The sequence below is a fragment of the Rubripirellula lacrimiformis genome (genome assembly GCF_007741535.1).
Taxonomy (GTDB): Bacteria; Planctomycetota; Planctomycetia; order Pirellulales; family Pirellulaceae; genus Rubripirellula; species Rubripirellula lacrimiformis.
Genome location: NZ_CP036525.1, coordinates 5,478,780 through 5,536,450 on the forward strand (window position 1 = coordinate 5,478,780; position 57,671 = coordinate 5,536,450).

Sequence of the window (57,671 nt, forward strand, 5' to 3'; positions counted from 1 at the left end):
TTTCGGATGTTGACTCGCTTCGTGGCGGCTGGACCTATACCAGCGGTATCGGCAGCCAACTGATCAAAACGGACCAAACGGTTCGGCTGGACGCAGGATATCGTAGCGGCGGCGTGGGCGGGCGGACGTACCAGTACCTTGGCACGGACACGACGATTGACCTAAGCAGTCAAAACTACGCCAACACGTCCATCTGGAAAAAGGTCGCGCCAGAGTTGAAACTATCCGTGCTAAAACCTGGTACGGCGTGGTTGATCGTGACGGGCGACGGGTCAAGCTATACCGCAACGTTGAAAGACGGCGACGCAACCAAGTTGCAGTTCAGCAAGAGCAGCATCAGCGCCCTATCGGTCGCAGCATCGCTGGGAATCGCAATCGGTGGCCAGACCGGGGTCGCGATTAGCGGTGCTGGGGCTGTGGCGATCAACAACGTGCAAAAGAACACTCAAGCGGTGATCGACAAGGGTACGCTTGACGTCACCGGCGACGTGCTGGTTTCCGCCGATAGCACTGCGTCGATTCAATCGGCCGTGATCGCCGCTTCGGCAGCGATTGCAGGTGGTGGAACCACGGGCGTGGGGGCATCCATCGGGATCGCGGTTGCGCAGAATAAGATCGGAATGGGCGACGATGGAGCCACAGGTACCGGAGGTGTATTGGCAGCGATTCGTCGCAGCGATGTAGCGGCATCGGGATCGCTGGATGTGATCGCCACCGGCGACCAAACGATTGGCTCGATCGTGTTTTCCGGATCGGTTGCCTTGGCTGGCGGTGGCACCACCGGTGTCGCGGCAAGTGGATCCGGCGTCAATGCAGAAAACCGTATTGGTTCCTATGTGACCGCCACCATCGACCATGCCGTCCCTAGCGGCGAGCAACCCGTTGGCGATGGAATCAATACCGTTTCGGCAAACAGCGCCAACATCGCAGCCCAAGATCGATCGACGATCACCGCGTTGGCTGCGGCTGTTTCGATTGCAGCCACCTTTGGCGGCACCGCCGGCGTTGCCATTTCGGTGGGTGCGACCGATGCCAAGAACGTCATCGAAACATCGGTCGAAGCATCGGTCAAAAAGACAGATCTTACGACCGTTGGTGATTCGATCACGATCGACGCCCGGCAAGCAAGTTCCATTCAGGTCTTGGCCGCGGCAGCGTCGCTAGGTGTGGGCTTAGGCGGAACAGTAGGAATCGGAGTCAGCGGGGCGGGCGCCGGTGCAACGAACCTGATCAATGGTTCCACCTACGCGCTTGCCCAAAACGGCGATTTCGTCAGCGGCGATGACGTGACGATCCAAGCGGTGAATGCCGCGGCGATTACCGCCAGCGTACTGACCGCTTCGGTCGGAGTCGGCGTGGGTGCCAAAGTGGGCGTTGGCGTTTCGATCGGTGCGTCCAGTTCCAAGAACTATATCGGGTACAACTCCGACGGCAGCAACGCATCGTCGTCCGTGATGGCGGTGATGGATGACGTGTCGTTGGTCGCCGCGGGCGACCTGACACAATTGGCAACGTCGACGGCAACAATCAATGGAACCGTTTTTGCCGGCAGCGTCGCAGCAGCTGGCGGATTGTTTGTCGGTGCCGGCAGCGGTGCCGGTGTGGGATCAACCAACCTGATCGGTCAAACGATCGAATCCAAGATCATCGATGCTCGCGCCGGCGGAATTAGCGTCGCCAATGGATCGCTGTTGGCAACCGACCATTCCACGATTACGACTGATGCTCAAGCAGCATCGCTGGCCGCCGCGTTTGGAATCGGTGGTTCCGTGTCGATCGCGGTCTCGCTATCAAAAAACACGATCACGACCCGGACCGCCGCATTTGTCGACGATGCCAAGATCCGCAACTCGTCCAACTTCACCAGCACAAGCGGTGTCAAACCCGTCGCCATCGGAAACCGTGTTCAAGTCGCAAGCGGATACCAAACCAGTTTGGGCCGGGTCGGCGGAGTCTACGAATTCTTGGGCCAAACCACCGACTACGTCAGCAGCGACGGTTCCAACTTCGTCAATGTGGGGCAGTTGGTGCGAGTCGCAGCCAGTCATACCGACGGTGGCAACGAGGGGCAGGTCTATCAGTACAAGGGACCAACCGTCGATCTGTATTCGCAGTACGGATCGCAGGACGTCACGACCGGAGACCAGGTGCGTGTTTCGCTGAATCACAACGCCACCAAAGGTCGCTTGGCAGGTCTGTACAAGTACATTGGAACCAGTGATGCGACGTTGGACCTAAGCATCGAGAACTTCAAGAACACCCTGCTATGGCAAGACGTCAGTCAAGTTGACCTCAGCACGACAGATTTTACGGATACCACGTACTGGGAAAACAGTTCCACGATCAACTTGTCCAATCAAAACTATCTGGACTCGCAAGTTTGGCGTGAAGTGGCCGATGACTTCTCGGTCAATGCACAGCAATCCGCAACCATCAACGCCACCTCGTCAGCGGCTAGCCTATCGGCGGGACTTGGTACCGCCAGCGGCGGAGGTGCCAATTCGATCAACACCATCGGCACGACCACTCTGGCCTATCTGCAGGACGCCGATTTAATCGTGTCCGGTGACCTATCGGTTCAGGCCCTGGAAACGACAACCGCGGAAACGAATGTCGGCACAGCCAGCATCGCGATCGGCATCTCAGTGGCCGCAGGTGGCAGCGTTTCCGAGTTGAACTTCAACGGAATCGTTTCAAGCTACATCGACAATTCGGCGATCATCGCTCGTGACATTGACCTGCTAGCCCGTAGCGTTCCCAAGGGAACAGCCACCGCATTGGGCGTCAACGCGGGAGCTTACGCGGTGGGAGCTTCGGTTGCGACCATCAACTTGGCTCCCAACGTGTCCACCCACGTCGACGGGAACATCACGGCGCAATCGCTGTCCGCCAAAGCACTGCTAGATGACCCCACGACTGGAAAGACATCGAGTGTACGCACAACAGGTGCAACAGGCGGGTTGATCGGCATCGATTCGACCAACAGCCGTGTCAACAATAACGCGACCATTTCGGCAACGCTGGGGAACGATTCGACTTTCAACATCTCCGGCAATACCAGCCTGTCGGCGGTTGGACAAGGCGAACATTATGCCAGCGCCGACAGTTATGCGGGCGGAATTTTGGCAGCCGGCATAAGTTCAGCGAGAATCACGAACAATTCCAGTGTTACGACTGGTCTGGGCAGCGGAATCACGTTCGTCGGTGGTTCGCTTGCTGTATCAGCCGACAGCAACCAGCGTCTGCTTAGCGACACGTTTGCGGGCAGTGGCGGTGTGGCCGCCGGAGCATCGGCTTCGGCCAAAACGGTCAACCATGCGACGACGATCGTCAACATTGGCAACAACACCGCGATCACGCTCAGCGGATCACTTGACATCAACGCCTTGGGTAAAAGCGAAGTCAACGGCAAAGTCAAAACACTTTCGGGTGGATTGCTGGCCGGTGCCGGTGCACGCGTTAACAACAATGTCAACAACACAACCAAGGCGATGATCGGAACCGGCGCCGTCATCAACGCGCACGACATTCGTATTGATGCCAGTGGCAGCGCCAGCAAACCAGACCTTGGCGAAGAAAACATTCGCGGCACAACCGGTGGTTTGATCGCCGGGGCCAGTGCCAAAAGCATCACCGAAGTCGACTTCGACACTGCGATCGTCGTCGGCAACAACGCTCAATTAAACGTCGTTGGATCGGAATCCAGTCCAGGCACGATGTCGCTGACGACGCTGAACAAGCTTTACGCTCGCGACAAAGTCAATTTCACCACCGGGGGGGCACTGTCAGGTGCGTCAGCCGAAAGCACAATCAAAACCACCGGAAATGATTCTGCGATCACGATCAATCCTAGTTCGGCGCTGACCAGTGTCGGCGACATTCTGATTTCCGCTCGCGGTACCGGCGACGTCCAGACCAAGACCAACGCAGAAACCTTCGGTGCCGCAACGGTTGTTATCGCCGACGCCAACTCCGAAATTCGTCCGAACAATTCGGTGACGGTGTCACCTGGTGCCACGATTCGAGCGATCGGTGATTTGAACGTGGCTGCTGGTACCAGCATCGACTTCAATCGTGACCAATACACGATGGATGCCAAGACCGATACGTTTGCCGGCAGCGCGATTCCGATCGATTCGGTCGACTCGAAGACCATCCTGATCCAAACCAACACGATCACGGTGATGAGTGGCGCGACGTTGGAGTCTGCCAAGGACATCAACCTGCATGCGGAACGACTCGGTTTGGCTGAACTGGACAGCAAGGCCAAAGCCGTCAACTGGTTGTCAGCGGCATCGGGGGCCTTAAATTCTGCCCTGGGCGGACAGGAACAATACAGCGGATCGATCGCAAGCGAAGCCTACGGCAATGTCGTGGTCGACGGGACGCTTCGCACCGGCATCCGACGGCATCAGACACTGACGCTTGGTGCGATCGGGGAAGACACCATTCCCTACGGATGGAATCAAGAAACCGGTCAGATTTCGGTGGTCACTGGCACTGCCGGACTGTCCTATGACACTGGATTTGTCTTGTTGGAATCCGGATTGATGACACAGCTGAATGCGGCTCGCGCTAACCTAGAAACCTATCGGACCACGAACACCAAGCTGCGTGACTTCTACCAAAGTGAAATCACACGAATCCAATCCCAGTTGGTTTCCAAAGGCTTGGCCACGATCGAAAGCGACGGCAGCGTGACAGCGATCGAATCGTCCGTGCTTAGCATCAACGTACATCCCATCTGGGCTCAAGCCGGGATGGTCGACATTCGGGGCGACCAGTTCTCAGGCAGCGGCCTGATTGACGCGCCCGCCGACGCGTCGGTGACCATCACCAACCACACCCCCGCCCAGTTGAACATTCAGGGCGTGACGATTCCGGAATCGACCGGTGGCTTGTTCGTCAACGGTGTCAAAACGGGCACCAACCTCGCGATCGCAGCGTTGAATACGCCGACCCCTGCCACCACGGTTGATTTCACCGCGCTGCCGGTGGTGGAGTTACCGTTGGACGACAACGGCGACCCAATCGGCCCCGAAATTCACATCAAAAACACTTTCGAATCAGGTGACATTCCCGATGACGATTACGCCAGTCCGGCGATCGTCGTGACAGGCGATGTCACCAACTACAGCGGCACCGTCACGACAGAAAACCCCGACGGAGACATCACGTACCGAGCCAGCGTTCGCGCGGCCAATGTCAACACGATCGCCGGCGGCAGTGTGTTCATCGACGGCCTGACCAGCTACAGCGTCGGTGGCGATCCCTACGGAAAGCTAAAGTCGCTCGGCGACGGAATGGACGAGTTTGACGACGAGGATGTGCTGGAAAAACTGACGACGGCAACGACCACTGTCAATTTGATGGGCGACACCGTGATCGTAAACGCAGAATACATCAACATCAACGGGATCGTCCAAAGCGGGCAGGAACAATACACCAAGACCCTGGATGCTGCGACGACGCTTGAAATCGCGTTGATCCGGTACAAATCGTCCGGAGGCCGCTATACCAAACTCAATGCGTCGGATAAAGATTTCACCCTGTTTTATGATCGTGTGGATAACAAGATCATCGTCAAGGAAGTCCGCGTTAGTGGCGGCAACGTCCAACTGACCGGTCATATTCTTAGCACTGGCGCTGGTACGGTTCGCGTTCTGGACGGCTACGCCAACATCGCCATCGACAACCAAACCCCGTACGACATTTCGATCGAACGACTTGATTCGTCTCAACAGGGCGGCGGCGTCTTGTTGATAGCCGATAAAGCCAAAGGAACACCAACCAATCCCCAAGCGAACATTCTGACCGAAGACGGGACCTACACGCCGGAAGCAAATTGGCGGTACGGGTTCGCTGTGGGCGAACAAACGGCAACCCGCACAACCACGACCTATGGATCTTCATCTTGGTTCGGTGTGGATGCCCTGGCAGCGGACCCCGGAAATGTCCGCAGCGGCCCCCATGTCGAAGTCATCGGACAACCCAAACTGCTGCCGGCCGGAGCCTACTTCTATAAGGCGGCAAGCGCCGAAGGCGACTACGTCTATTCGACCCAAACCAACAATCTAGAGGAACCACGCCGTTACAAAACCGGCCAATGGTCCACCAAAACGTGGTGGGGAAAGAAAACCAATTACCAACGTTGGGTCGAAGAAATCAAGGAAGAAACCGTTGCCACGCACACGTTCCGTGCCGACCGCCCGATCACGATCGACTTCATCGGCAGCGCCACATCAACCGTCGACGTGAAGTCGAACTCGGGCGGCAATATCATCGTGACCGGGTCGATCCTGAACCCCAGCGGAACAACGACGCTAAGCACCACGGCATCGATCATCCAGACCAGCCAAGACGAATCGGTCGGCGGAACACGCGTCGTGCTGAATGCCGGTGCGAACATCACCGGTTTCCGCAGCAATGTCAAATCCACCGCCACCGGTGCGGGACTGTTTGCCCAGGCTGCCGGTGCGATCAGCATCTATCAGGTCGCTGGATCATTGCCGATCGAATCCATCACGTCCTCGGGCCTAGGTACGGTCGAAGTCAGCGCCCAAAACGGGATCACCAGCGTTGATGCGGGCGTCACCAACATCAGTGGTGGAACGATCCAGTTGGACGGTGGCGCTGCCACCATTGGTGCCGAAGCAAAACCACTGAAAATCAACAGCGGCGTATCGCTTGCCAATTCAGTCACGGTTGTGTCGGCGCAAAGTATCTATCTGACCGAAATGACAGGCGACCTGCACGTCGATCAAATCTTGTCCGATAGCGGCGATGTCCAACTAACCGTTGTTTCGGGATACGTCGTCGATTCGAACAATTTCTCGATTCGCGACGAACGCAGCTACAACGAGCTACTGACCGGCGTCTGGAGCGATCTGGGGTTGACCGAGAATACGGGCGCCGGTGACAAAGTCACCGAGACGATCGATACATTCGCGGCCAGCAAGAGTCGCGAGTACCAGGCCTATTGGAAGTGGCGGAACACACAGTCCGATCCATCCACCTTTGATGCCAGCTTTACGGTAGAAATCACCGATGGCGAACGAGAATCCTATGAATCGTTCTATACCGACGAAGGTACTCTGCTTGGCTATAGCGGTGCAACGCTTACCACGTATGTAGACGACGCCATTGCGACGCTGGAAAATTCGCGGACTCAGCAGTACCGAACGTTGCACGCAACGTTTGCGGCCTACGATCGCGAAGACGATGCCTACGATGTGGGCGACCTAACGGCGACACACATCACCGATTTCGTGTACCAGCTGACCACCGAAGAGAACGACGCCTTGGTCGGCAGCATCAAGATCTGGACCGAGCAGGAATTGTTGAACACGATCGGTGCCGGGTTGATGAAGGAAGTCACCGATACTCAGACGACGATCGAGCTGGACAACATTTCCGGGCGAAAAGTCACGATCACGGCATCGGCCGGTGGCGTGGGTTCCTTCACCGACGCAATCTCGATCGACGTCACCCCACGGCCGCTCGTGCTAACCAACGACGAACGGGTCGCTTTGGCGGCCGCAGAACGCACCCAGGTGTCATTCATTGCCGGTCCAACGGTCAGCGGACCGATGAATTTTGTTTCCGATCCGGACAATGGCGATACGATCACACGCAGCGATAGTGGCAGCTGGATCGATGACGGGTACAAAGTTGGACTGATGCTGCGGATCGCGGGCGACACCACCAATGTCACCGAAGATTCGCTCGTTGAAATCACCTCGGTCACCGCAGACACCTTGACGGTATCGCATCGTGATTCGCTGGTCGACGAAACAGGGATTGCGGCCACGCTAACACCGATCGCGGCTGATCCGAATGCCGATGGAGTCGTCGTCACAAAGATCGAAATCGCCCAGCGGGATGACGTGGACGTCTACGCTAGCAGTGACTTGCGAGTCATCGCGACGGGTCCGGTATTCATCGGTAGCGAGAGCGATTTTGATGTCGAGTACATCGAAACGACCGGCATCCTTGCGCTGAAGACCGCCGGTGCGATCTCGAACGCGAACGCCGATGCGAACGCGGCAATGATCAAATCGGACGATTTGGTGCTAGAAGCCGGATCTGGTGCCATCGGCACCGAAGCCAAACCCGTTCGCTTGGACAGCCTTCTGGACGCATCCATGACCGCTCGTGCACTGGGCGGAGTCTTTTTGGTCGAACAAGCGGGGAACATGAACATCGATAGCGTGTATTCGCAAGCCGGTGCGATTGTCCTGGCAACGATCAGCGGCTCGATCTTGGACAACCTTGGCGGATCGCTGAACAACCTGAAGTCGGGTCTGGGCATCTCGCTGTCGGCTGCGGAAGGATCGATTGGAAAATCGACCGCACCACTCAAAACCGACCATGCCAGTGCGTCAACGATCTCTGCGATCAGCACGACGCACGGAATCTACCTGTGGGAAACCTTCGGTGATATGCGGATCGATTCGATCGATGCTGCCGCTGGGGACGTATCATTGCGAAGCCACCTTTCGACCATCGGAACCAACGGTGCCGCCCGCGACGTGCGTGGTAACTCGGTAACCGTACGTGCGGACTTTGGCGGGATCGGTGCCGCAGGCGATGAACTGCAAATCGACAGCAGCTATCAAGCCGATGGACTAGTCACCACGTCTAGCCTGCTGGGAAACACCTACGTCACTGAACTGCTGGGCGATCTGCGTTTGGCGACCGTCGGTACCGGCGACACTGCGACAGCATTCGTCAGTGCACTCAGCGGCAATATCGTCAACCGACTTGCTGACGTCGACGACAAGAACGTGCTATCGGGCAACGTGTATTTCTTCGCTTCGCAGGATATCGGCGAGGACGCACGTCCGATCACAACCATCATCAGCAACGTCGAAGGCCAGTCGACGACGGGTTCAACCTATATCGTCAACACGGGCGACCTGAACGTGGGCGGAGTCGTCAGTGGGGAAGCACCTGGGATGCAATCCGGTGGCGAAATCCGGCTAGTTGCCAAGAGCCCCGTGATCGTGTCCGAAGACATCACGTCGGCCACCGATATCGTGATCATCGCCACCGAAAAGGAAGCTGCCGGAGACGACATTACCGTTGCCGATGGAGTGTCCATTACCTCTACCGGTGGCACGGTGCGTTTGCAAGCTGGCGACAACATCCAGACAGGCGTCGGATCGTCCATCACCGCTTACCAATTGCTGGAAATTCTAGGCGGATTTGACAACATTAACGAAGTAGGATCCGTCATCCAAATTGCCGGGTCCCTGACCGCCCCACTGATCTGGATCAACGGCAGCGATCAGGACGACAACATTTCACTGACTGCCGACGCGCTGACCTACGGCACCACCGTGATCCAAGGTGCCGACGGGTCCGATACGATCGCCAGCGCTGCGGCTAGTACGATCGCTAATCCTGTCATGATGTTCGGCGACTTTGTGGAAGTCGACTACGACACCGAAAACCGAATCGTTATGGCATTGGACACCCTGGACGCAGCCATCGGCGACAACGACTCGCTGACCACAACCGGCATCGGAACCACCGTGATGGTGGGCGGAGCCGGCGACGACACGATTTCGGGGGACGCGGGGAACGACTGGGCAGTCGGGGACGCAGCATCCATCACCATCCTGAATGGCAAAATCATTTCGATCCAGTCGACCGCTAGCGGCGTGGGAGGGATCGATTCGATCGACGTCGGCGATGGAACGAATATCGTCATCGGCGGCGTCGCTGCCGATTCGATCACAGCCGGCAGCGGTGTCCATACGATTCTAGGCGACGAAGGTCGTGCAGAATTCGATGCCAGCGGCGAGTTGCTAATCGCCGAAAGCACCAACCCCACCGTCGGTTCGACCGACACCTTCTCACTTGGCGGCGGCACCTATCGCGTCATCGCGGGTGCCGGCGACGAACACATCACTCTTGGCCCAGGCACCAACTTCGTCATCGGCGACGCCGGACGCATCCAAGCCATGGGCGACGGGACCGTCGACATGACTTCCATCGCACCCGAAGTCGCAGGCGACGACGTCTTGACGGTCAGCGAAGGGTTCAACGTCCTGATCGGTGGCAGCGGTGCAGACACGATCACCGTGCAAGCCGGTGAATCGGGTGGCGAAGACGCCATCGGAATCGCATTGGGCGACAATGGTTCGATGACGTTCACCGATGCCGGTGTGCTATTGTCGATCCAAAGTGCCGATGACGACACGCAAGGTCGCGCTGACACGATCGCACTTAGTAGCGGCACCAACACCGCCATCGGTGGTGCAGGTTCCGACATCATTTCCACCGGCGGTGGACGGAACGTCGTGTTCGGGGACGATGCCGAAGCGGTCTTCCGCGCCGACGGCAAGCTACACACGGCCACCACGATTCACTCCGAATTCGGTGACGCCGACACGATCGACCTGGCCAGTGGCGAAAACATCGTCATTGCAGGCGTGGGTGCAGACGACATCTCCACCGGCGACGGCATCAGCACGATCATCAGCGACGAAGGTCGTGTAGAGTTTGACGAAAGCGGCGAATTGCTGATCGCTGAAAGCATCAACCCAGCCGTCGGATCGACCGACACCTTCTCGCTAGGCGGCGGCACCTACCGCGTCATTGCGGGTGCCGGCGACGAACAGATCACTCTTGGCCCGGGCACCAACTTCGTCATCGGTGACGCCGGACGCATCCAAGCCATGGGCGACGGGACCGTCGACATGACTTCCATCGCTCCTGAAGTCGCAGGCGATGATGTCTTGACGGTCAGCGAAGGATTCAACGTTCTGATCGGTGGCAGCGGTGCCGACACGATCACCGTGCAAGCCGGTGAATCGGGTGGCGAAGACGCCATCGGAATCGCATTGGGCGACAATGGTTCGATGACGTTCACCGATGCCGGCGTGCTATTGTCGATCCAAAGTGCCGATGACGATACGCAAGGTCGCGCTGACACGATCGCACTTAGCAGCGGCACCAACACCGCCATCGGTGGTGCAGGTTCCGACATCATTTCCACCGGCGGCGGACGGAACGTCGTGTTCGGTGACGATGCCGAAGCCGTCTTCCGCGCCGACGGCAAGCTACACACGGCCACCACGATTCACTCCGAATTCGGTGACGCCGACACGATCGACCTGGCCAGTGGCGAGAACATCGTCATCGCTGGCGTGGGTGCAGACGACATTTCCACCGGCGACGGCATCAGCACGATCATCAGCGACGAAGGTCGCGTAGAGTTCGACGAAAGCGGCGAATTACTGATTGCTGAAAGCATCAACCCAGCCGTCGGATCGACCGACACCTTCTCGCTTGGCGGCGGAACCTACCGCGTCATTGCGGGTGCCGGCGACGAACAGATCACTCTTGGCCCGGGCACCAACTTCGTCATCGGTGACGCCGGACGCATCCAAGCCATGGGCGACGGGACCGTCGACATGACTTCCATCGCTCCTGAAGTCGCAGGCGATGATGTCTTGACGGTCAGCGAAGGATTCAACGTTCTGATCGGTGGCAGCGGTGCCGACACGATCACCGTGCAAGCCGGTGAATCGGGTGGCGAAGACGCCATCGGAATCGCATTGGGCGACAATGGTTCGATGACGTTCACCGATGCCGGCGTGCTATTGTCGATCCAAAGTGCCGATGACGATACGCAAGGTCGCGCTGACACGATCGCACTTAGCAGCGGCACCAACACCGCCATCGGTGGTGCAGGTTCCGACATCATTTCCACCGGCGGCGGACGGAACGTCGTGTTCGGTGACGATGCCGAAGCCGTCTTCCGCGCCGACGGCAAGCTACACACGGCCACCACGATTCACTCCGAATTCGGTGACGCCGACACGATCGACCTGGCCAGTGGCGAGAACATCGTCATCGCTGGCGTGGGTGCAGACGACATTTCCACCGGCGACGGCATCAGCACGATCATCAGCGACGAAGGTCGCGTAGAGTTCGACGAAAGCGGCGAATTACTGATTGCTGAAAGCATCAACCCAGCCGTCGGATCGACCGACACCTTCTCGCTTGGCGGCGGAACCTACCGCGTCATTGCGGGTGCCGGCGACGAACAGATCACTCTTGGCCCGGGCACCAACTTCGTCATCGGCGACGCCGGACGCATCCAAGCCATGGGCGACGGGACCGTCGACATGACTTCCATCGCACCTGAAGTCGCCGGCGACGACGTCTTGACGGTCAGCGAAGGGTTCAACGTCCTGATCGGTGGCAGCGGTGCCGACACGATCACCGTACAAGCCGGTGAATCGGGTGGCGAAGACGCCATCGGAATCGCATTGGGTGACAACGGGTTCATGACCTTCACCGATGCCGGCGTATTGTTGTCGATCCAAAGTGCCGACAACGATACCTACGGACGCGCCGACACGATCTCCCTTAGCAGTGGCACGAACACCGCCATCGGTGGTGCGGGTGCAGACGACATTTCGACCGGTGGTGGCCGAAACGTTGTGTTTGGTGACGACGCCGAAGCGATCTTCCGCGCCGATGGCAAGTTGCATACGGCAACCACCATTCACTCGGAATTTGGTGACGCCGATACCATCGACCTGGCCAGTGGCGAGAACATCGTCATCGCAGGAGTCGGTGCAGACGACATCACAACCGGCGATGGCATCAGCACGATCATCAGCGACGAAGGACGCGTCGAGTTCGATGCCGATGGCGAACTGCTGATCGCCGAAAGCATCAATCCAGCCGTTGGTTCAACCGACACGTTTTCGCTGGGCAGTGGCACCTACCGTGTGATCGCGGGTGCGGGCGACGAACACATCACTCTTGGTCCAGGCACCAACTACTTGATCGGCGACGCCGGACGCATCCAAGCCATGGGCGACGGAACCGTCGACATGACCTCGATTGCTCCCGAAGTGGCCGGCGATGATGTGTTGACGGTCAGCGAAGGATTCAACGTCCTGATCGGTGGTAGCGGTGCGGACACGATCACGGTCGAGACTGGCGAATCGGGTGGCGCAGACGCCATCGGAATCGCTCTTGGCGACAATGGTTCGATGACGTTCACCGACGCCGGCGTGCTGTTGTCGATCCAAAGTGCGGACAATGACACGTACGGTCGCGCTGATACGATCGCGCTTAGCAGTGGCACCAACACCGCTATCGGTGGTGCCGGTGCGGACATCATCACGACAGGTGGTGGCCGAAACGTCGTGTTTGGTGACGACGCCGAAGCGATCTTCCGCGCCGATGGCAAGTTGCACACCGCAACCACCATTCACTCGGAATTTGGTGACGCCGACACGATTGATCTAGCGAGCGGTGAAAACATTGTCATCGCAGGCGTGGGTGCAGACGATATCACCACCGGAGACGGTTTCAGCACGATCATCAGTGACGAAGGACGCGTCGAGTTTGATGCCGATGGCGAATTGCTGATTGCCGAAAGCATTAACCCCAGCGTGGGGTCGACTGACCTGTTTGATCTTGGCAGTGGCGTTTACCGCGTGATCGCGGGTGCGGGCGACGAACGAATTGAATTGGGCCCAGGCACCAACTATGTGATCGGTGACGCTGGACGCATCGAAGCGTTGGAAGACGACACCGTTTTGATGACGTCGATCGCCCCCGAGGTCGCTGGCGATGATGAACTGATTGCCAGCGAAGGCTTCAACGTGTTGATCGGTGGCAGCGGCGCCGACACGATCACCGTGCACGCTGGCGATACCCCCGACCCAGACGCAATCGCAATCGCATTGGGCGACAACGGTTCGATGACGTTCACCGATGCCGGTGTATTGTTGTCGATCCAGAGTGCTGAAAATGACATTTACGGGCGTGCCGATCAAATTTCATTGACCAGTGGAACCAACACGGTCATTGCAGGTGCCCAGAACGATAGTGTCACCACTGGCGGAGGCCGCAACGTGGTCTTCGGCGACGATGGCGAAGCAACGTTCAATGCGGTTGGCGATCTGCAAGTTGCCCGCAGCACGCACATGTCCTTTGGTGGCAAAGATGTGATTTCGATCCAGGAAGGCATCAATGTCGTCATCGCCGGTGCGGACGAAGATCAGGTCACCGTCACCGATGGTGACAATACGGTCTTGGGTGATAACGGCGAAGTTCTGATTAGTTACGACGTCAACACGGGCGATCGATCCGGCCGAACGGTCCATACGATTTCGGGTGAAGTCGGTGCGGCCGACACCATCACGGTGGGTGCCGGCACCAATATCCTGATGGGCGGTGCCGAAGGCGATGCAATCACAGCGGGCGATGGCCAGAACGTGATCCTAGGCGACAATGGCGAAGCGACGTTCGGAATCAACGACAAGCTGTTGATTGCCACCAGCCTTGACTATGCGATTGGCGGCAACGACGAAATCTCGGTCGACGATGGATTGAACGTTGTGATCGCAGGTGATGGCCAGGACGGTGTGACCGTTGGCGGTGGCCATAACACCATCTTGGGCGACAACGGCGAAGTGATCCTGAATTACGACAGTGAATCCGAGTCGATGGCAAGCCGCATCGTCCGCACATTGGCCGGTGCCATCGGTGCCAGCGATATCGTCCGCGCCGCGGCGGGTTTCAATGTCGTGATGGGGGGTGCCGACGGTGACGTAATCGAATCATTTACCCCAGATGGCGAGACAGTTCCCGAACAACCCGCAACCTTCATTGCGATGGGCGATAACGGCGAAGCCTTCTTTGACGGGCAAGATCGTCTGCTGAACCTGACCACGATCGATGGTGAAAACGGCGGGAACGATACGATCACAACGACGTCGGCTGATGACATTTTGGTTGGCGGTGTCGGCGACGACATCATCACTGCCAACGAAGGCAACGACATTATCCTGGGCGATACAGCCAACATCACCTGGGAAGTTCGCGACGATGTCTGGACGCTGATTGAGGTCACCGCGCTGAACGAACAGCTCAATCAAGCCGGTAGCGACACGATTCACGGCAACGACGGCGACGACCTGATCATGGGTGGTATGGCCAGCGACACGCTCTACGGCGACTCTGGTTTTGACGTCATCCTGAACTATCAAGGAACCGTCCAGTGGCCGATGACCTACACCGAGGCGGTGTCGGGGTGGGCCGATCAGTCCCAACGACGACTGCTAGGAAAGTCGTTGTCACTGTTCGAACTGCAGAACTTCATCACACCGATGAACGTCGGTGGTGACATTTCGGTGGGCGACAATTCACTGTTTGGCGGCTTGGGCGACGATGTGTTGTTCATCACCCCCGGCGGCAACGATCAGATGAGTGACGAATCCGGCTACGACACCGTCAATTTCCAATTGGCCGGTCGTGGGGTGGTCTTTGACGTCGACAAACTGGGCCGCGTTCAATACGTCAACGATCCCGTCGGCCAAACGGGTGCAACGGTTCAAATCAACCGCAGTGCCCCAGCACCGGCACCAAGTCCGATCGAAAATGTCGTCACAACCCCTTACCAGGACGTGCTGTACATTTCACCGATCAACGCCCCAAGAACGGTATCGATGCGTAGCCAGGACGACGCTGCCACACCTTTCCCAGGCGATGAGATGCGAATCCACACGTTTGGGTCTCGCGTGATCGACAACGGTCTGTCTTTGATCGTCGAAGGTCTTGGCACGATCACTCACTACGGCACCGAAACGTTGGAGTGGTTGGATGCGGCACCGCTGATCTTTGACGATCAGTCCGGGGCATGGACGGCGCAGGGTGGTGCGGTCCAACCGTTCGCCGGTGCCTACAACAATGATGTCTTCCGTGGTCTAAGCGGACCAACGTCGGTCGCCGGATGGATGGTCAATGGCCTGACCGAAGGCAAGTATGCGGTTTCCATGACTTGGCCCGATAAACAGTCTTCGGTGGTCGGGTCCCAAGTGGTCACGGTGAACGATGCGGACGGAAACTACCGTCATCACGATGTGTTCGATCAACGCCAGGTTCCCGCCAGCTACCAGACCGAAGCAACGCGTTGGCAGGATTTGACGGCTCCCATTCTGGTGGACGATTTCCATCTTCAGTTGAACACGACCGGTGCGGCAAACAATGTCGCCTACCTGACGGACGCGGTGCGAATCGAACGGATGCGGCTGAACAGTCCCGAGATTCGCATGATCGATCTGGCGACCGGGAAAGAGGTCCAAGACGAATACTCGCTTGCCGACATGGGATCCACCCTGGTTGGCGACAGCATCACAAGGACGTTCCGGATCGAAAACCATGGCGATCAGCCGTTGGTCCTGGATACGCAAGCGACCGGAAACCCGTCCGCGTTCCGACGTGTCAATGGAACGCTGCTGGACGCTTTGCAAAGCCCTTCGCTTCCCAACGGTTTCAGCTCGGCCACGTTTGCCGAATCGACAGTTGCACCCGGCGAATCGACGATCATGACTGTCGTGTTCTCACCAGATTCGGTAGGCACCTTCAGCGGCGACCTGGTGATCGAAACCAATGACGTCGACGAAGCGTTGTTCTCGTTTGCCGTCCGTGGACGATCCTTGTCGCCCGTGGGCAAAGTAATCACGATCGACAACAACCAACCGGGATTCACGGTCAATAGCGGCACGTTTGCCAATCAATCGCGGCCCGGTGCGGTCAACGCAAACGAGGCAAACGCCACCACGGCCGGCGATCAGTCGGCCACTTGGACGTTCAACGACCTGGAACCCGGTCACTATCGCATTTCGGCAACCTGGGTTGGATCGGACACCACCGCGTCGACGCATGCCGAGTACACGCTGGAAACCGCTGGTCATTCCGAATTGGCGGTGATGAACCAGCGTGTTCGTCCCACCGAACGAACCGAGTCGTTTACCGATCGTGGCAATCAGTGGATCGATCTTAGCGAAGACTTTGTCGTGACCGGCGATTCGCTGAGCGTGACCTTGCACAACAGCCCACGCGGGACCGTTTTTGCGGACGCCATTCGCATTGAACGTTATGCCGTAGCCCCCGTGGCCACGCCTCGAATGGTTGTCAGCGAAGTCGTCAATGGTGGCGTACTAGAGAACCGCCATGGCATTCTGGATTTTGGCATTACGAACCTGTTCGGCAGCATCGAAAAAGAGATCCAAGTGACCAATCGCGGCCGTGCGGATCTGGTCTTCACCGATGCACCGCAAGTCCCCGGCGGTTTCTCTCTCGTCTCACCCATTGCCGCTACCACCTTGGAACCAGGCGAATCGACGGTCATCCGACTTCGTTACGATGCCAACAGTTCCAGAGGATCAAGCGACACCCTTCGGTTGTTCACCAACCAAGCAGCCAATGCGGTATTCGCGATCGAATTGGTCGGCGAAGTGCAAACCGAATACATGATCGACAATTCGTCGTCGGCAGGATTCAGCAGCAATTTCGCGACCGACATCCACCGCTATGCCGTCAACGAAACGCGGGCAGTCAGCACGAACCGATCCACCGACGGTGTCGCAACCTATACGTTCGACGGTTTGACCCCGGGCAACTATGCGGTCTATGCAACCTGGGTTTCGTCGTGGAACAACCGGACGCCACTTTCAACAGCGGCTCCGTTCACGATTGCCGGTGGCACAACATCGACCACCATTCTGGTCAACCAGCAGATCGATCCCTCCGACGAAACCGATGGTCATGTCGACTGGGATTGGTTGAACAACTACACGATCGTGGGCGACAAGTTGGTCGTGACGGTATCCGACAACGATCGATCGACCGCAGTTCAGGCAGATTCGATCCGCATCGTCCACCTTTACGATCCGGCCGTGGAGATGTACCTGGATGGCGAGCGTTTGAATTCACATTCCGATCTGGATTTTGGAACGGTCCCTGCGGGAGCGTCGATCACCAAGCAGTTCACAGTTCACAACCCATCCCACACGCCGCTGTGGGTTGGATCGCTGGGGGATCTGCCATTTGGATTCACGCAGACTGGATTCGCTCCGCAGTTTTTGCCTCCTAGCCAAGACATGACATTCGACGTCACGTTCACGGCGCCCACGATGGGCAACTACGGTGGCGTGATGGCGTTGCAATCCAGCGATGCCGCGTTGGCCAGTTTCGATCTAAATCTTCTGGCCACAGCAGCCAGCAGTGCGGTCGTGCTGGATGATCGCGATCCGTCGTTCCGGACTCAATCCGGTCGATTCGCGCCACTGGATCGCAGTGGTCTTGGATTGATTGACGACACCACGTCGTATACCAGTTTGCGAAACACCGCGGGCTACTGGGACGTCACCGGACTGTCCCCAGGGATCTATCGCGTTTCAACGACCTGGATGGCCGATCGCAGCGGTGCATCCAATGCACCGTTCCAGATCTTTGGCGGTACCACCAAAACGGTCCGATTGGATCAACGAAGTTCACCCGGATCGTTCCAGGATGAAAATGGACACATTTGGGAAGATCTGGACAGCGCGTATTACGTCAGCGGAACAACGCTGCGGGTTCAACTGAGCAACGTTGGCGTTCGCGGACGAGTCCAAGCGGACGCGATTCGGATCGAACGTATCGGTGATGCCGAACCGCTGCATGCGGCGGTCCAGCCGATCATTGCCAGCGGCGCCAAGTCGATGAAACAGACAACCGCCGATCGGTTGCTTGATTCCGGGATCCAAGCATGGATGTCCGAACCGCAGTTGGCGGCTAAATTTGGCGGGAATGTCCGAATCACGGTAGCCGACCTACCCGGCAATCTGCTGGGCTTGGCGTCGCTAGAAACACAGACCATCTGGATTGATAACGACGCTGCAGGCCATGGTTGGTCGGTCGCAACCGAACTGCATGATTCGATGGATACCGAATTCGACTTTTCGACGCTGCATGCGTGGACGGGCCATGATGATGGCGCCTTCGATGCACTGAGCGTCGTGCTGCACGAATTGGGTCACCTGCTCGGCTATGTCGACAACGATCACCACGATGGTGTGGATGCGTTGATGCAAGATTCGTTGCCCACCGCGACGCGGCGGTTGCCCGGCATTAGCGAAGACATCCAGCGGGGTTGGAACCAGGCCATCAGTGGGCACACGACGGACAACGCCATCGGAAACGCTTCGCAATCCGATGATTCCGTCGACGATGACTGGATGAACCAACTGGTCCATAGCCATATCCAGGATCCGTCGATTCCGAAACATCATCTATCGGCGGTCGATATCACGTTTGCCGATTCGGTCGATCCACAGCGGATCAGCCCCGTGCTACCGAGCGAATCGGATCGTGAATCCACCAGCCAAGAGGCCCACGTTTCACGAGATCTGCTGCTAGCCGATTGGGATTTTTAATGGGGCCAGCGAACCGTCAACGGATGATTTCGATTTCACAGCTTGGGTGTGGCCGCTTTCGACTTTCGGTCGAACTGGTAGACCTGTTTCTGTTTTGGATCAGCGACGTAAATCGAATCGTCCGTTGCGGTGATGCCGACCGGCCCGACCAAGGGGTCCCCCTGGTGCCACTTTTCGGTCTTCCCGTCGGCGGTGAATTTCCAGATCGCTTTGCCATACCCGTCGGTGACAAAACCTTCGTTCCCATTCCATGACAAACCGTTGGGATACTGGTAGGGACGGCCGGTGACGACTTCGGTGACTTCGCCCGATTCGACATCGATGCTGACCACTGCCACGGCGTCCGGGGTAACCGCCCATAGGGTGCCCTGTTCGTCGAACGCCAGACCACGTGCGTTGACTCTGGCAACCAGTTCGCACTTGCCACCTTCGATCGGCAAACGAAACGTGGCCCGTTTTTCGGCGTCGCCGACGTACAGCGACTTGCCATCGGGCGAAACGCAAACCGCCATCGCGACGCCAATGTATCCATCGGTTAGCGGCTGGGGTGCGGCCCCCGCTTCGGGAATCCGATAGACCTCGCGAGTGGCTGAGTCACCGACAAACACGCCTCCGCGTGGGTCGATCGCGATGCACCGTGGACGATTCATTGGTTTGCGCAACAGCCGGGTGCCGGCAGCGAAAAGCGAGCGTTTCGAATCGACCAACCAAACGCCGGGCAGATCCAGATCGAGCGCATAGATGTCCTGACCATCACCGCTGGCGTTGGGGGTGACGGCGACTGCCAACGGATAGCTGGGGTCGGAATCCGGGGCTGGCGAATATTTCTCGGCCGGCGGATCCGTTTGAGTGTCGTCGCCAGCCGTCACGTCGGACTTCACGTCGGACTTCACGTCGGCCGCCGGCTGTGGCTTCACCGCATCCTGGGCAGTTGCCACAGAATCGCCAGATTCCGTTGGCGCAGTCTCCTGGGCCGATCCGGGAACAGCGACCGCGACGAGAGCGACGCCTAGAACCGCTGCGAATCCATGCTTTTTAACGACTTTCGTCAAGTATTCGGCGATCGATTGGCAATCTGTACGGATTAGGAGTTTTTTTCTCATTGTGCCGGTTGTTCCGAGCCGATGTTAACGAAGGAAGGAATCCGGGCTGTACGGACAGTATGCCAACCCGGAAAAAACGAACGCGATCAGAGATGAGCCCTATGATAACGTCACACGCAGCTTGCCGCGGATGGAATGCGACCAGCTTATTGCTGCTGGTCGCTTTCTTGTGCGCAAATTCGGCTAGCGGTGCTGATAATCGATTGCGGTCCACACCAAGTGCGTCCCCTGGGCAACGATCTCTAGTCTCCCAAGCGGCGACTGGTCGATTGGCGAACCAACCCGCCCAGGCTCCGCTGAACGGAAGATTGGTCCGGTCCTCGGTCGCGTCGCGAGGCGGCCCGGTCCGCCAAGTAGGATATTTGGACGACTGCCAAAACGGATGCGCCCCGGGCTGCGACTGTTTTGATTCCGGGCCTAGCTGTGGAATGGAAGCATCCTGCGGATTCGAACCTGGCTGTGGCGTGGAGGGCTGTGTCACCTGCGGCGAGGCAACGTGCGGCGTCGAATCGATGCTAGGCGGCCCGGTCTATCAAGGCGGATCAGCATGCCGCATGGCTAGTTACGGTCAATGCGGGTGTGATGCCTGCTGTGCCGACAGCATCCCCGTGTTCTTGCCAATCCTAAGAATCAACTGGGCTCGATTCCAATTTTTCGCGGGCGTGCAGGGCTTCAAAGGCCCCATGAACTTTGCCAACACAGACGCCGCGAACCCCAATTCCCGTAGCGGATCGGGCAGCTTTGGATTCTATGAAGGTCTCAACGAAGGACGAAATCTGAAACCGTTGTTGGGATTAGACATTTCTGCCCAGCTAGGCTTTCGGGCCACACAGTCCAATTTGTCAGGTACTGAATTCACAGGCGACAGTCGCAACCAATTCTTTCTCACCGGCGGCTTCTTTCGCCAAGTCGACTACGGACTTCAGTACGGTGTCGTCTTTGACTACCTGAACGATGATTGGTGGTTCCAAGGCAATATGACTCAACTGCGTGGCGAACTGAGCTGGAAGACCAACGACTGCCATACGTTTGGGTTCCAATTCATGTCCGGCCTCGATGGCGATTCGTCCGACGGCATCGTTCGAAACACCGCTGGCAACATTGTCCGCACCACGGTCAACTTCGACCCGACCGACCAGTACCGTTTTTTCTATCGCCGGCTATTGCCGGGAACGGGCGATTGGACCGCGTTCGCCGGATGGACCGACGACAGCGACGGGATCTTAGGGGCAACATTGAATTTGCCACTGAGACAGAAATTGGTGCTATCGACCGGCGCGACCTTCCTGATTCCTGACGACAACTCGGTCGCCTTTGATAACCGCGACGAGGGCTGGAACATTTCGCTGGGGTTGGTCTATCGCCCCGGCGGACCGATCGGATGTGGACGATATTGTCGACCGATGTTTGACGTCGCCGACAACGGCACCTTCATGGTCGACCAGCGATAGCGGTGCGACCGGCGACAGCGGTGCGGCCGGCGATCGGCAACCAGGCTAGGCAACCAGGCTAGGCAACTGGCATCCTGAAATCGGACACCATCGCCTTGGACACCGCATCAATAGTGCGGCGGTTTCTCGTCTAGCGGATCGGTGGCCGGTTCGGCCGACTTGGATTTGACGTCCTTTAGCTGTTGGGTCAACGCATCGAGACGCCGTTGCATCCGATCCGCCCGCATAGCCTCTTGCGTGACGACATCGTTCAACTGCTCGTACAGCCGCTGGACGTGCGCCATCTGGACTTCTAAATCCGTCAGCCGTTTGCTGCTACCAGAATCGTGATCGTTCATCAGGATTTGATGTCGTCGAACGAGCGTAGCGAATACGGAATGCCAACGTAATCGAGCACACGGCACAGCCCACGCATGGCGACACCGAACCCATCGGGTCCGCTGAACCCACCGAACTGGCCGCCACCTTTGACGTGTGGTTCCAAATCCATGAACACACCGTCGGCGCCGCGAGCGGTCATCCGCGAGTGCAGTTCGGGCAGGAAGTCTTTCATGTCACGCAGGATGGCTTCGTGGCCACAATCGCCGATATCGGCGGGCACAAAATTGGCCAGACTGGCTTCGTCGACATGTTGGATCCGTCCGGTCGGCGACGGATCGTGATAATCCTTGATGTGCACCCAACCCAAGCTGGGTTTCATGGCCAGATACTGAGCGTAGGTTTCATCCGCGGTGAAGCCTTGGGTGACGATGTTGGCACCATCGAAGATGGTCAGCATTGCCGGGTGATTGACTTTGGCAGCGATCGTCTTCAACAGGTCACCGGTTTGACCGACCAAGTTGGCTTCGACTTCCAATCCGAATGTCAGACCGCGTTGGTCACAGACTTCGGCGATTTGGCCCAATTGATCCGCGACCTGGTCGACATGTTCGGCCGGGTCGGTGCCCTTGGGGTGATAGAACGCAAAACCACGCAGCAGTTTGGCACCGAACGCTTCGGCGCGATCACAAGCGGTCGCCACGTCTTCGCGAAGGTATTGGTCGAACGGGATGTATTTGTTGCTGGACCCGTCATCGACGTCTTGCAGTTTGACCTTGCCGATTGGCGATCCGATGCTGCTGACCTTCAGTCCGTAGTCGGCCTGCATTTTGACCAGGTGTTGGACTTCGGGATCCGACAGCGCCATGACATTCTTGATGCCTTCGCCGGCGTCAATGAAGCGGATCGAATAGTACCGCAGTCCCAGAGCTGCAAACGCGCTGTACTGTTGGACGGCTTGTTTTTCGTTGGCCGCTTCGTCGGCAAAACCGCTGATCAGGATCGGGGGGGTGGCTGTCATGGATGGACCTGTTGAAAAGGAAGGGAGGTCAAGTGGGATGCGAATCGCGGGCAGGAATTGCAGCGGGGGGGGAACCCTAGTTTTCCGGATAGCGAACGACGATGTTGCTTTGCAGGCCGCCGCGAGGCGTCCAGCGGCTTTCGACGGTAGCACTTCGAGGCTTTACGGCAGCGACAAAGTCGTCCATGATCCGGTTCGTCACCGCTTCGTAGAAGATACCTTCGTTGCGAAACGCCTGCAGATACATCTTCAGGCTTTTCAATTCGACGCACGTTTCATCGGGCACGTAACTGAATACGATGGTGCCATAATCTGGCTGGCCGGTTTTCGGACAAACCGACGTGAACTCGGGGCAGTGATGTTCGATCGTAAAGTTTCGATTCGGGGCAGGGTTGTCGAAGACTTCCAAGATTTCCCGAAATTTATCTGAGCTACTCAATTTTGACGTCTCGTTTTCAATGACTTCCACGGGTGAAATTCGATTCTCGCACGCCTCGCCGGAAGCGACCAGGGGGACCGCGCCAGTCCCCAATTCGAACTTGCCAACGGTTTCGGCGTCCAGGCTGCGTGTTGCAGAGACCTTTGTCAGCCGTCAAGGCGAAGGAAAGCTCACCGGCCAGCAGAGTTTCTTTGTCCGGACCAGCGGTTGCAACCTGCGATGCTGGTTTTGTGACACGCCGTACGCATCATGGAAACCCGAGGGTCCGCACCAAACGGTCGCAGCGATCGCCGATGAAATCGCCGCCGCGGGAGTCCAACACGTCGTGCTGACCGGCGGCGAACCGATGCTGCCCGAATCGGTTGGTGAGCTCTGCCAAATCCTGTCCGACCGTGGCCATCACATCACGATCGAAACGGCCGGCACCATCGATCGCGATTGGCCCTGCGACCTGATGTCGATCAGCCCCAAATTGGCCGCCAGCAGTCCAGAGCCGCGAGAACACCCTCGCTGGGCTTCATTGCACCAAGAACGTCGGATGCCGATCCCCGTGATGCGAAACCTGATTTCGCGTGCCCGGGACGTGCAGGTCAAATTTGTGGTCGATTCCCCCGATGAATTTGACGAAATCCTGGCCGTCGTGGACGAACTTTCCAAACCGGACCCGAATTCGCCCACCCAATCGCTGCTGGCCAGCGACGACATTTGGATCATGCCGCAAGGGATTACCGAAGCGGCGTTGGACCAAGCGGCGACCTGGCTGCGGCCATGGTCGGACCAACAGGGATTTCGATACTGTGACCGCATGCAGATCCGATGGTACGGAAACAAACGTGGCACCTAAGCGGTGCTTCGGACCATCGGAACAATGACTTTCGGAACAATGACGGGTGGTTTCGGGAATCAGATTCGACAGAATTCTTTCGCAGCATGGATTTCCGGCAAAATCCACCACGTCATCGTTTGTTCCAACGTCCCCTGCGTGGCAAGCGGCCTGCTGACTTCGTCGTTGTCAACAAAAGCAGCATCGGAATCACAATCCGGCGTGAAAGCGAGTGGCTCAGTCGAATTCCCTCGCTTACGCGGCGGGTTCCTAAATCAGCAGGCCGCTAGCCATGATCTGAAGGCTGAATGATCTTCGCCACGGTGGGTTAGGAATCGCGACGCCCGTCTAGCTACAATGGGACGCACCGTCAGCCCCCCCCCCCTGCGTACTGCGGCTGCCAATGCTGACGCCCCACCGTCTGTCCCACCCCACCGTCTGTCCTAGCCTGCCTTCGAGCCCTGACCATGCGAACTGCCTTTTTGATCCTCTGTTGCCTGTCGTCTGCCGGCCATCTGTTTGCCCAGACGCCTGAAACCATCGGCCGAATCGAACGAACCGATCCCGCACTGGATGGGCTGATTGCCCCGGATGCCAAAATTGAGGTGTTGGCGGGCGGATTCACATGGACCGAGGGCCCGGTATGGGTCGCCGACGACCAGGGTGGCCACCTGTTGTTTTCGGACATTCCACGCAACAGCATTTTCCGTTGGTCCGAACGCGATGGCATTACCCTATTCATGAATCCCAGCGGTTACACCGGAGCCACCTATTATGGGCTGGAACCGGGCAGCAACGGGCTGGCGATCGATTCGCAGGGTCGCTTGACCGCCTGCGAACACGGCGATCGCCGGATCTCGGTTTTGACTCGCGGCGGTGGCAAACGAACCTTGGTCGACAACTATCAGGGCCGCCGACTGAACAGCCCGAACGATCTAGTATTCGATTCAACTGGCGCGATCTATTTCACCGACCCGCCCTACGGATTGCCAGAACGTGCCGCCGACCCACGTCGTGAACTGGACTTCTGTGGCGTCTATCGATTGGCTGCCGACGGAAAATTGACGCTGCTGACCAAACAATTGACACGCCCCAATGGCATCGCACTGTCACCGGACGAAAAGACATTGGTGGTTGCCCAAAGCGATTCCGAGCGACCGATTTGGATGTCGTTTCCGATCCAAGACGAAGGTGACCAGGGCGACAAAAAGTTGGGCGACGGTACTGTCATCGCCGATGCGACCGAATGGTCGAAAGAATTCGCCGGTGCTCCCGACGGTTTGGCGATCCACCAAGACGGCACCATCTTTGCCAGCGGCCCCGGCGGAATCTATGTGATGACCCCAGCGGGAAAACTTCTGGGCCGTCTGATCACCGGTCAACGGACCAGCAACTGCACCTTCGATCAGGACCAGAAAACGCTATATATCACGGCTGACAGCTTCGTTTGCCGCGTTCGAATGAAGTGATTCGCTGCGATCGCGGTGCGTTCAGCGGTCTAGCGTTTGGCGGACACTGATCGGATCGGGCTACATGTACCAGCGTTGAAAGTACGTTTGGCTGGTCAGGTCGATGGCGTCGGCAGTGGGTGAATGGTCGATGTCCGGCGAGGTCACTTCTTGCAGGACTCGGTCGGCTCGATCCGCACTGGATTGCAACCGATGCAGCCACAACGATTTCAATGTTCCGATGCTGTCGAACAGGTCCGGCCGGATCATCATCATGACGCTGGAGACGACAGCCCGATTCGCCTCGGGCAGCGCCGCACTTGGGGACGTCCGACGACGAAGTGTGTCGTGCATCGCGGCGTTCATCAGCCAGGCGGACATGTCACGAATCGATCGACCACCACAGCCGCGGGTATCGCGTGCATATTCAGCGGCTCGCTTGGCATCGAATGCGTAGCGAATGGTGCCCGGGTGATCACACGCCAATCGACCGATCATCGCATCGGTCCAACGTTCGACCCCTTGCCGCAGACGGTTTAGCCGGACGGCGTCCTGCACCGAATTGCCGCGGCCGAACAGCATCAGTTTCAGGATTCGATTCCGAGCATCTAAGTGGGCTTGGAATACCGCGTGTGTGACCGGCGATACTTCGTCTTCGTCATGCGCCTCGTCCAATCCGGCTGCTAAGGCCGCGATCACTCGCGTCAACGTCTCGGTCACCAACACTTCTTCGATCACCGCAATGTGCTGATGCCACCACGAACGCAGGGCTGCAAAGTCGCCGGCCTGTTCCGTCTTTCGATAGCGGGCCATGGTCTGGTGCCAAAGTTCGAATCGATTTCGCGATGATGCCCAGTACTGTGTCATCGCCTCGGCGGGAATCGTTTCATGTCCATATAGAATCGCCGGACCGTGTTGAGACACGACGGCAGCGAGATCGGCGATCAGGACACAATGCATGACGGAGCAAAACCAGAGGCAGGACGTCGGCAGCCGCAAGTTCAGCCTCGATGGCGAGGCCGACCTTTGGCGGGAAGGTACGCTACCCCCGAATCGATCCATGAGTCGCGTTGAAAGTCCAACGCGAAATCCGATCGATCACCAGAGCGGCACATGCCAACCAAAGCACGCCTCGTGCCAAGCCCGTCGGCGACTCTCTTCACGACACGGATAAGTCGTCTTTGCCAAACGACTTAGAAGTTACTGGACCGCTGGCCGTCCCAACCGACAAGGCTCTGCAACGTTGCATTCTTTCAACGTCTTTGTTGATTCTTCACCTCTTCAAACGCAATCGGTGGGCAGCGGGTCGTGGATGCAGTCGCACCTTGGTGCAGTGAAGGTGAACCGCTGGGCGATCAGACTCGGACTTTCCGCGACGCCCAAACGTTTACCAGACCTCGGCTGAATCAAGCGTCGTCTTTGGGCGACCGGCGTCGGCCCCCAATCATGGCACCCAAGCGATGGCACCTCTTGATGGCCTGGTACATCCATCGGCGATCAAGCAGAACAGCGACCGGTCGAGCGATGGGTACAAAAAAAAACGGCCCGGGTTTTTGTGCCCCACCTGCTAGATCCGAAAATCTGGCTGATGGAAAAAACCCGAGCCGCTAAGTTGTCAGCGAGAGCATTAGAACGGAATGTGCCCCACACATGGTGTTCTTCTGATCCGCCGACAATAAGTTCATCGGTCACGTTATGGGGTTACTGAGCCAAATTTCGATAGGTTTGCGGTTAACCGAAACAAAAGCATCGAAATGGTTGGCAAATGTCACTTATCCAAGGTGGTACGCCATCATCACCTGCCACTCGTACCACTGCACTTCGCCGCACAATCGGGGGCCAGCCGAACCGCCATCAGGACTAGGCGAGAGAGCCTTTTCGCATTCGTCGACGAACTGTTGGGGGGTTGGATAGATCGACGGATACTTGCCTGCCATCGATTCGAATACGGGGTGATTGCCTACACGTCGGAACCAATACTTGGCGTTGCCAAAATCACCTTCGCGGCGATGCATGACACCGTGCCAGAAACTTCCTTCGGCCGATCCATCATCTTGGCTGATCGAATGGCTGCGATCCAGTTCGCCAGCCAGCAGCCACAATCCGGCGACCGAGCCAGCGGGAATTTTCCTTCCAATCGCGCCATCCGACAAAGAATCCGACAAACATTTGGCAAGCGCCGGGACCTTCGGACCGTCCCCGAGTCCCGGCATTGGGGCTTCGCCCACTGCCTGGACGATCGACTGTCCGAAAAGCGAGATTGATTCGGCGCAGAAAGGTTCCAAATCGGGCATGAAAGGTGACTCCGAGGTCCGAGACTGATTGCGGCGAGTAGAAAACAGGCAAACTTTGGCGTGGGGGGCCAAATAATTCACCGATAAAGCGGCAAGGGTGCGAAGACTACCGACCGCGGGGGATGATTGCTAGACTATCGTGACGACGCGCGCGGTTCGATTGCCGGACCGACCATTTTTTCTCTCTGCTCTACTGCTGACGAATTCGATGACCACCGGCGACCATTCGGCTCCCGAAACGGACCCTACCGCGGCGGGAAACGCTGCCTCCACCCCCTCGGCCTCGGAATCTGCTTCGGCAGCAACCCAGCCGACAGCGGAAACAACACCGAATCCTGAGTCCGATACGGCTGTGACCGACGCTGCCTCCGGCCAGCCCCAAGCTTCGGGTGCTCCGGAATCCAGTGCCGCGTCCACCGATTCGGATTCGAAAACGTCGGGATCGCAGGCCAAGGCCGCACGCGGTGCTGGGCCGCTTTCGGCGCGTGGACTTGGGATCGCGAAACCTTCTTCGCCAACGGTGAGCGCGGAAGATCTGGCAAAACAAACCGGGGTTCAACCTAAACCCGAGGGGCAACCGAAAAAGAAAAAAGCACCTCGTCCGCGACTAGCTGGCGATAAAGCGACTGCGGACAAGCCCAAGGAAGCCGGCGCCTACAGCACCGGATCGGGCGATCCCGACAAAACGCCGCGGCCCAAAACTCCCCAACGAGTCGCTGTGCCGAATCGCCGGATGGGATTGTCGGACGATCTGCAAGCCGAACTGGATGCCGAATTGGCGGCGGCCGATGTCGATGCAATCTTGGGTGGTTCAGCCGGGATGCCAGAGCGGAAGACACCGCTGGAAGAAAACGCACGAGTCAGCGGACAGGTGCTGAAGGTTGACAAGGAATTCGTCTTTGTCGCTCTTGGCGGTCCCGACGAAGGCATGGTCCCCTTCGAACAGTTCACCGAAGAACCTGCCGTTGGGTCATCCATCGAAGTCGTGATCCGCGGCTTTGCATCGGCCGACGGACTTTACGTCCTGGGACTTCCCGGCGGTGCGATCGATGTTTCCGATTGGGAAGACATCGAAGAAGGCGCGATCGTCGAAGCGACCATCACCGGACACAACACCGGCGGACTGGAATGCAAGGTTGGCGGAGCTCGCGGATTCATTCCGATGGGTCAGATTTCCGAACACCGCATCGAAGACGCCAGCGAATTTGTTGACCAGAAATTCTTGTGTGTCGTGACCGAAGCGAACGCTCGTCGTGGCAACTTGGTGCTAAGCCGTCGTGCGATCTTGGAACGCGAACGCGAAGAGAAACGCAAGGAACAACTGGAAAGCATCGAAGTCGGTCAAGTCGTCGAAGGTATCGTTCGAAGCGTCAAAGACTTTGGCGCATTCGTCGACCTGGGCGGGCTGGACGGATTGATCCACATCAGCAAACTGAGCTGGGATCGGGTTGCCCACCCCAGCGAAGTGGTCGAAGTCGGTCAAAAAGTTGCGGTGCAGATCGACAAAGTCGACAAAGAGACCGGCAAGATCGGCCTGTCGTTCCGCGACCTGCAAGAAAACCCCTGGGACACCGCCGAAGGCGAATTTGAAGTCGGATCGATCCACACCGGATCGGTCACCCGAATCGCTGCCTTCGGTTGCTTTGTCAAACTGACCGCGGGTGTCGAAGGACTCGTCCACATCTCGGAAGTTGCCAACCACCGTGTCAGCCGCGTCGACGCCTTCGTCAGCGAAGGACAAGACGTCGAAGTGAAGGTCCTGTCGTTTGACCGCGACGCTCAAAAGATTGGTCTGTCGATGAAACAGGTCAATGCACCGGCGGTTGAATCGTCGAAACCGGTCGAAGAAGAAGAGGAACAGCGCGACGTCGCCGTCAAACCCATGCACGCTGGCCCGCTGAAGGGCGGCAACAACACGGCATCGGGCGGCGAGAAGTTTGGCCTTCGCTGGTAACCACGACCTTCCCAACGCTGAACCTGAACCACGATGGCGGTCGCAAGAAGAATCTTGCGGCCGCCATTTTTTTTTGCGCCACGCCGGCCTCCTGCGCGGATTCCGATCGTTTCGCAACGTCGGTATCGGGCCGCTCGCTTGCTCTTCAACGCGTTCTCCAGTGCGGATCATCGTGACCAGCACGGTGCGTCAAACGGCCAAACGAGTGATTTTTCTTGATCGGCGCCCGCTGCGTGCCTTACACTCAAAAGCCTCTTCTCTACGCTGCCCCGCCCTTCGCGGCGACGCAGTCTCTTCAAAAATTGGAGGTGTGCGATGCGTTCATCCACTCGCTTGGCTGGCTATACGCTGGTCGAACTGCTGGTCGTCATTGCGATCATCGGGATCTTGGTCAGCATTTCCGTTCCCGCCGTGATGGAGGCCCGCCGCACGATGGCGCGTGCACAATGCGCCGAAAATCTTCGGCAACTGTCTCTGGCGACAATCGGATTTGAATCGACGGCGGGGCACATGCCTGGGTACCTGCAACAGTTCGGTGAATTTGCTGGCGGCACCGACCCCAGCGATTTTTCGAACTACGGCGGCAACGTCCCACCGCACATCAAGATTGGCGGATGGCCGATCGCGATCATGGGATCGCTGGGATACCAACCGGCATACGAACGCTGGAGCTTGGATCGGTACCCGATCATTGCAAACCATCAATCAAGCGTGACACCGACCGAAGATGGCTATCACGCCTACGCAGCAACCAATATCGAATCATTCATCTGCCCAAGCGCCAGCAACTACCTGGCCACTCGCGGAATCAACCATTACATCGCGAACACGGGGATGCACGTCGATTCATTTCCAATGACGTACACGCGGCCCGGCCAAGCATCCAGATCGGTCGATTTCTTGAAGTCGTCGAACCGTTCCAACGGAATCTTCAACAATCAGTACGCTGGCTTTGATGCAGCGGCGCCCACCACGCAGATTCCCACCGGCAAACGATTCCATTCCGACCACTGCAAAGACGGAACCAGCCAGACGATGCTGTTGAGCGAGAACAATCAAGCCCAGGCGACCTACCGCACTCGATTGGCCAACGACACGTCTCACCTCACATCGATCGCGACCATCGGCGGCAATCGATGGGTGGCATACCCGCCGAAGTCACGCTACGCCCAGGGTGCCGTATTCCACTTCGAAGACCCGCATGCATTTGCCGGGGCTGCACCGGTGGATCCGATTCACAAGATCAACGGTGGCGATGTCTACATTGATGTAATGACCAACGCCAACGCATCGGACCTGGCTCGCCCCTCGTCGCTCCATACCGGTGGAGTGAACATGGCGATGGTCGATGGAAGCGTGCGGTTCGTCGGCAATTGGATCGATTACCAAACCTACCAGGCCCTGTTGACCCCAGCAGGCCGCAACAGCGACATGCCGAACAACGAGTTCATCCCAGTGGACCTACCGTAACGCGGCCGCCGCAACCGGGTGCGTCAGAACGGCATCGATCGCACCGCGAGGTATGTAGGCCGGATCAAGGAGCGCAGCGACGCGGATCCGGCAATCGACGATCACAGGAAACGCAAACGGATGCCGGAACAGCGCTTCGCTTGTTTCGGCCTACGCTGTTTCGGCTTAGGGGGGTGGGACCTCCGAAAGGCTTGATGGGTTGTCGATTTCGTCGTTCTTTCGAGGGCATTTTTTTTGGGGGGGGATTCCCGGCGGGTCACAATGCACACTGGCGGGCGCACTCTGCTACTTTCCATCCGCTAGGACTGTCTTGACGCGGTTTGCCCGCAAATCGTACCGTTTGCCGATACTGAGCCCGAAACTCGCTCGTCCTAGGCGGATCCTACGATTTTCTCTCCAGCGTCCTACCGTCTGATTGCGTTGCTCGCGTCTGCGTTGTGGGTAGGCGGCTGCGCCAATTGGAAAGAAAATTCATCCGTCGACGCATTGACGAGCGCTTCCAGGAACCCTCCCGCCGGCCAGCGGCGAATTGGCGAATCCAAAAAGTCGATCGTGCTGGACGTTGAATTTGTCAACATCAAGGTAGATCAGACGGATCCCGACCAAGCCGCATCGCTGTGGCAGTGGGTGGACGAAACGCCCATCGACGTGCATTTGCGAAGCCGATTGATCGACAACGGACTTCGCGTGGGAGTCGTCAGCAGCGACGAACGGTTCCGCCAACGGCTATCAGCGATCGCGTCCGACCACGACGCGCTGGACAATTTTCTGGCCAGCGCCGCGGTCGCCAGCGATGTTTCGCGAGGTGAGAAACGGATTCCGATGCGAATCGGCAAACGGTACGAGCTGAATCTGCGTACTCCGATCGAAGGCCAGCATGTGGCGATGGCTCGCATCGGCGACCAAACCATCGGCCGAACGCTCAACAACGCTCAATACCTCATGGCGGTCCACCCGATCCAGATGACCGGACAACAGCAGATCATGCTGAAACTTCGCACCGAAATCCAACATGGCGAGATGCGCCAAAAATGGATCGGCAGCGATTCGGCGATCCGCATCGACCAGCGACGCGAAACCTGGTCCATCCCATCGCTGGACCTAGACATCGAAGCGGCACAGGGCGACATGATCGTGATCGCCCCCACTTGGCCACTGACGGGACTGGCCAAACGCATGTTGGCCGGCCTGAACGCCGACAACCAGGAAGAACAGATCGTCGTCCTGATCCGGATCGATCGGGTCCCAACCGCGATCGACCAACTGTAACGCGGCAGATCGCACCCGACGGATCGCGGTAGTCCGCGGCCACGACGGATCGATTACGGCCAGGCAGCGCGTCACAAACAGCAGTCCGCAGTGCACCGCCATCCACACCTACGGTGATGCCGCCCACCCGAGCACAAAAAAACCTCGACCAGAAAATCTGATCGAGGCTTTTTTGTAGGGATGAGATCGATTTGCGATCAAACGCAAACAGATCAGTCTTCGGTGTCGCGTTCGGTCGGCTTCTTTTCGGTGTCCGGAGCCGAACCGTCATCGTACTTGGCGGTTGGGATGACTTCGGCATCCTTGGTCGGCAGAACGTTGTGATAGACGGCGAATTCGCTGCCTTCTTCACCGGTCTTCTTGTCGACAGGTTCTTCGGTGACCTTGGCACTTTCGACAACCAATTCGATGACCTTACGTTCAACGATTTGATTTCGCAGTGCATCCATCTGGCCCTGCTTTTCCAGACGAGCGCGAACGCGTCGTTCTGGCATATCGCTTTGTTGAGCGATCAGGGCGATTTCAGCAGCGTAATCAGCTTCCTCGGCGTCGATCTTCTCTTCTTCGGCGATCTGTTCCAGGATGAAGTGTTCACGCAGAGCCGACTCGGTGGTGGCCTGTGCGTTTTGGCGGGACGCGTTGACGAAGCGACGGATCATATCGTCATCGAATCCGCTACGGCGAAGTTCCAGAACTTTACGTTCCAGTTCGCGTGCGGTTTGGCGACGAACCAGTGTGGCCGGCAATTCGAAGTCGGCTGACCCGGTCAACAGATCCACGACGGTCTTGCGAACCGCTTGTTGAGTGCGGTAGTCGGCTTGGCGAGTCAGCGAGTCGCGGACGAAATCACGCAGCTCTTGCTCGGATTCGAAGTCGCCCAATTCACCCAAGAACTCTTCGGTCATCTCGGGCAATTCAAGCTTCAGCACTTCGACGACGTGGAATTCGGCATCCACTTCTTGGCCTTGCATGGCTTCGTCGGACGCACCGTCGGCGACCTTGACTTTCCCCTTGCGGGTTTCGCCTTCTTTGACGCCAGTCATCAGGCTGCCGAAATCTTCGCAAACGCCGTCCGAAAGGCTCAGACGATCGTTCAGGTCGACACGTTCTTCGTCCATCGTCGAAAGAACTTTGCCGTCCTTCTTGAACTTGGCGGTGATCAACAGCTTGTCGCCGGTTTCCGCTGGAGCGTCGGTGCCTTCGAGCGAACCGTAACGAGCCAAGACTCGGTCCAATGCTTCTTGAACGTCTTCGTCGGCGATTTCTTCGACAGGTTTGTTCAGGCTCATCCCCTTCCACTCGGGCGTCTTGAATTCAGGACGCACTTCGATTTGGAACTGGAATTTAAAATCGCCCGACGCGGGAATCTTGATCGAGTTGTAGTCGAAGTCAGGTTCACCGATTGCGTTGAAGCTGTCGTCTTCGGTGACTTGGGCCAAGCTGTCCATCAACAGCGCGCCTTTGACCTGTTCTTCAACACGGTCGCGGAATTGCTTTTCGACCAACTTGCGTGGTGCACGACCACTGCGGAAACCGGGCACTTGTGCCTCGGGAACCAATTCGTCGTAAGCGTCTTTGAGGTACCGCTCTACCTCGGAGTGCGGAATCGTGACGATAACCTCGCGCAAACATGCTTGCGGGCTTTCGACTTTGATTTCCAACTTCAGCGGTGCCTTTTCTTCAGCGACGTCGGTGAGTTGGTTCTCGGTAGAGGTGGACATCGGCGCGAAAGCCCTCGGTTTCAATTATGTATGGCTGCAGTGGGATAGCTGGACGTCGCCATCCGCGGCGTCGTCGATTCAACCCGGCAGTTTAGCGAGAAATGACGAAAATCAGCAAGCGGGGTCGTACCAGCATTTCCAAACGTTTCTCAACCAAGCGTCTCGGCAGCCCGATTCAGCCCCCCCGGATTGCCAAATCAGATGCCAAAAAGGCGGGTTTGCCCGTGATTCCCGTCCCAAACCTGGGCATCGGTTCAGCCCCCGGCGTCCCAGCAAGCGGATCCGGCACCTGTATGCTGCTGTTTCTTAAGTTGCAATTCGTTTCGGAGGCAGGGACGATGCCTTGTACATTTTCGTAGCCGACTGACCCGGCGCGGCCTGATGGGCACGCGGCCAAACGACGAACACACGATCGACACCCGACGAACACGCGATCATTCCCGAGCCACACGCCTTGGGCCGTCCCCACGCTCCATTCCACTACCTCTGTTACCTCTCTCATTTCATCATCGAGCGGTGTAGGCAGTGTCCCTCGCGTTTCAACATTTCTGCAATGCGCAAACCAAACCAGCATGCGAATGAAACAGGATCACGCCGAAATTTTTTTAGCGGTCGAATTCGCTCGGACGACCTTCGGCCGGCCGATCGTGCTTTGCCCACACCTCTGTTTCGCCGTAATCAGTACAAACGGACTCAAATTGGACGCTCTGAGAGGCGTTCAAAAAAAGGATGTCAAAGAGGCCTTGCCGAGTAGCCGACGACTTCTATAATCTGCCTCTCACAAGCAAGTGACGTCCGTCACTCAAGAGTGCTCAGCGGCTGTAGCTCAGTTGGTAGAGCATCACGTTGCCAACGTGATTGTCGTCGGTTCGAATCCGATCAGCCGCTCTCTTTTTCTTTTGTCTTGTCCGCCCGCATTCATCGCGGGCCGAAACCACCCCGAGTGGTTTCTCCACTTCCCTTAACGATCAAGTGGATGCCGCAGGACCCCGATTTTCCGATTCGGATATCGATCCTTCGAAACGTGTGCTGGCCAACCCCAGGACGGTTTGTCGACTGAATCCAGTTTCCAATCTGAATGCGAGCCATTCGGGCAATAGCCCCGGTTCCTGGGTGGAGCGACCGAGGCTTTCGCCGAACGGCTCGTTCAATCGACAAACCGGTGACGGATTTCGCCCTGGCCCCGCTTTCCGGTAAACTGTTCCCAGCGAACTGAGGCTGCTGCCCCTACCGAAAAAAGCAGCTCAGCGTTAGAAAAGTGACAGACTCGAATGCCGCCTGTGCGGATTCGTTTCGTATCGCAACCACGACTGATTGACCACGTCTGGACCTGCATCGCCAAGCGTCCAGATACACCCGGGCGCATCGTCGCCTCCCTCGGTTCACACCGAACCCGGAAATTGGATAGTCCGTGCCGTACGCCCAAATCGGAAAGATCGCCGTTCATTTGCCCGAGCGAGTGGAAACCAACGCCATGCTGGCCGAGGAATACCCGCGCTGGGACCTGCCGCTGATCGAAGAAAAGACAGGCATCCGCCAGCGTCATATCGCGGCCCCGGATGAAACGGCAAGCGACCTGGCTGTGGCAGCCGCTGAAAAACTGTTCGACTCCGGTGCAATCGACCGTAACGACGTCGATTTTTTGCTGCTGTGCACCCAGACGCCCGACTATCCGCTGCCGACCACAAGCTGTTTGATCCAGGACCGACTAGGCCTGCCGACCCGCTGCGGTGCGATCGACTTTAACCTTGGCTGCAGCGGATTTGTGTATGGGTTGGCGGTTGCCGACGGCCTGATCCAAAGCCGTGCTGCCAAAAACATCCTGCTGCTGACCGCCGAAACGTATTCCAAATACATCGACCAGGATGACCGCAGCCTACGGACGATCTTTGGTGACGCCGCGGCCGCAACATTGATCACCCCCGGCGAAACGCCGTCGCTTTGGGGATTCCAATTCGGCAGCGACGGTAGCGGCGGTGACATGTTGATGGTGGGTGATGGTGGAGCACGACCAGCATCCGATGCGATCAAACCACGGCACCGAAAACGCTGGAAGAGCCGCCTGTATATGGATGGCCCCAGCCTGATCAATTTCACGGTCGACGCGATCCCAAGGTTGATCGACGAAATCTTAGAGGAAAACGGCCTGTCGGACGCCGGCATCGACAAATACTTGATGCACCAAGCGACCTGGAAAATGTTGGACCAGCTTCGCAGTCGGATGAACGTGTCCGACGATCGACTGCCAATCGACATGGTGGACGTAGGCAATACAGTGTCCTGCACGCTGCCAATCCTGATTGACCAATTACGCAGCAAAGGCGAATTGAAGTCGGGCCAAACCAACATGCTGGTCGGATTTGGCGTCGGTCTTTCGTGGGCTGGATGCCTGTGGAAAGAAGCCTAGGGCCCGCGGCGGACGTTCTCTATCGCGCGGCAGCGGAAAAAAACGCGGCGGCATCCGTGATGCCGTCGGCGGTAGCGAGAGTGGCAAGCCTGGAACGCGGCGTCCGAATGAACGAGATACACCAGCTAGCGGTGGACTGGTCCGCGTCGATCGGAAAGTTTGGATGGGAATATCGGGTTCGGTGAACAACCCGCACGTCGCTTCCGCCTATACTTCGGAATAACCCACAACGATCCGCCCATCTTCTCATTTTCCGGGGTATCGACCCATGGCCACGAATCTTTCCGGCCGGCTACTGATCGCTTCACCATATTTAAGCGACGGAAATTTCCTGAGGTCGGTCGTCTTTGTGATCCGCCATGATGTCGAAGGCGCCTTTGGTTTGACGATCAACCGCCCGACCGAACGACGCTTCCGAGACTTGGTGGAACTGTCCCCCGCGGAGGGCAATCCCCGCTGCGACGACGAGATTTACCGCGGCGGACCAGTCGAAGGACCGCTGCTGGCACTGCACGATCTGGCGGGCGTCGGCGAACCGTGCGGCCCCTACGATGCCGCCGGAAAACCGCTCAGCCCCGGGCAAACCTACAGCGAAGCGTCCAAGTTCACCCTGCACGAATTCCCTGCTGAACCGTGGGGATCGATGTCGATCGAACTGGGCAACCCACCGGCCTGGATCACCGGCGATGACGACCATCTGCGGATTCTGCTGCGACGGCCCGACGCCAGAGTCCGGTACGTGGCTCATTACAGCGGTTGGGGCCCCGGCCAACTGGACGAAGAACTGCGAGTGGGCGGATGGCTAGCAGGCGATGCGGATCCCGATATCATTTTCGGAGACCCTGATCTGTGTTGGGAAAAAGCGGTCCGACAGTGCGGACACGATATCCTGACGGAAATCGCACCCGGTGTACGCTTCGGTGACCCTGACCTGAACTGAACTGAACTGATCGACGTCAAAGTGACCTCGATCGCGACACTGTTTTTTCTCGTCCTCCGCCCCTGGCGATCGCACCCTGACCGTTTAGGAATTTGATTCGATGCGACGCTTTGCCATTGGCGATGTGCATGGATGCTCCAAAGCACTACGAACGCTGATCGAGACCATTGCCCCCACCCCAGAAGACGAACTGGTGTTCCTGGGCGATTACGTTGACCGCGGCCCCGATAGCCGCGACGTCGTCGATCAGGTGATCGCGCTTCAGAATCGCTGCCGAGTGGTGACGCTGCGTGGCAACCACGAAATCATGCTGCAGGGCGTGGCACGGGGCGGCCTTAGCGACACGGTTTGGCTGGCCAACGGCGGACAAGCCACGGTCAGCAGTTACGGGGGAAGCCTGGACAAACTGCCAGCGAACCACCACGAATTTTTCATGGATTTGCTTCCCTACTACGAGACCGCAAAACACATCTTTGTCCACGCTGGCTACCTGCCGAACCTAAGCATGCCAGCGCAAGAAGAAATGACGCTCTACTGGAACCACCTGCCCACGCCGGTGCCCCCGCCCCATCAAAGTGGCAAACGTGTGATCGTCGGGCACACCCCGCAGCCTGACAATCGGATCCTGGATGCAGGGCACTTGGTTTGCATCGACACCTACTGCTTTGGCGGTGGTTGCTTGACGGCGATGGATGTTGAAACCGGCGACATGATCCAAACGAATCGTCACGGTCACGTGCAACGACCGCCGATTTTATCGGCCGCACTTACCGCCAAGAAGATCGGCAAATCGATTACGAAGTTTTGTCGGCAACGCTTTGGAAACAAAACGCAGGACCTCAGCGCTCGCGAAGACAGACACCACCTGTTCGCCGACCGGTTCCCATCTAGCTAGCGCCGCGGAACACTCGCGGTGGTCACCGTTTCTTTCGGCGCTGATTGATCAGAGCATGGACGACATCGCTGCGGCGGACAACACCTAGCAATTCGTGCGGGGCCGCTCTTGTGACGACCGGGATGCAATCATCGGTTTCGGCTTGAAATAGTTCGAAGGCACGCGTCGCAGGTTCATCCGGATGCAGAACCGCGTCCGTCGCGCTGACCAAGTCTTCGGCGCAAACCAAGGTCGCGGCGCTATGGTCAAACATCACATCGCTTAGCAGCGGATAGCGAATCACGCCAACCACGCCTAAACAGTCGTCGACCACCGGATAGGTGCTGTCGTGGCTGTTTTCAATATGGTCGACCACGTCATCAAATTTGGCGGACTGATGGATCCCACTGGTCTTCCGGACCAAATCACTTACCCGCACCAAGTTATTGGCGGGTGATGCCACTTCGGTACCATCCACATTGGATCGAAAGCGATCGATCAAACTGCGGGCCTGATCCCAGGGACTGCGAGGTCTGTGGTGAATCGCTTGCGCCAGCGGGACTTCGCCGGTGACCAACAACGATTTACGGATGAAGAGTGGCCCGATGATTTCAAACAGCACCACCGACCCTAGGATGATGTCCTGGACCGGCTTTCCCAATTCAGGGTTCCGCTGGACCGCGATCGCAGAAAGTGCAATCGCGGCACCAGCCTGTGCCAACAAACAGGAACCCAACCAGTGGCGAACCTCGATCGGCTGTTTCGTCACGCGAGCGGCGATATAAACGCCAAGCACCTTCCCCGCGATCCGGAACGCGATGTAGACCACACCCAGGATACCGGCAGCAACGAATTGGTTGATATCCAGTCCCGTGCCGTGAACGGCGAAAAACAAGACGGCCAACAATCCAGACAAGTGATCCAGTTCGTCGGTAATCTTGGACTTGTAGTCCGACGTGTTGGCGACCGTGACCCCCATGATGAAGAACGTCAGCATGTAGGGATAATGCAACGATTCGTTCAGCCCCAACATGAACGTGGACGCGGCAACCAATAGCACCAACCATCGCTTGGCATTCAGCAGCCCACAACCGTAGCTGACCACCAAACCACCAAGCACGCCCAACGCGATTGACCCGGTCAAACTTGCCAGCACCCTGCCCACTTGGCTTAGCATCGATGTTTCGAAGTTGCCTTGGAGTTGCTGGATCGCCAAAAACCCGAACTCGAACATCAAGATGCAGGCAAAATTATTGATCGCGACCAAGAAACCCGTGCTCTCGGTCACTGGCCCTTCGGATCGAAACTCTTTCAGCACCAATATCGTGGTCGCCGGCGCGGTCGCGACCGCCAAGCATCCCAACAGCAGCGACATGCTTGGCGAACACCCAAACATCAACAGCCCGATCATGACCAGGCTGAACGTTGCCAAGATTTCGCCCGCAGACAGCACCAAGCAACGCTTCGCGACCCTGCGAAACTTGGTGAATGTGAACTCGCACCCCAAGTTGAACAGCACGATCGCCATCGCCAGCATCAACAATGGCTCGAGCGTCTCTAAGTGCTCGCCCGGTACCCAGTCCAATAAACTGGGGCCGACCAACAACCCGACCAACAGATACGCGGTCACTTTGGGCAGGTGCAACAGATCTGCAAAAACGCCGGCAGCCAGACAAACGCCAAGCAACAGCCCTAGCGTTCCGGTGATGTGAAGATGGAAATCGGCCATGCGGTTTCAATGCAGCCTTGGCGGAGGATGATAAGTTTGTTGAGAAAACTGTCCGCCGATTGCTATGCGACGCACCATGAATTGGCAGCACCATGGCCAAACACACGATCACGGCCGCTTGAATAGAACCTATGTCACGATTCTAAGCAGCGCTGATTCTTTGCAATGCTGGCTGGCGATATCAGCGATCTTCAGCCGATTGACCGCGTCAACGCAGCAAACCCATGTCGGTTTGTATCGATCGGGACAATGAATCGGCGCCGAACCGCAGCACCACCGAACGCAGATCCCGGTTATTCGAGTGCTGCCGAAGATGGGGATGTTTCCGCCTAGAAACCCAAGTCGATCGACCGCATGACGGCACCCTGGCGTCCCACAACTGGGGCGTCCATCTTGGCAACCGGCCAATCACACTCGCGTTACGACAAGATCTCTCGAACCACGCGAGCCTGTTTTACACCCGTTAGCTTTTGGTTCAGCCCCTTGAACGGGTAGCTGATCTTTTGATGGTCAAATCCCATCAAGTGCATCAGCGTGGCGTGCAGGTCACGCACCTGAACGGGGTCCGTTGCCGGGGTGTACCCGACCGCATCGGTTTCGCCATAGGTCATCCCCGCTTGAACGCCCGCGCCGGCCATCCAAATGGTGAACGCATCGGGGCTGTGGTCACGCCCCATGAAGGCCATTTCCTTGCCGCCGCGATTTTCTCGCATCGGGGTCCGGCCAAACTCGCCTCCCCAAACCACCAAAGTATCTTCCATCAGCCCACGATCCTTCAGATCCTTCAGCAGTGCGGCGATCGGCTGATCGGTGCTCTTGCACTTACTGACCAATCCGTGGTGCAACGCTTCGCTCTTGTTGGATCCGTGCGTATCCCATCCCCAATCGAACAGCTGAACAAACCGGACGCCATTTTCGACCAACCGCCGGGCCAACAAGCAATTGTTCGCGAACGACTCTTTCTCTGGATCGGCCCCGTAGGCTGCAAGCGTTTCTGCAGATTCCTTTTTCAGGTCCATGACCTCCGGCGCCGCCGTCTGCATGCGATAGGCCATCTCGTACTGCGCGATCCGCGTCAGCGTTTCGGGATCGCCAAATTTTTCATGCGAATGGCGATTCAGTTCATCCAGCGCGTCCAACACACGGCGACGGTCATCGCGACTAACACCTTCGGGGTTGGAGACATTCAAAACCGGATCGCCTTGGGATCGGCACTGAACGCCTTGATAAACCGAGGGCAAAAATCCTGCACTCCAAAGCGCCTTGCCGACACGCGGCAACCGCCCGCCGGACAACAACACGATGAACCCAGGAAGATCGGAGTTTTCAGACCCCAATCCCCAGGTCACCCAAGATCCGATGGACGGCGAACCCATCTGCGATGTGCCGGTGTGAACGATCAACTGGGCCGGACCATGATTGAACTGGTCCGTTTGCATTGTCTTGATGAAACACAAATCATCGACATGCTGAGCCAAGTGTGGCATCCGATCCGAAACCCAGGCGCCGGATTCCCCGTACTGTTTGAACGGAAATTGAGGGCCCAGCATCTTCGGCGTTCCGTTGATGAACGCGAACCGTTTGCCCTCTAAGAAAGACTGCGGACAATCCTTCCCGTCCAACGCTTTCAAGTCGGGTTTGTAGTCGAACATTTCCAACTGACTTGGCGCGCCGACCATGTGCAGAAAGATCACTCGTTTGACCTTTGCGGGCAGCGGCGGCAGCACAGGGCTAAGCGGGTTCTGCGGATCGTGGCCCGGTGTGAACGCAGCCGACGCTGTGGGTGCATTCTGAGTCGCCATCCACAATCCACCCAAACCGGTGGTGCAATCACGCAAAAAGTGACGACGAGTCCGGTCTTGGATCGTTTGCCGATACAGCTGCTGGTCTAAGGTTTCTCGTTTCTTCATCACTATTTGCTCATGATCTCGTCGAGGTTCAACAATACGGTCGCCACGTCATTCATCGCCGCGTCTGGCTTTGCTCCGGACTGAATCGACCGTCGATACAAGCCCCGCAACGAATCCATCTCGCGGTCGTCCGCCGGACGCGATGCGGTTGCCAAGAAACCGAATCGAATCTGATCATCTAGATCGTCGCCGTTGGATTCCATCCGTCGCGCAAGCGCCGCGGCACATTCAACGAATGTGGCATCGTTCAATGTCATCAACGCCTGCAACGGCGTATTGGACCGTAACCGTCGTGGGTTACAGAATTCACGTGATGGCGCGTCAAACGTCGCCATCATCGGGTACGGAATGCTGCGTTTGGTGTAGGTGTAGATCGTTCGGCGATAGCGATTGGCGTCACCCACCTTGGCCGTGTTCCAACGGTCGCCACTGGAAAACGGTTTCCAAACACCATCGGGGATGGGTGGATAAACAGGCGGCCCGCCAAAGGTGTCCGCCAACAATCCCGATGCGGCCAAGGCTTGATCACGAACCATTTCTGCAGGCATACGGAACCGGGGCCCACGCGCCAACAAGCGATTGATCGGATCGCCAGCCTGTAGTTCTTCGCGGATCATGGACGATTGTCGGTAGGTATGCGATAGCACGATCGACCGAACCAGCGTCTTGATGCGAAAGCCCTGCGGACCGGCAAACTGTAGGGCCAGATGGTCCAACAGTTCAGGGTGCGAGGGACGTTCGCCGCTGGATCCAAAATCCTCTTCCGTCGCGACCAATCCGGTCCCGAAGATTCGGGCCCAAACTCGGTTGACCGTCACGCGAGCGGTCAGCGGGTTTTCGGGGGACACCAACCACTTTGCTAACGTCATCCGGTCGGCCTGTTCGTCACCGGACAAAGTGCCCAACGATGCGGGTATGCCGGGCTGGACCTGTTCCCCCTTGGTCAAAAACAGACCGCGAATGAACACGTGAGTCGGCCGCTTCAACGATGCTGGTCGCTCCGCCATCACCGGGGTACGGCTGGACGGAATCTTACGCCGCTGGTCGGTCCACTCTTTTAGCTGTTGTCGATCACGGACCAACGCTTGCGTGTCAAGCTGCTTGCCGAAGATCGGCCTACTGGATGCTTCGAAGAATCCCCGTCGGGTGACCAGGGGAAAGGCACCCAACATCTGGGCCCGGTTGTCCAAGGTGATCATCAATCGCGACCCTTGGGGCACCGAAATGGGTTCCTTCAAGATAAATGCCGCGGTTCGGGCATAATGGATGCGGCTATAAGCGGCAAATCCGTCGCTGTTTTTTGCGTTCAGACTCTGCTGGGGATCCTTCATCGGATGCGGTTCATCGCCGATCACTCGCGAAAACTCGACAGGTGTTTCCGTGCTATCGGGCGCGACCAACTTGACGTCCAGATAGGAAAGCATGAACCCCCATTCTGAATCCGCTTTCGCCGACTCGGGATCACGCGGCAAGAAGGTCATCCGCAGTGCCGAAATCGTTTGTTGATCCTTGGGCACCGCTGCATCGATCATGATTTTGGTGCCGGCGGACAAGGTGTCGATGGTAGCGAATTCGGTGTGCCCGGCTCGCTGCTCGACGCGGACTCGGGTTTGGCCAGTCGATTCAGCGGTGAAATCATCGATGGACCACCAACCTGGCTGATCGCCATTGATCAAGTCATACTCTCGCTGCCAGATCGATTCCTGCATGCGAAGGATGTCCAGATCCAATGCACTGGCACGTTCTTCGTCGGCCGGATCCAAGGGAACGCTGACCAACGGATACTCTTCGTTCAGGTCACTATCCATCGAGTTGTTGAAGAAGGCCGCAAACTTGTAGTACTCTTCATGATTGATGGGGTCATAGGGATGACTGTGACACTGAACACATTCGAACGTGATTCCCTGCCAGGTTTGCCAGACGGTACTGACGCGATCCATCACCGCGGCGATACGAAATTCCTCGTCGTCGGTTCCGCCTTCTTCATTCGTTTGGGTCAAGCGACTAGCCGCCGTCGCGACTCGGTCATTGATCGTCGGTTCGGGAATCAGGTCACCGGCGATTTGCTTGATCGTGAAATCGTCGAAACGCATGTCGTCGTTCAGCGACTTGATCACCCAATCGCGGTACTTCCAAATTTCGCGTCGTCCATCCAATCCCAAACCACGCGAATCGGCATAACGAATTTGGTCCAGCCAAACTGACGCCCATCGGTGGCCGAAGCCTGGGTCACGCAGCAATTCATCCACTTTGGATTCGTAAGCTGCCGCCCCGTCGCTGGTGATTGCGGCAATGAATTCATCGTGCTGCGCAGGCGTTGGGGGAATGCCGGTCAGATCCAAAGTGACGCGTCGCAACCACTGGGCAGCCGGCGCATCGGGTGCCGGTTCGATGCCTTCTTTTTCCAGCCGGGCCAACACATACGCGTCGATCGGGGTCAAACACCAATCCGGATTTTCGACGCTGGGCGGATCCGATTTTCGCGGACCTTCATAGGACCAAGGTTGTTCCCAGACAGCTCCCTCGGCGATCCAGTCCCGAAACAGTTTGACCTGCTGCTTCGTCAACGGATGCCCATGTTCCGGTGGCGGCATGACCTCGTATTCGTCGGTCGAAGTGATTCGATCGATGAAGGTTGATTCGTCGGGCTCCCCCGGTTCGATCACCGACAAAGCGGCATCGCGATGGATGAACGAAATATCGGCAGCCTGTTTTACGCCGCCATGGCACGCCACACAGTGTTCGTTCAGCAGCGGTCGGATATCGTCGGCAAAATCCACGCCAAATGCGGATGGCGTGGAAGCAACCAGAACGGCTGCCAGAATCATAGAAAAGCGAAAAATCATCGGCCTGTGTTCGTTGGCGATACGGAGGAATGATTGAATGGAAGTATAGCCGCGTCAGTGCCATTTGGCCTCCCTAATGCCGCAAACGCCGCCATTTACCGCACGGGACACACCGATTCACTCGGACTTGTTCTGCGAAAGCGGTTGGGGGACCAAACCAAAGACATTGATGTCCGAAAAGAAAGCCTCGCCCCCGCGTGCGACCAACTGCAGAACCTCGGCGGCCGATTCAACGTTATTGACCGACCCAATCATCTGACCTTCGAACAGTGCGAACCATCGACTTCCATGTTGCTGAATCTGGACTTCCCGCCAATCCGGATCGATCAATTCACCTTCGACACCCTGCGCAGCGGGGACGACGGGCCGATCGATTTCAACAGTCTTCAATGGCGACCACTTTCCATCACTGCCTTCGCGGCGACCTAATTCGACGGTATCGGCCGTCACTCGCACCGCCCATCGTTGGCCCTCGTCGACGGAATCCTGTGCAAAGGCGAATTGGACTTCGACCTCCTTGGCCGACTGCAGGTCGACTCGCACACGAAGCCCGCGACCGATCGCGTCCTGCCTGACATCGTCCGGAAGCGCTGGAATGGAATGAGAAATCAATCCGACGCCGGCCAAAACGCGTGACCCTTCGCGGTCAGATTGGACCCGCCACACGGATCGGTGGTTCGTCCATCCGCTTAAGCTCTGGCCGTCAAATAGCGGTTCGGCCCAGACCGATTCAAGCGTCGGTGGCAGCGTGACCGCTCGGGACGCAACGAACTTGGGATATCCCCACGCCCACATCCCAAGCACGATCGCAAGCACCGCGGCCGTCCACACCATCCAGCGGCGTTCACCCGATCCAACCTTTGACCCCAACGCCGAATCCGCTTTCGAAGGATCCGAATCGATTTCCGTTTCCCCCAGCGCCGGAACTGAAACCGCCCCCAGATCGCCCAATCGCCGAATGACGGTCGCATAGTCCCCCATCCGCTGCAGTGGATCGGGGTGCATCATTTGTTCCAGCAGCACGCGCTGGTCCGCCGAAACGGATGCCGGCAATCGGTCCCATCGCGGCGGGACGCCCGTGATCTTTGCCGCAATCAGAGCGGGAACCTTCTGAGGATCGTAGGGTGGAACCCCTGACAGCATCGCAAACAGCGTCGCCCCCAACGCGTAGATATCCGCACGATGGTCCACCGGATCACCGGTAAGCTGTTCCGGGGCGCTATACATCGGCGTCCCCAACGCTGCCCCGGTCATGGTCAACTGATCGTCGTCGACATCGCTGACGTTTGTCAATCGAGCCAGTCCGAAGTCGGCAATTTTGACCAACGGAACGCCAATCGGCAGATCAAAACCAGCCGGGGCATCGGTCAACATTAAGTTGGCCGGCTTGATGTCGCGATGGATGATGTTGTGCGACGCGGCGTGCGAAAGTCCCATCGCGGTCTGGCGAGCGATCGATAGGGCGTGCGACGGCGGCAGCGGCCCCAGATCAATGCGAGCTCGCAAGTCTTTTCCGCGGACCAATTCCATCACCAAAAACACGCGGCCGCGGTGAGTCCCCGAATCAAAAGCGGCGACGATGTTGGGGTGCTGCAACCGACCGATCGCAGCAACCTCTTTTTGAAAACGCGGCAACACATTGGTTTGCATCAACCGGCTTTGCAAGATCGCTTTGACGGCAACGTCACGGTGCAACCGAGGTTGATGTGCCTGATAGACGACGCCCAAGGCACCTTGGCCCAACACGTCGCGCAGCGTGTAACCGGGCGCTAGGTCATCCGGATACAAAAACGCTTCGGTGATCTCGACACCCGTCGGCGACATCCAGCCGGATTCAATGGCCGACTGCCCGATCAGGCTGTCGTCATCATCGCCCCGTTGTCGCAACTGTTCCGCCCCCTCGGGGCTGATCAGCTGGCGATCAATCGCGGTTTGAAGAAACCGATCCACATCCCAACGAAAGTCGGCCGATCGGTCTGGTCCTGAAGAATCAATCACGGAACGCGTCCGAGTCTGCGTCGCTAGGCATGCGCCAATCCCCTCGAGGCGAAAGACTGACAGAGCCGACCTTCGGCCCATCGGGAACGCAATTTCGTTTGAACTGGTTAAAGAAAAACCGCTTGAAGAATCCGTCTAAGGTTTCAGCAATCGTTTCCGGTGCATACTGCTGATCGAATTTTGCGTGCGACGCCAAATACAGAATCTTCTGCTGATCAAAACCGTTGCGGACGAAATGATACAAAAAGAAATCCAACAGTTCGTACGATCCCACCGTGGCTTCGGTCGCTTGCCGCAGCGTGCCGTCGGCGCGAGGAGGCAATAGTTCCGGTGAAATGGGAGTGTCGGCAATCCGATGCAACACCTGCCGCAGCGGCCCGTCAAAGAAATGCTCTGCCGCGTATCGAACCAGGAAACAGACCAACGTTTTGGGAACCGAAGTATTGACGTTGTACATCGACATATGATCGGCATTGTAGGTCGACCACCCCAGCGCCTGCTCGCTCATGTCGCCCGTGCCCAGCACAAATCCACGGCTCATCAACAGCATGGTCCGAATTCGAGCCTGGACGTTTTCGAACGTCAAATCTTTCGCATCATCGCCGACATTGTTCAGACGAACCTGCAAGCCATCCACTGTGGTTTCACCATCGATCACGATCCCCAACGGTGAATGCCCCAGCGAAAGGAACGTGTCCAGGCACAGCCGACGAATATCGATGGTTTCCAGCTGGACATCAGTCAGTTCGATCAATTGGTCGGCGCTGGTCCGCGTGTGATCGGTGGTACCGAACCCGGGCATCGTCATGCCAACGATATCGGATCGTGATTTGCCAACGGCATCACAGGCACGGATGGCCACCAACAACGCCAAGGTGCTATCCAAACCGCCCGATACACCAATCGACAATTTCGTATCGCTGCCCAAACGGGACAGTCGCTTGACCAAGCCCGCCGTCTGAATCGAAAAGATCTCGGCGCAACGTGAATCCAGTTCGCCGCTTTCGTCCGGTACGAAGGGGTGCGCATCCAATGGTCGCAGCAGGTTGGTTCGTGGCAGTGGGCCCCAATCCGGATCCACCTCTGGAAACTCCGCTGCAACCACTCGGTACTGAAGGTGTCGATCGCTGCGTGCATCGTCAAAGGAACCGATGACACGACGGTCATGCGATAGCCGCTGCAGATCCACGTCACAGGTGATCGACGATGCTTCGAAATGGAAGGGTTCGACACCGTCGCCGACGCGCCGTGATTCCCCTAGGATGCCACCGTTTTCGGCAACCAAGCAGTGGCCGCCGAACACCAAATCGGATGTTGATTCGCCGGGCCCCGACGATGCATAGACATAGGCGGCGATGCAACGCCCGGACTGGCTTCGCACCAAGTCCCGTCGCCAAGCAGCCTTTCCGATGGTTTCGTTGCTGGCCGATAGATTCACTAGCACGTTGGCCCCGGCAATGGCCGCATGGCTGCTAGGCGGAATGGGCGTCCAAAAATCTTCGCAGATCTCGACCGCGATTCTAGCGTCGCCGTGCTGCACCAACAGGTCGGTACCGAACGGGACCGATTCGCCAAAGATTTCGATCGTGGGGGGATCCGTTTCGTCCGATCCACGAAAATGCCGGCCTTCGTAAAATTCGCGATAGGTGGGCAAGTAAGACTTTGGAATCACCGCTTCGATCGAACCGTTCGCGACGACCACTGCAACATTCATCAGCGAGGTGCCGACGGATAGCGGCATCCCGACGATGACCACTTTCCGGTGCAGACTGCTGTGCGCTGCGATCTCCGCTAGTCCGTCCAAAGCAGCATCCAGCAACGCATCGGTAGCAAACAGGTCCCCGCAGGTGTATCCGGTCAGGCCCAGTTCTGGCAGCACCACCAGGTCGGCATCGACGGAATCGATCATCTGCATCGATGCCGCAGCGTTGGCTGCGGGATTGGCAACCGACATCGCGGGCGCCGCCGCTGTGACGCGATAGAAACCGTGGTTCTGCATAGTCATTTTGTAAATTGCTGCGTTGGCGCGAATCGGCCAGTCGGCGAGCGCCGTCTGAGGCGGTGGGAGGCCCTGATTAGCCCCATCTGCGTCGTTGATTCGTTTGTCGGTAGATAAGATGAAATCGAGTGCGACCAGCAGATCAGTTCAACCGTTGCGAAAGTATAACGGAATCACCGTTTTGCCGGACCCAGCCAAGTGGCTTTTCGGCCTCCGGTGCTAGGCACACGCATTGGCGGAACCGTTCGTTCGGTCTTTCCCGTCCATCCGCCTATCCGGTCGTTGGGGCGATCGAATTCGGCGGTAGGTTACCGTGCCCGCCCTGGTGACGAAACGAACGCCGAAATTCGGTGGGCGTCATCCCCAACCATCGGCGAAACGTTCGCGTCAGATGGGCTTGGTCAAAGAATCCGGTATCCAAAGCGACCTCGCTGATCGGCGCATCGGTGTCCGACAACATGCACCCGGCATGGTGGACACGCACCCGCTGCAAGTATTCAGACGGCGGAACTTGAAAATTGGTTCGAAAACGACGATTCAATTGACTGACCGACAAACCGACGGCGGAGGCGATTTCGGCGACCGTCAATGATCCCCTGAACCGCTTGGCAATCAATTCGGTGGCCTGCGCGATCGGATCTTGCATGTCGATGGGCGCCGAGGTTTTGGCGGCTGAATGCATCACGCCGGCGATTCCGATCACGTCGCCCCCCCCCGAACGCAGTGGGATTTTCGTGCTGATGAACGTTTTCAGTTTGCCGTTCTCCGATGGCACCAGCCAAATTTGTTCGGGAAGTTCGCAGCCAGAATCCATCACCCGCCGGTCTTCTTCCTGGTATTGGCGGGCCCAAAACAGCGGATGCAGTTCGCGATCCGTCTTGCCCACCACGTCGGCGATGGAATTGGCACCACGCATGCGCAGCCACGGCTTGTTGCCAGCGACGAACTGACCGTCCCGATTCTTGATGTACACATAGACATCAGGAACGAAGTCGAACAGACGCAGAATGGACGCGACATCGTCGAGTGAATCGAAGAATGGATCCAGGATCGACGTCGTCGAAGCGGAAGTGGAAATCAAGTCGGCCATGCGCGATTTGTACAAACAAATGCGCGATCATTGCAATCCGGCTCCGGACGGTTCAGCTACGATACAGCAGTCCAATGGTGACAAATCCTCCATCGATTGCTGGCCCACCTCCTATGCTGAATTTGACCTCGCGCGGCTCGTCTCACACCTGCAACGGCACCAAACGCCGCGATTTCCTGCAAATTGGCGCCCTCGGGGCAATCGGGTTGGGTTTGCCCGAATTTCTTGCAGCGGCCGAACGGGGTGTCGTCGATCCGTCCAAGGATAAACGATCATGCATCATGATTTTCAACCTGGGTGCCCCCAGCCAGTTGGACACCTTCGACATGAAACCGGAGGCGCCGGCGGAGGTTCGCGGCCCCTTCAAACCGATTTCGACTCGAGGCGACTTTCAGGTGTCCGAGATCCTGCCGCTGCATGCCGAAGTCGCTGACAAGTTTTCGATCGTTCGATCCTGCTACCACACCGCGGCAGCCGTCCACGATGCTGGGTGGCAGATGTTGCAAACCGGTCGCCAGTTCACCGGCGGTGTGAACTACCCGCACGCCGGCGCGGTTCTGCAATACATGCGTGGGCGTCGCAGCGACCTGCCCGCCCATGTGGTGCTTCCCGAAACGATGGGCCGCGGTGGTGGAAACCTGCCCAATGGCCAGGCCGGCGGATTCCTGGGCAAAGCCTACGACCCGTTCGCGCTGATGGCCGACCCGTCCCAAGCAAACTTCAAAGTTCCCGACCTATTGCCGCCCCAGTCGTTGGGCGACGTCCGCATCGACCGCCGCCGCCGAATGCGGGCCGCGATCGAAAGCCGGATGGCCGAATTGGAAGCCTCCGAATCGGCCAAGATGTTGGACAAAAACTTCGAAGCTGCCTACCGACTGATGAACAGCCCACAGGCCCGCGAAGCCTTCGACCTGACCAAGGAACCAACATCCGTCCGCGAACGATATGGCATGAACCGATTTGGTCAGTGCTGTTTACTTTCGCGTCGCCTGATCGAATCGGGAGTCCGTTTCGTCACGATCAATACGTTCTTGACCGTATTCAACGAAATCACCTGGGACACGCACGGCAGCAAGCCATTCACAACACTCGAAGGCATGAAGAACATCGTCGCACCGATGTACGACCAAGCCTATTCAGCGCTGATCGCCGACCTGGACCAACGGGGTTTGTTGGCAGACACGTTGGTGTGCGGTCTTGCCGAATTTGGCCGTACGCCCAAAGTGAATCCGGCGGGCGGGCGAGACCACTGGCCACAGTGTTTCAGTTGCACCTTTGCCGGGGGCGGTGTCCAGGGTGGACGCGCGATCGGTGCCAGCGACCCCATCGGTGCCGTTCCGGCTGATCGACCGACCAACCCAGGCGAGATCATCGCGACGATCTTCAAGAGTCTGGGACTGGACCTGCACGCCGAAATGCCCGGACCGGGTGGACGACCTTTTCCGTTAGTGGATTTTGGCGTCCGCGAGATCAAAGAACTGTTCGCCTAACGCCTGATCGCAAAGCTTCTCTGCAAAGTGCATCTGCAGACAAGCACGCCGACAGCAACTCCGCGGGCTTTCCTTCCCTCCCCTCCCGCCAAGCTCGGCACCTAGCCCACCGATCCCCCCCATCAAACGTCCTGAACTGCCACGCGGTTCGCTTGCCGCAAACGACCGTCGCGGTCCCACGTCAAAATCAACGATAAATATGATGATGCGATATTTTCTTTCCTTGCTGTTCGCTGCGGTCACGATGTTGGCTGGTGCCGAAGAAGCCGGCCACGGTGTCTTTCGCAACGAAGTTCAAAGCGTGCTGACCAAGCATGGCTGCAATATGGGTGCCTGCCATGGTGCGTTGGCCGGAAAAGGCGGTTTTCGATTGTCGCTGAAAGGCTACGATTCCCAAGCCGACTTTGCCGCGATCGCGCGTCAGGCTCGCGGGCGAAGGATCGAAATGGCCGATCCCGGACGTTCCCTGGTCCTGGCCAAACCGACCGGTGCACTGCCACACAAGGGCGGCATTCGGCTAGAGGCCGGATCCGACGACTACAACGTCATTGCCCAGTGGATCGCCAGCGGTGCTGCTGCGCCGGTCGACGACGACCCGCGACTGCAACACATCGAAGTGACGCCGCCAACCGCTCTTTTGAGCCCCGGTGATTCGTCCACGATCACTGTCCAGGGGCACTACAGCGACGGCAGCACCCGCGACGTGACGCGTTGGTCGCAGTTCACGGCCACCGACGAAGCGATCGCCACCGTGGACGGGACCGGTCATGTCGAGGTGCGTGGCAGTGGCGAGGGTGCGGTGTTGGTTTGGTTCGGCAGCAAAGTAGCGTTGGCGAGGATGACCGTCCCCTATCCGCACCAAATCCCAACCGACGTCTATCGTGACGCACCACGAGCGAACTTTATCGACGACCTCAACTTGGCTCAACTTGAAACGCTGCGTCTGCGTCCATCCCCGCCCTGCGACGACGATGAATTTTTGCGTCGTGCAACGATCGACACCATCGGCCGGCTGCCGACCGAAGACGAACACCAAGCTTTCGATGCCGATGACGCCCAAGTTCGTCGTGCACGGTTGGTCGAACGACTGTTGGCAGGCGAAGACTACGTTGACTATTGGGCTTACAAATGGTCCGACGTGCTGGTCATCAACGGCACCCGTCTGCGTCCGATCGCGGTCAAGACGTATTACCAATGGATCCACAACGCGGTTCGTCAAAACCAACCCTGGGATGAAACCGTTCGCGAAATTTTGACGGCCAAGGGAAAGAGCGACGAGAACGGGGCGACAAACTTTTACGCACTGAACCAGACCCCCGAAGACATGACCGAAAGCGCTTGCCAAGCTTTTCTGGGACTTTCGATTGGCTGCGCCAAATGCCACAACCATCCGCTGGAAAAATGGACCAACGACCAGTACTACGCCATGGCCAATCTGTTCGCGCGAGTGCGGGCCAAGGGTTGGGGCGGCGACGGACGCAACGGCGACGGACTGCGAACCGTTTACGTTTCGGCCAGTGGTGATCTGATCCAACCGAATTCAGGCAAACCCCAACCACCGGCCCCCTTGGATTCCGAACCGCTGGACATCGACGATCCGAGCGATCGCCGCGGCGTTGTAGCGGAATGGCTGACCGATCCCCAAAACCCGTACTTTGCACGATCGATCACCAATCGCATCTGGGCCAACTTCTTTGGACGCGGTTTGGTGGAACAAGTCGACGATTTGCGTGCCAGCAATCCGGCATCCAACGAACCCCTACTGGCTGCGGCGGCGCAACATGTGGTTGAATCGGAGTTCGATTTAAAACAGCTGATGCGTACGATCCTGAACAGCCAGACGTACCAACGCAGTAGTTTGCCGTTGCCCGAAAACAGCACCGAAAGCAAATACCATAGTCGCTACTACCCGCGGCGAATGATGGCCGAGGTGATGCTGGATTCGATCGACCAGGTGCTGATGACGTCGACAACGTTCGACAAACTTGCCTTCCCGGGGGCCGACACGCAAAACACCGATTTCTATCCACCGGGAACGCGTGCGATTGAACTGTATGACTCGTCCGTCGATTCGTATTTCCTGCAAACTTTCGGACGCAACCCACGAGAAATCACCTGTGAATGCGAACGCAGCAGCGAACCCAGCATGGTGCAGGTGCTGCACATGTCCAACGGCGGCACGCTGAACGGGAAACTTGAAAACGACAACAACGTCATCAGTCAACGAATCAACGCCGGCGATGACGACCAGTCGATCGTCCGAACCTTGTTCACTCGCGCATTGGTACGACAACCGACGGACGCCGAATTGGAAACCTTGATGGCGATCCGCCGGGAATACGGCGACGACCGTGTGACCGCGCTTCGTGACGTCGCCTGGAGCATCATCACCAGCACCGAATTCACATTCAATCACTGACGTCACCGACGCCGCTGATTCCTGCCTCTGCAACCATCGATCATGAAACGTTCTACCGTTTCGCCCATTCGAAAGCCCACCATGCGTTTCCTATCCTATTTGGCCTTTGCGATTCTGCCGATGACGTCCGTCCGGGCCGCGGACAGCGTTGACTATGTCCGCGACGTGCTGCCCATTTTCGAAACGTACTGCATCGGCTGCCACGCCGATTCCGACGCCGAAGGGAACTTGGCAATGGATTCGCATGCTGCGTTGATCAACGGCGGCGAACATGGACTGGCGATCACGGCGGGAGCGCCCACCAGCAGTCGATTGTTCTTGATGATGACTGGAAAGATGGATCCCGCCATGCCGCCCGAAGGCGAGCAGCGGCCCAGCGAGGACGAATTGGCTGTGATCGCTAGCTGGATCGAACAGGGGGCCATCGGTCCCGACGGCGACATACCGATCAAACGCAAACTGCGGACACCGAAGATCGAAACGGGCCCGAACGTGGCGCTGCCGATCACGGCGATCGCAGGTTCGCCCGACGGAACGCTTCGCGCTGTCGCCCGATTCGGACAAATCGAAATGCAGGACACCGACGGGAAGGTTCTGCGAGTCATCCGAGGTGATTTTGGCAAAGTCAATTCCGTCCGGTTCGACCGCGCCGGATCGCGTCTGTTGATCGCATCCGGGGTGGCCGGTTCCTATGGCGAGGCAGCCCTGTTTTCAGTCGATTCGGGCGACCTGCTATCAACGATGATCGGTCACCGCGATGTACTTTATGCTGCGGAGTTTTCTCCGGACGAAACACAGATCGTCACCGCCGGCTATGACCGTGACATTTTGTTGTGGAACATCGAATCGGGCGAAGCAGTGCGTCAATTCACCGGACACAACGGTGCCGTGTTTGACTTGGCATTTTCGCCCGACGGCAAGATCCTGGTCAGTGGCTGTGCTGACGAAACCGTCAAGGTATGGAATGTCGAAACGGGACAGCGGCTCGATACGCTGAACCAACCCGAAGGCGAAGTTTTCGCCGTCGACGTGACTGCCGATGGAAAATTCATCTTGGCGGTCAGCAGCGATAACCGTCTGCGGGTATGGAGCCTGCGTTCGGTCGACAAGCCTCGCATCAACCCGATTGTCGCGACTCGCTTTGTCGACGAATCGCCGCTAGAAATGATGGCGGCCACGCCAGATGGCCGTGCCGTCGTCGTGATCAGCGAGGCGGGCAACATCAAAGTGATCCGAACTTCCGACTGGAACCAAGCAGCCATCCTAGATCCCGTCCGAGGCAGCGCAAGTGACCTATCGATCAGCGATGACGGCAAGACGGTTTGGGTATCGCTGATGAACGGATCGATGGCTCGCCGAACGCTGCCCAAGATCGGCGACGCCGCCGCGGTTGCCACCGATCCGATATCCCCCATCTATTTAGACCTGGGGACAGCGGGCAATGCGACGGAAACGCCCGAAACCGAAACGCTGGATGCGGTCACCGATGTCCCACGCGGCGTGGTGGCAACAGGCAAAATCAGTCCCCCGGGCGATTCGGACTATTTCCGATTCGATGCCAGGCAGGGGGAGGTTTGGGCGATCGAAGTTAGCCCTGCCAATAGCGGCACCGCAGCGTCGCGGATCGATCCGATCGCGGCCGTGCTGGACAGCGATGGCCAACCGGTGCTGCGAACCCGGTTGCAGGCCGTTCGCGATTCGTACTTCACCTTTCGAGGCAAGGATAGTTCGCAGACCTCTGATTTTCGGCTCTTCAATTGGGAAGAAATGCACCTGAACGAATTCCTATACGCGGCCGGCGAAGTGACTCGATTGGCGATGTATCCGCGTGGCCCAGATTCGGGATTCAACGTGTACCCGAATGAAGGACAACGCTGGACCTACTTTGGCACGTCTCACACCACCCATGCCTTGGGCGAACCCGCGTTCATCGTTCGCCCGCTGGCATCCGGCGAGGAACCGGCCGCCAACGGACTGCCCGTCTTTGACGTTTACTACGAAAATGATGACGATCCGACTCGGATGTCTGGATCGTCTAGTCGGATCCTGTTCACCGCGCCATCGGATGGTGCCTATACCGTCCGAGTCGGTGATACCCGGGGGGAAGGCGGAGACGAATACGGCTATGTGATGAAACTTCGTGCCGCGGCGCCATCGTTCACCGCGTCGGTTTCCGCGATCAGCAAGCCGCTGCGGCGTGGGACCGGCCGTGAAGCAACGCTCCGCGTCGATCGCTTGGATGGATTTGACGGCGCTGTCACGTTCGACGTGACGGGCCTTCCCGACGACGTGGTCACCAATTTCCCGGTCACGATCCAGCCTGGCCAACGTTCGGCCCAAGCGGTGGTGTGGGTCGGCGAATCAGCGAAGGGATGGGAGGGCGAGATGACGCCACCATTGGTCGCTCGCGGAACCGCCGCGGGCCGCCAAATCGAGAGACAGGCCGGGTCACTGGGGAAATTGCAGATCCAAGACCGCCCCAGCGTGATCGCGTCGATTCGGCCAAGTGATTCGAAATCCTCTGGTTCCGGTGCCCCAGGCGACCGGGCGGCGGGGACGCCCACGGTGGACGCGGCAGAGCAAAATTGGACGCTGAGGGTGGGGCGAGGCGAGACGGTTTCGGCGACCGTGGTGCTGGACCGGGCGGAAGGATTCAAGAACGAAGTCAGCTTTGGCAAGGAAAATGCGGGCCGAAACGCCGCTCACGGCGTCTACGTCGACAATATCGGGCTCAACGGGCTGCTGGCGTTGGAAGGCATGACAGAGCGAGAATTCTTCATCACGGCCGACCCTGTGGCTGAGCTGGGACCACGGACGTTTTTCCTGACTGCGGCGGCCGATGGCGGCGTCACCACCCACCCGATCACGGTGGAAGTCACCGAATAGAAGCAAACCCCTTGAGAAAGTTCGGTTTGTTCGCTATTCTCCGCGATTCCAAACCACACACTATAGATTCATTCGATACAGGACGCCTCGAAATGGCACACAAAAAGGGACAGGGCTCGAGCCGTAACGGTCGCGATTCCAACGCACAACGTCGCGGAGTCAAGAAGTTCGGTGGCGAAGCCGTTGTCGCTGGAAACATCCTGATTCGTCAGGTTGGCACCAAGTGGCACCCAGGCCGCGGTGTGGGCCAAGGCAAGGACTACACCCTGTTCGCACTGGTTGACGGCAAGGTGATGTTCGATCGCAAGGGTCGCCGAATCAACGTCGTCACCGAAGAAGTCGTTGCGGCTAGCTAAGCCAGTTGACCAGCAGACCCTGCTGGTGCAAACAACTATCTATCGAAAACGCCTCGTGATTTCACGAGGCGTTTTTGCTGCGCCTACGCCGCCGTTTGCCTAGCGAACCTCTTGGGAACTCGGGGCCGTGGCGATACTGACTTCGACATCGCTGGCCTGATCCGCCCCGATCGCGTTG

Annotated in this window: 28 protein-coding genes and 1 tRNA gene (2 of these 29 cut by a window edge); 15 read left to right on the top strand and 14 right to left on the bottom strand. The window is 57.9% G+C overall.

What is annotated here, in order from left to right:
• Window positions 1–19,238, top strand: partial view of an Ig-like domain-containing protein gene (locus K227x_RS19220; RefSeq protein WP_145172041.1) — the 3' portion only. The gene continues 8,701 nt to the left of window position 1, outside the view; 19,238 of the gene's 27,939 nt are visible here — the last part of the coding sequence; the start codon falls outside the window, past its left edge; its stop codon occupies window positions 19,236–19,238.
• A 35-nt stretch (window positions 19,239–19,273) separates the two neighbouring features.
• On the opposite strand, the gene K227x_RS19225 is transcribed toward K227x_RS19220, so the two are convergent.
• On the bottom strand, window positions 19,274–20,341 hold the full coding sequence (locus K227x_RS19225; RefSeq protein ID WP_246145931.1) for an NHL repeat-containing protein: 1,068 nt from the start codon (window positions 20,339–20,341) through the stop codon (window positions 19,274–19,276).
• Window positions 20,342–20,610: 269 nt separating this feature from the next.
• Here K227x_RS19225 and K227x_RS19230 point away from each other — a divergent pair, with 269 nt between their 5' ends.
• A complete protein-coding gene (locus K227x_RS19230; protein ID WP_145172043.1) occupies window positions 20,611–21,792 on the top strand; it encodes a DUF6666 family protein in 1,182 nt (393 codons plus the stop codon).
• 107 nt (window positions 21,793–21,899) lie between these two features.
• Here the strand turns inward: K227x_RS19230 and K227x_RS19235 are convergent, their stop codons facing one another.
• The 3 genes from K227x_RS19235 to queF all read right to left on the bottom strand — a co-directional run bounded on the left by K227x_RS19235 (window position 21,900) and on the right by queF (window position 23,570).
• A complete protein-coding gene (locus K227x_RS19235) occupies window positions 21,900–22,130 on the bottom strand; it encodes a SlyX family protein (RefSeq protein WP_145172045.1) in 231 nt (76 codons plus the stop codon).
• Entirely contained in the window at window positions 22,130–23,131 is a 1,002-nt protein-coding gene (locus K227x_RS19240) for a TIM barrel protein (protein ID WP_145172047.1), read from the bottom strand. Before K227x_RS19240 ends, K227x_RS19235 begins: the two co-directional genes overlap by 1 nt.
• Window positions 23,132–23,207: 76 nt before the next feature.
• Window positions 23,208–23,570: a preQ(1) synthase gene (queF, locus tag K227x_RS19245; RefSeq protein WP_145172049.1), complete on the bottom strand. Its 363-nt coding sequence runs from the start codon at window positions 23,568–23,570 to the stop codon at window positions 23,208–23,210.
• Between the two features lie 19 nt (window positions 23,571–23,589).
• Here queF and K227x_RS19250 point away from each other — a divergent pair, with 19 nt between their 5' ends.
• A complete protein-coding gene (locus K227x_RS19250) occupies window positions 23,590–24,414 on the top strand; it encodes a 7-carboxy-7-deazaguanine synthase QueE (RefSeq protein ID WP_145172051.1) in 825 nt (274 codons plus the stop codon).
• A 446-nt stretch (window positions 24,415–24,860) separates the two neighbouring features.
• Complete coding sequence (locus K227x_RS19255; protein ID WP_145172053.1) at window positions 24,861–25,862, top strand: SMP-30/gluconolactonase/LRE family protein; 1,002 nt, start codon at window positions 24,861–24,863, stop codon at window positions 25,860–25,862.
• Between the two features lie 60 nt (window positions 25,863–25,922).
• On the opposite strand, the gene K227x_RS19260 is transcribed toward K227x_RS19255, so the two are convergent.
• Window positions 25,923–26,801: a hypothetical protein gene (locus K227x_RS19260; protein ID WP_145172055.1), complete on the bottom strand. Its 879-nt coding sequence runs from the start codon at window positions 26,799–26,801 to the stop codon at window positions 25,923–25,925.
• 812 nt (window positions 26,802–27,613) lie between these two features.
• Window positions 27,614–28,135 carry a hypothetical protein gene (locus K227x_RS19265; protein WP_145172057.1) on the bottom strand — a complete coding sequence of 174 codons (522 nt, stop codon included), beginning with the start codon at window positions 28,133–28,135 and terminating at the stop codon, window positions 27,614–27,616.
• A gap of 208 nt (window positions 28,136–28,343) precedes the next feature.
• On the opposite strand from K227x_RS19265, the gene K227x_RS19270 reads away from it, so the two are divergent.
• The 3 genes from K227x_RS19270 (at window position 28,344) to K227x_RS19280 (ending at window position 32,828) form a co-directional block, all read left to right on the top strand.
• Window positions 28,344–30,089, top strand: coding sequence for a 30S ribosomal protein S1 (locus K227x_RS19270; RefSeq protein ID WP_145172059.1), 1,746 nt, complete (start codon window positions 28,344–28,346; stop codon window positions 30,087–30,089).
• A 315-nt stretch (window positions 30,090–30,404) separates the two neighbouring features.
• Window positions 30,405–31,559 carry a DUF1559 family PulG-like putative transporter gene (locus tag K227x_RS19275; RefSeq protein ID WP_145178131.1) on the top strand — a complete coding sequence of 385 codons (1,155 nt, stop codon included), beginning with the start codon at window positions 30,405–30,407 and terminating at the stop codon, window positions 31,557–31,559.
• A 420-nt stretch (window positions 31,560–31,979) separates the two neighbouring features.
• Window positions 31,980–32,828, top strand: coding sequence for a hypothetical protein (locus tag K227x_RS19280; protein WP_218933381.1), 849 nt, complete (start codon window positions 31,980–31,982; stop codon window positions 32,826–32,828).
• A 212-nt stretch (window positions 32,829–33,040) separates the two neighbouring features.
• On the opposite strand, the gene tig is transcribed toward K227x_RS19280, so the two are convergent.
• A complete protein-coding gene (gene tig / locus K227x_RS19285) occupies window positions 33,041–34,549 on the bottom strand; it encodes a trigger factor (RefSeq protein WP_145172063.1) in 1,509 nt (502 codons plus the stop codon).
• An 815-nt stretch (window positions 34,550–35,364) separates the two neighbouring features.
• Here tig and K227x_RS19290 point away from each other — a divergent pair.
• From K227x_RS19290 to K227x_RS19305, 4 genes are all read left to right on the top strand, one after another.
• Window positions 35,365–35,437: transfer RNA gene (locus K227x_RS19290), tRNA-Gly, on the top strand.
• Between the two features lie 523 nt (window positions 35,438–35,960).
• Window positions 35,961–36,956 (top strand): ketoacyl-ACP synthase III, encoded by a 996-nt coding sequence (locus K227x_RS19295; protein ID WP_145172065.1) that lies wholly within the window; start codon window positions 35,961–35,963, stop codon window positions 36,954–36,956.
• A gap of 268 nt (window positions 36,957–37,224) precedes the next feature.
• Window positions 37,225–37,896 carry a YqgE/AlgH family protein gene (locus K227x_RS19300; protein ID WP_145172067.1) on the top strand — a complete coding sequence of 224 codons (672 nt, stop codon included), beginning with the start codon at window positions 37,225–37,227 and terminating at the stop codon, window positions 37,894–37,896.
• Between the two features lie 100 nt (window positions 37,897–37,996).
• Window positions 37,997–38,791 (top strand): metallophosphoesterase family protein, encoded by a 795-nt coding sequence (locus K227x_RS19305; protein WP_145172069.1) that lies wholly within the window; start codon window positions 37,997–37,999, stop codon window positions 38,789–38,791.
• A 22-nt stretch (window positions 38,792–38,813) separates the two neighbouring features.
• On the opposite strand, the gene K227x_RS19310 is transcribed toward K227x_RS19305, so the two are convergent.
• The 6 genes from K227x_RS19310 to K227x_RS19335 all read right to left on the bottom strand — a co-directional run bounded on the left by K227x_RS19310 (window position 38,814) and on the right by K227x_RS19335 (window position 50,342).
• Window positions 38,814–40,499, bottom strand: coding sequence for a cation:proton antiporter domain-containing protein (locus K227x_RS19310; RefSeq protein WP_145172071.1), 1,686 nt, complete (start codon window positions 40,497–40,499; stop codon window positions 38,814–38,816).
• Window positions 40,500–40,918: 419 nt separating this feature from the next.
• Entirely contained in the window at window positions 40,919–42,409 is a 1,491-nt protein-coding gene (locus K227x_RS19315; RefSeq protein ID WP_145172073.1) for a DUF1501 domain-containing protein, read from the bottom strand.
• Between the two features lie 2 nt (window positions 42,410–42,411).
• A complete protein-coding gene (locus tag K227x_RS19320) occupies window positions 42,412–45,237 on the bottom strand; it encodes a PSD1 and planctomycete cytochrome C domain-containing protein (RefSeq protein ID WP_246145932.1) in 2,826 nt (941 codons plus the stop codon).
• A gap of 135 nt (window positions 45,238–45,372) precedes the next feature.
• Complete coding sequence (locus tag K227x_RS19325; RefSeq protein WP_218933382.1) at window positions 45,373–47,253, bottom strand: serine/threonine-protein kinase; 1,881 nt, start codon at window positions 47,251–47,253, stop codon at window positions 45,373–45,375.
• Window positions 47,246–49,258: an NAD(+) synthase gene (locus K227x_RS19330; RefSeq protein WP_145172079.1), complete on the bottom strand. Its 2,013-nt coding sequence runs from the start codon at window positions 49,256–49,258 to the stop codon at window positions 47,246–47,248. Before K227x_RS19330 ends, K227x_RS19325 begins: the two co-directional genes overlap by 8 nt.
• Window positions 49,259–49,523: 265 nt before the next feature.
• Window positions 49,524–50,342 carry a helix-turn-helix domain-containing protein gene (locus K227x_RS19335; RefSeq protein WP_145172081.1) on the bottom strand — a complete coding sequence of 273 codons (819 nt, stop codon included), beginning with the start codon at window positions 50,340–50,342 and terminating at the stop codon, window positions 49,524–49,526.
• 113 nt (window positions 50,343–50,455) lie between these two features.
• Here K227x_RS19335 and K227x_RS19340 point away from each other — a divergent pair, with 113 nt between their 5' ends.
• The 4 genes from K227x_RS19340 (at window position 50,456) to rpmA (ending at window position 57,493) form a co-directional block, all read left to right on the top strand.
• Window positions 50,456–51,832 carry a DUF1501 domain-containing protein gene (locus tag K227x_RS19340; RefSeq protein ID WP_145172083.1) on the top strand — a complete coding sequence of 459 codons (1,377 nt, stop codon included), beginning with the start codon at window positions 50,456–50,458 and terminating at the stop codon, window positions 51,830–51,832.
• 244 nt (window positions 51,833–52,076) lie between these two features.
• On the top strand, window positions 52,077–54,251 hold the full coding sequence (locus tag K227x_RS19345) for a DUF1549 domain-containing protein (protein WP_391540455.1): 2,175 nt from the start codon (window positions 52,077–52,079) through the stop codon (window positions 54,249–54,251).
• Between the two features lie 81 nt (window positions 54,252–54,332).
• On the top strand, window positions 54,333–57,137 hold the full coding sequence (locus K227x_RS19350) for a c-type cytochrome domain-containing protein (RefSeq protein WP_246145933.1): 2,805 nt from the start codon (window positions 54,333–54,335) through the stop codon (window positions 57,135–57,137).
• Between the two features lie 92 nt (window positions 57,138–57,229).
• Window positions 57,230–57,493, top strand: a complete 264-nt coding sequence (gene rpmA / locus K227x_RS19355) for a 50S ribosomal protein L27 (RefSeq protein ID WP_145172087.1) — start codon at window positions 57,230–57,232, stop codon at window positions 57,491–57,493.
• Between the two features lie 99 nt (window positions 57,494–57,592).
• Here the strand turns inward: rpmA and K227x_RS19360 are convergent, their stop codons facing one another.
• Window positions 57,593–57,671: the 3' end of a hypothetical protein gene (locus tag K227x_RS19360; RefSeq protein ID WP_145172088.1), read on the bottom strand. It continues 1,517 nt past the right edge of the window; only the last 79 of its 1,596 coding nucleotides appear in the window; its start codon lies off the right edge, out of view — the gene reads right to left on this strand; it ends in the stop codon at window positions 57,593–57,595.

Excerpts from the sequence above, each read along its gene's own strand:
- K227x_RS19225 (WP_246145931.1), bottom strand. The coding sequence starts at position 20,341 with ATGAGAAAAAAACTCCTAATCCGTACAGATTGCCAATCGATCGCCGAA.
- K227x_RS19235 (WP_145172045.1), bottom strand. The coding sequence starts at position 22,130 with ATGAACGATCACGATTCTGGTAGCAGCAAACGGCTGACGGATTTAGAA.
- K227x_RS19240 (WP_145172047.1), bottom strand. The coding sequence starts at position 23,131 with ATGACAGCCACCCCCCCGATCCTGATCAGCGGTTTTGCCGACGAAGCG.
- K227x_RS19250 (WP_145172051.1), top strand. The coding sequence starts at position 23,590 with ATGACTTCCACGGGTGAAATTCGATTCTCGCACGCCTCGCCGGAAGCG.
- K227x_RS19255 (WP_145172053.1), top strand. The coding sequence starts at position 24,861 with ATGCGAACTGCCTTTTTGATCCTCTGTTGCCTGTCGTCTGCCGGCCAT.
- K227x_RS19260 (WP_145172055.1), bottom strand. The coding sequence starts at position 26,801 with ATGCATTGTGTCCTGATCGCCGATCTCGCTGCCGTCGTGTCTCAACAC.
- K227x_RS19265 (WP_145172057.1), bottom strand. The coding sequence starts at position 28,135 with ATGCCCGATTTGGAACCTTTCTGCGCCGAATCAATCTCGCTTTTCGGA.
- K227x_RS19270 (WP_145172059.1), top strand. The coding sequence starts at position 28,344 with ATGACCACCGGCGACCATTCGGCTCCCGAAACGGACCCTACCGCGGCG.
- K227x_RS19275 (WP_145178131.1), top strand. The coding sequence starts at position 30,405 with ATGCGTTCATCCACTCGCTTGGCTGGCTATACGCTGGTCGAACTGCTG.
- tig (WP_145172063.1), bottom strand. The coding sequence starts at position 34,549 with ATGTCCACCTCTACCGAGAACCAACTCACCGACGTCGCTGAAGAAAAG.
- K227x_RS19300 (WP_145172067.1), top strand. The coding sequence starts at position 37,225 with ATGGCCACGAATCTTTCCGGCCGGCTACTGATCGCTTCACCATATTTA.
- K227x_RS19305 (WP_145172069.1), top strand. The coding sequence starts at position 37,997 with ATGCGACGCTTTGCCATTGGCGATGTGCATGGATGCTCCAAAGCACTA.
- K227x_RS19310 (WP_145172071.1), bottom strand. The coding sequence starts at position 40,499 with ATGGCCGATTTCCATCTTCACATCACCGGAACGCTAGGGCTGTTGCTT.
- K227x_RS19315 (WP_145172073.1), bottom strand. The coding sequence starts at position 42,409 with ATGAAGAAACGAGAAACCTTAGACCAGCAGCTGTATCGGCAAACGATC.
- K227x_RS19320 (WP_246145932.1), bottom strand. The coding sequence starts at position 45,237 with ATGATTCTGGCAGCCGTTCTGGTTGCTTCCACGCCATCCGCATTTGGC.
- K227x_RS19330 (WP_145172079.1), bottom strand. The coding sequence starts at position 49,258 with ATGACTATGCAGAACCACGGTTTCTATCGCGTCACAGCGGCGGCGCCC.
- K227x_RS19335 (WP_145172081.1), bottom strand. The coding sequence starts at position 50,342 with ATGGCCGACTTGATTTCCACTTCCGCTTCGACGACGTCGATCCTGGAT.
- K227x_RS19340 (WP_145172083.1), top strand. The coding sequence starts at position 50,456 with ATGCTGAATTTGACCTCGCGCGGCTCGTCTCACACCTGCAACGGCACC.
- K227x_RS19345 (WP_391540455.1), top strand. The coding sequence starts at position 52,077 with ATGTTGGCTGGTGCCGAAGAAGCCGGCCACGGTGTCTTTCGCAACGAA.
- K227x_RS19350 (WP_246145933.1), top strand. The coding sequence starts at position 54,333 with ATGCGTTTCCTATCCTATTTGGCCTTTGCGATTCTGCCGATGACGTCC.
- rpmA (WP_145172087.1), top strand. The coding sequence starts at position 57,230 with ATGGCACACAAAAAGGGACAGGGCTCGAGCCGTAACGGTCGCGATTCC.